Annotated in this window: 46 protein-coding genes and 1 riboswitch; of the genes, 15 read left to right on the top strand and 31 right to left on the bottom strand. The window is 73.3% G+C overall.

Annotation, left to right across the window (positions count from 1 at the left end; translation table 11 throughout):
* Window positions 1–3 precede the first annotated feature (3 nt).
* A complete protein-coding gene (locus AC3EN4_RS11555; RefSeq protein WP_435205927.1) occupies window positions 4–1608 on the bottom strand; it encodes a flavin monoamine oxidase family protein in 1605 nt (534 codons plus the stop codon).
* A gap of 109 nt (window positions 1609–1717) precedes the next feature.
* Window positions 1718–2407, bottom strand: coding sequence for a TetR/AcrR family transcriptional regulator (locus AC3EN4_RS11550; RefSeq protein ID WP_435205926.1), 690 nt, complete (start codon window positions 2405–2407; stop codon window positions 1718–1720).
* An 86-nt stretch (window positions 2408–2493) separates the two neighbouring features.
* Here AC3EN4_RS11550 and AC3EN4_RS11545 point away from each other — a divergent pair, with 86 nt between their 5' ends.
* Window positions 2494–2724 carry a hypothetical protein gene (locus AC3EN4_RS11545; RefSeq protein ID WP_422738895.1) on the top strand — a complete coding sequence of 77 codons (231 nt, stop codon included), beginning with the start codon at window positions 2494–2496 and terminating at the stop codon, window positions 2722–2724.
* A gap of 62 nt (window positions 2725–2786) precedes the next feature.
* On the opposite strand, the gene AC3EN4_RS11540 is transcribed toward AC3EN4_RS11545, so the two are convergent.
* Both AC3EN4_RS11540 and AC3EN4_RS11535 read right to left on the bottom strand, forming a co-directional pair.
* Window positions 2787–3491, bottom strand: a complete 705-nt coding sequence (locus AC3EN4_RS11540; RefSeq protein WP_435205924.1) for a UdgX family uracil-DNA binding protein — start codon at window positions 3489–3491, stop codon at window positions 2787–2789.
* A gap of 264 nt (window positions 3492–3755) precedes the next feature.
* Window positions 3756–5096: an aminotransferase class I/II-fold pyridoxal phosphate-dependent enzyme gene (locus AC3EN4_RS11535; protein WP_435205923.1), complete on the bottom strand. Its 1341-nt coding sequence runs from the start codon at window positions 5094–5096 to the stop codon at window positions 3756–3758.
* Between the two features lie 34 nt (window positions 5097–5130).
* On the opposite strand from AC3EN4_RS11535, the gene AC3EN4_RS11530 reads away from it, so the two are divergent.
* Window positions 5131–6372: a bifunctional pyridoxamine 5'-phosphate oxidase family protein/GNAT family N-acetyltransferase gene (locus AC3EN4_RS11530; RefSeq protein WP_435205922.1), complete on the top strand. Its 1242-nt coding sequence runs from the start codon at window positions 5131–5133 to the stop codon at window positions 6370–6372.
* Entirely contained in the window at window positions 6372–7049 is a 678-nt protein-coding gene (gene leuE / locus AC3EN4_RS11525) for a leucine efflux protein LeuE (protein WP_435205921.1), read from the top strand. The genes AC3EN4_RS11530 and leuE overlap by 1 nt, the downstream gene beginning before the upstream one ends.
* A gap of 164 nt (window positions 7050–7213) precedes the next feature.
* Here the strand turns inward: leuE and AC3EN4_RS11520 are convergent, their stop codons facing one another.
* The 11 genes from AC3EN4_RS11520 to AC3EN4_RS11470 form a co-directional block, all read right to left on the bottom strand.
* A complete protein-coding gene (locus AC3EN4_RS11520) occupies window positions 7214–8140 on the bottom strand; it encodes a sporulation protein (protein ID WP_435205920.1) in 927 nt (308 codons plus the stop codon).
* A gap of 79 nt (window positions 8141–8219) precedes the next feature.
* Window positions 8220–9284, bottom strand: a complete 1065-nt coding sequence (locus AC3EN4_RS11515) for a hemolysin family protein (protein WP_435205919.1) — start codon at window positions 9282–9284, stop codon at window positions 8220–8222.
* Window positions 9281–10648, bottom strand: coding sequence for a hemolysin family protein (locus tag AC3EN4_RS11510; protein WP_435205918.1), 1368 nt, complete (start codon window positions 10646–10648; stop codon window positions 9281–9283). Before AC3EN4_RS11510 ends, AC3EN4_RS11515 begins: the two co-directional genes overlap by 4 nt.
* Before the next feature lie 200 nt (window positions 10649–10848).
* Window positions 10849–15864: a DUF5005 domain-containing protein gene (locus AC3EN4_RS11505; RefSeq protein WP_435205917.1), complete on the bottom strand. Its 5016-nt coding sequence runs from the start codon at window positions 15862–15864 to the stop codon at window positions 10849–10851.
* Between the two features lie 178 nt (window positions 15865–16042).
* Window positions 16043–16384 carry a monovalent cation/H(+) antiporter subunit G gene (gene mnhG / locus AC3EN4_RS11500; RefSeq protein ID WP_435205916.1) on the bottom strand — a complete coding sequence of 114 codons (342 nt, stop codon included), beginning with the start codon at window positions 16382–16384 and terminating at the stop codon, window positions 16043–16045.
* The gene (locus AC3EN4_RS11495; protein WP_422738885.1) at window positions 16384–16647 is read right to left on the bottom strand and encodes an MrpF/PhaF family protein; all 264 of its coding nucleotides are present in this window, start codon (window positions 16645–16647) and stop codon (window positions 16384–16386) included. The genes mnhG and AC3EN4_RS11495 overlap by 1 nt, the downstream gene beginning before the upstream one ends.
* Window positions 16647–17243 carry a Na+/H+ antiporter subunit E gene (locus AC3EN4_RS11490; RefSeq protein ID WP_435205914.1) on the bottom strand — a complete coding sequence of 199 codons (597 nt, stop codon included), beginning with the start codon at window positions 17241–17243 and terminating at the stop codon, window positions 16647–16649. The genes AC3EN4_RS11495 and AC3EN4_RS11490 overlap by 1 nt, the downstream gene beginning before the upstream one ends.
* Window positions 17240–18745, bottom strand: a complete 1506-nt coding sequence (locus AC3EN4_RS11485; protein ID WP_435205913.1) for a Na+/H+ antiporter subunit D — start codon at window positions 18743–18745, stop codon at window positions 17240–17242. Before AC3EN4_RS11485 ends, AC3EN4_RS11490 begins: the two co-directional genes overlap by 4 nt.
* Window positions 18742–19230 carry a Na(+)/H(+) antiporter subunit C gene (locus AC3EN4_RS11480; RefSeq protein ID WP_435205912.1) on the bottom strand — a complete coding sequence of 163 codons (489 nt, stop codon included), beginning with the start codon at window positions 19228–19230 and terminating at the stop codon, window positions 18742–18744. Before AC3EN4_RS11480 ends, AC3EN4_RS11485 begins: the two co-directional genes overlap by 4 nt.
* Complete coding sequence (locus AC3EN4_RS11475) at window positions 19227–22058, bottom strand: Na+/H+ antiporter subunit A (RefSeq protein WP_435205911.1); 2832 nt, start codon at window positions 22056–22058, stop codon at window positions 19227–19229. The genes AC3EN4_RS11480 and AC3EN4_RS11475 overlap by 4 nt, the downstream gene beginning before the upstream one ends.
* Before the next feature lie 149 nt (window positions 22059–22207).
* The gene (locus AC3EN4_RS11470; protein WP_422738880.1) at window positions 22208–22594 is read right to left on the bottom strand and encodes a hypothetical protein; all 387 of its coding nucleotides are present in this window, start codon (window positions 22592–22594) and stop codon (window positions 22208–22210) included.
* Between the two features lie 179 nt (window positions 22595–22773).
* Between AC3EN4_RS11470 and AC3EN4_RS11465 the strand changes: the two genes are divergently transcribed.
* Window positions 22774–27591 carry an Lhr family helicase gene (locus AC3EN4_RS11465; protein WP_435205910.1) on the top strand — a complete coding sequence of 1606 codons (4818 nt, stop codon included), beginning with the start codon at window positions 22774–22776 and terminating at the stop codon, window positions 27589–27591.
* Between the two features lie 335 nt (window positions 27592–27926).
* Here AC3EN4_RS11465 and AC3EN4_RS11460 read toward each other — a convergent pair whose 3' ends face one another.
* Entirely contained in the window at window positions 27927–28535 is a 609-nt protein-coding gene (locus tag AC3EN4_RS11460; protein ID WP_435205909.1) for a hypothetical protein, read from the bottom strand.
* Between the two features lie 404 nt (window positions 28536–28939).
* Here AC3EN4_RS11460 and AC3EN4_RS11455 point away from each other — a divergent pair, with 404 nt between their 5' ends.
* Together AC3EN4_RS11455 and AC3EN4_RS11450 are read left to right on the top strand one after the other, a co-directional pair.
* On the top strand, window positions 28940–29740 hold the full coding sequence (locus AC3EN4_RS11455; protein WP_435205908.1) for an SAM hydrolase/SAM-dependent halogenase family protein: 801 nt from the start codon (window positions 28940–28942) through the stop codon (window positions 29738–29740).
* Between the two features lie 37 nt (window positions 29741–29777).
* Window positions 29778–30020, top strand: coding sequence for a CPCC family cysteine-rich protein (locus AC3EN4_RS11450; RefSeq protein ID WP_425892893.1), 243 nt, complete (start codon window positions 29778–29780; stop codon window positions 30018–30020).
* A gap of 28 nt (window positions 30021–30048) precedes the next feature.
* On the opposite strand, the gene AC3EN4_RS11445 is transcribed toward AC3EN4_RS11450, so the two are convergent.
* Complete coding sequence (locus AC3EN4_RS11445; protein WP_435205907.1) at window positions 30049–31320, bottom strand: hypothetical protein; 1272 nt, start codon at window positions 31318–31320, stop codon at window positions 30049–30051.
* Window positions 31321–31429: 109 nt separating this feature from the next.
* Between AC3EN4_RS11445 and AC3EN4_RS11440 the strand changes: the two genes are divergently transcribed.
* Window positions 31430–32239 carry a DNA-formamidopyrimidine glycosylase family protein gene (locus AC3EN4_RS11440; RefSeq protein WP_435205906.1) on the top strand — a complete coding sequence of 270 codons (810 nt, stop codon included), beginning with the start codon at window positions 31430–31432 and terminating at the stop codon, window positions 32237–32239.
* A gap of 165 nt (window positions 32240–32404) precedes the next feature.
* Window positions 32405–36061 carry a hypothetical protein gene (locus AC3EN4_RS11435; protein ID WP_435205904.1) on the top strand — a complete coding sequence of 1219 codons (3657 nt, stop codon included), beginning with the start codon at window positions 32405–32407 and terminating at the stop codon, window positions 36059–36061.
* A gap of 18 nt (window positions 36062–36079) precedes the next feature.
* Here the strand turns inward: AC3EN4_RS11435 and pspM are convergent, their stop codons facing one another.
* The 7 genes from pspM to AC3EN4_RS11400 form a co-directional block, all read right to left on the bottom strand.
* Window positions 36080–36865, bottom strand: coding sequence for a phage shock envelope stress response protein PspM (gene pspM / locus AC3EN4_RS11430; RefSeq protein WP_435205903.1), 786 nt, complete (start codon window positions 36863–36865; stop codon window positions 36080–36082).
* 26 nt (window positions 36866–36891) lie between these two features.
* On the bottom strand, window positions 36892–37764 hold the full coding sequence (locus AC3EN4_RS11425; protein WP_422738872.1) for a PspA/IM30 family protein: 873 nt from the start codon (window positions 37762–37764) through the stop codon (window positions 36892–36894).
* Window positions 37765–37966: 202 nt separating this feature from the next.
* Complete coding sequence (locus AC3EN4_RS11420) at window positions 37967–38425, bottom strand: helix-turn-helix domain-containing protein (RefSeq protein WP_357122511.1); 459 nt, start codon at window positions 38423–38425, stop codon at window positions 37967–37969.
* A 153-nt stretch (window positions 38426–38578) separates the two neighbouring features.
* Window positions 38579–39208: a CinA family protein gene (locus AC3EN4_RS11415; RefSeq protein ID WP_435205901.1), complete on the bottom strand. Its 630-nt coding sequence runs from the start codon at window positions 39206–39208 to the stop codon at window positions 38579–38581.
* Between the two features lie 156 nt (window positions 39209–39364).
* A complete protein-coding gene (gene pgsA, locus AC3EN4_RS11410) occupies window positions 39365–39958 on the bottom strand; it encodes a CDP-diacylglycerol--glycerol-3-phosphate 3-phosphatidyltransferase (protein WP_435205900.1) in 594 nt (197 codons plus the stop codon).
* A 77-nt stretch (window positions 39959–40035) separates the two neighbouring features.
* Entirely contained in the window at window positions 40036–41544 is a 1509-nt protein-coding gene (gene rimO / locus AC3EN4_RS11405) for a 30S ribosomal protein S12 methylthiotransferase RimO (protein WP_435205899.1), read from the bottom strand.
* Window positions 41545–41635: 91 nt separating this feature from the next.
* Window positions 41636–42559 (bottom strand): ornithine cyclodeaminase family protein, encoded by a 924-nt coding sequence (locus AC3EN4_RS11400; protein ID WP_435205898.1) that lies wholly within the window; start codon window positions 42557–42559, stop codon window positions 41636–41638.
* A 94-nt stretch (window positions 42560–42653) separates the two neighbouring features.
* Window positions 42654–42722: riboswitch (guanidine-III (ykkC-III) riboswitch) on the top strand.
* A gap of 36 nt (window positions 42723–42758) precedes the next feature.
* On the opposite strand from AC3EN4_RS11400, the gene sugE reads away from it, so the two are divergent.
* Window positions 42759–43073, top strand: coding sequence for a quaternary ammonium compound efflux SMR transporter SugE (sugE, locus tag AC3EN4_RS11395; RefSeq protein WP_422738867.1), 315 nt, complete (start codon window positions 42759–42761; stop codon window positions 43071–43073).
* A 76-nt stretch (window positions 43074–43149) separates the two neighbouring features.
* Complete coding sequence (locus AC3EN4_RS11390; protein ID WP_234588295.1) at window positions 43150–43395, top strand: hypothetical protein; 246 nt, start codon at window positions 43150–43152, stop codon at window positions 43393–43395.
* A gap of 65 nt (window positions 43396–43460) precedes the next feature.
* Here the strand turns inward: AC3EN4_RS11390 and AC3EN4_RS11385 are convergent, their stop codons facing one another.
* Window positions 43461–45917: an FtsK/SpoIIIE family DNA translocase gene (locus tag AC3EN4_RS11385; protein ID WP_422738866.1), complete on the bottom strand. Its 2457-nt coding sequence runs from the start codon at window positions 45915–45917 to the stop codon at window positions 43461–43463.
* A 113-nt stretch (window positions 45918–46030) separates the two neighbouring features.
* On the opposite strand from AC3EN4_RS11385, the gene AC3EN4_RS11380 reads away from it, so the two are divergent.
* The 3 genes from AC3EN4_RS11380 to AC3EN4_RS11370 all read left to right on the top strand — a co-directional run bounded on the left by AC3EN4_RS11380 (window position 46031) and on the right by AC3EN4_RS11370 (window position 49284).
* Entirely contained in the window at window positions 46031–46501 is a 471-nt protein-coding gene (locus tag AC3EN4_RS11380) for a type III secretion system chaperone family protein (protein WP_422738865.1), read from the top strand.
* On the top strand, window positions 46450–48090 hold the full coding sequence (locus tag AC3EN4_RS11375; RefSeq protein WP_435206033.1) for a type III secretion system chaperone family protein: 1641 nt from the start codon (window positions 46450–46452) through the stop codon (window positions 48088–48090). The genes AC3EN4_RS11380 and AC3EN4_RS11375 overlap by 52 nt, the downstream gene beginning before the upstream one ends.
* 123 nt (window positions 48091–48213) lie before the next feature.
* Entirely contained in the window at window positions 48214–49284 is a 1071-nt protein-coding gene (locus tag AC3EN4_RS11370) for an LPXTG cell wall anchor domain-containing protein (protein WP_435205895.1), read from the top strand.
* A 71-nt stretch (window positions 49285–49355) separates the two neighbouring features.
* Here AC3EN4_RS11370 and AC3EN4_RS11365 read toward each other — a convergent pair whose 3' ends face one another.
* The 5 genes from AC3EN4_RS11365 to AC3EN4_RS11345 all read right to left on the bottom strand — a co-directional run bounded on the left by AC3EN4_RS11365 (window position 49356) and on the right by AC3EN4_RS11345 (window position 55214).
* Window positions 49356–51044, bottom strand: coding sequence for a ribonuclease J (locus tag AC3EN4_RS11365; protein WP_433537557.1), 1689 nt, complete (start codon window positions 51042–51044; stop codon window positions 49356–49358).
* A gap of 52 nt (window positions 51045–51096) precedes the next feature.
* A complete protein-coding gene (gene dapA / locus AC3EN4_RS11360; RefSeq protein WP_435205894.1) occupies window positions 51097–52023 on the bottom strand; it encodes a 4-hydroxy-tetrahydrodipicolinate synthase in 927 nt (308 codons plus the stop codon).
* A 47-nt stretch (window positions 52024–52070) separates the two neighbouring features.
* Entirely contained in the window at window positions 52071–52811 is a 741-nt protein-coding gene (thyX, locus tag AC3EN4_RS11355; RefSeq protein ID WP_278153990.1) for an FAD-dependent thymidylate synthase, read from the bottom strand.
* Between the two features lie 629 nt (window positions 52812–53440).
* On the bottom strand, window positions 53441–53980 hold the full coding sequence (locus AC3EN4_RS11350) for a DUF2752 domain-containing protein (protein ID WP_422738861.1): 540 nt from the start codon (window positions 53978–53980) through the stop codon (window positions 53441–53443).
* Window positions 53981–53984: 4 nt separating this feature from the next.
* Entirely contained in the window at window positions 53985–55214 is a 1230-nt protein-coding gene (locus AC3EN4_RS11345) for a winged helix-turn-helix domain-containing protein (protein ID WP_435205893.1), read from the bottom strand.
* An 80-nt stretch (window positions 55215–55294) separates the two neighbouring features.
* Here AC3EN4_RS11345 and AC3EN4_RS11340 point away from each other — a divergent pair, with 80 nt between their 5' ends.
* On the top strand, window positions 55295–55846 hold the full coding sequence (locus tag AC3EN4_RS11340; RefSeq protein ID WP_435205892.1) for a GNAT family N-acetyltransferase: 552 nt from the start codon (window positions 55295–55297) through the stop codon (window positions 55844–55846).
* On the opposite strand, the gene AC3EN4_RS11335 is transcribed toward AC3EN4_RS11340, so the two are convergent.
* Window positions 55745–57019 carry a glycosyltransferase family 87 protein gene (locus tag AC3EN4_RS11335; protein WP_435205891.1) on the bottom strand — a complete coding sequence of 425 codons (1275 nt, stop codon included), beginning with the start codon at window positions 57017–57019 and terminating at the stop codon, window positions 55745–55747. The two genes, AC3EN4_RS11340 and AC3EN4_RS11335, sit on opposite strands and share 102 nt — an antisense overlap.
* 35 nt (window positions 57020–57054) lie before the next feature.
* Here AC3EN4_RS11335 and AC3EN4_RS11330 point away from each other — a divergent pair, with 35 nt between their 5' ends.
* Window positions 57055–57630: a GNAT family N-acetyltransferase gene (locus AC3EN4_RS11330; RefSeq protein ID WP_435205890.1), complete on the top strand. Its 576-nt coding sequence runs from the start codon at window positions 57055–57057 to the stop codon at window positions 57628–57630.
* Window positions 57631–57671 lie beyond the last annotated feature (41 nt).

The following is a 57671-nucleotide window of genomic DNA, read 5'->3' as shown; positions in this document are numbered from 1 at the left end:
ACGTCAGCCGGTCATCACCCGCTGGTGCAGGGACGACACCGCGGCGCGGGCCGCCACGAACGCGCCGTGCTGCCAGGCCACCTCGTGGCTCAGCCAGTCCCCGGCGAAGTAGACCCGCCCGGCCGGCCGGAGCAGCAGGTCGTATCCGGCGGTGCCGTACCGGGGCGAGGTCCAGGCGCCCTCGATGTAGCGGGTCCGGTCCCAGGCGTGCGAGTACGAGGTGACCAGCTCGCTGCGGTACTTGTCGCCGTGGATCTTCACGCCCTGGCTGACCGCCCGCTCCTGGCGCAGCTCGGGGGTGAGCCCGCTGTACGCCCGGGCGTTCGCCCCGGTGTTGTAGTAGCCGACGACCAGGCCGCGCTTGCCGTGGAAGCCGTAGGACGGGTACCAGATGTGCGACAGGTCCAGGTCGGTCTCGGTGATGCCGCCGTAGATCCGCTGGTCGGTCTCCCACCAGCGGCTGCGGTACTCCAGACCGATCTTGCCGGCCGCGGTGACCGGGAAGTCGGCCAGCGCGGCGGTGACGTCGACGCCGAGGTTGTGCGGTACCCGGGCCATCAGGTGCGGTGGCAGCGCGGCCACGCAGTAGTCGGCGGTGAGCTGCGCCGGCCGGCCGCCCTGGCGGTAGGTCACCTCGACCCGGTCGCCCCGGTCGGTCACCCCGGTCACCTCGGCGTTGAGGCGGATCCGGTGCCCGCCGACGGCCTTGGCGAGGGCGCGCGGGATCTGGTCCATCCCGCCGACCGGCTGGAACATCAGCATCGCCTGGTCGTAGCCGAACTCGAAGGAGAAGTACCGGCCCACGTTGCTGGCGAAGACGTCGGAGAGCGCGGGCGGCGTGCCGAGCTGGCTGCCGACGTCGTTGCCCGCGCCGGGGTACGTGGCGAAGCCGCGCCGGCTGGTCCCGGTGTACGCCCAGTCGCTGACCCGTCCGCCGATCGCGCCGAAGCTCTGCAGGAACGACAGCAGCCGGTCCCGGTCCTCGGCGCTGAGCCGCGCGTCCAGCGCACCCTGGTCGGTGGCCTTCGCGAGCAGTTCCGAGACGTAGCCGAAGACGTCGGCCTTGGCGGTGCGGTAGCGGACCGGGCCGGTCATCCCGGCGGACTCGTTATAGATCCAGGCGTCGGCGTTCTGGTTGGTGAAGACCTCGACGGGTACGCCCAGCTCCCGGCAGTAGTCCATGGTGACCATCCACTGTGCGATGCGGCCCGGACCGGCGTTGAAGTAGACGCCGTCGGAGAAGCCGGCCCGCTGGGTGTGGCCGTCGAGGTCGGTCTCGACGTCGCCGCCGCGGATGGTCAGGTTCCGCCCGCCGACGCGGTGCCGCGCCTCCAGGACCGTGCACTGGTAACCCGCCTTACCCAGCTCGTACGCGGTGGTGAGCCCCGCGATGCCGCCGCCGAGCACGACGACGCTCGCCCTCGGCCGCCCGGTCAGCGTGAAGTCGGACGGCTCCGGCGCCCGAAAGGCCGGGGTCGTCGACGCGGCGGCGCTGGGCGCGAGCCCCATGGCGCCCATCGTGGCGAGCATCGCGCCGGCTCCACCGCTGATCCCGACCGCGCGCAGGAATCCACGCCGGCTCACCGTCGACTGCGTCTGATCGCTCATGAACGCCTCCCCTACAAGATCGACTCATGTGAGTCTGTGGAGGGCGTGTTACACCGATCGCGCAACGCCGTTTCCAGGAGGTATCAGACGTCCCGTCCTGTTGGGACACTCAGGACGGTGAATGCCGTGCCACCGCGCGGAGCACGCCGTCCAGCCCCTCCTCGAACAGCAGGTCGTCGTCCCACCGGGAGTCGTCGAGATGACCGGAGGCGGTCAGGGTCGGGTAGGCGTCGGCGTGCGCCGTGACATGGTCGCGGGCGGCGGCCCGCGCGTCCGGGTCGGCGGTCCTGCGCCAGGTGGCCTCGGTGAGCGAGGCGCCGATGACGTAGTTGGCCAGCGTTCGGGTGGCCACCGCGAGGTGCCGGCCACGGCAGCCGCCGCGTACCAGCGCCGCCTGGAGGAATTCGGTACGGGCCAGCACGTTGGGCCCGAGCATCGGCCGGCCCACCAGGCTCGGCGCCCACGGATGCCGGAGCATGGCGGAGCGCCAGCCTCGGACGAGGACCCGGACGTCCTGGGGCCAGTCGTCGGTCGCGTCCGGGATCGGCACGTCGCCGAAGATCCGGTCCATCGCCAGGTCCAGGACGTCGTCCTTCGTCCGTACGTGCCAGTACAGGGCGGTCGCCGTGACGGTGAGGCGCTGGGCGAGGCCGCGCATCGTGAGGCCGTCGATGCCGTGTTCGTCCAGCAGGTCGACCGCCGCGTCCACGATCCGGTCGATCGTCAGTGGCGGCCGGCGCGGTGTCCCGGAGTGCTCCGGACGTAGCCATATCGAGGAGGGAGAGCGGCGCTCTGTCATGCGGTCACCCTAATACGGTGGACAGGAAACTTAACGTCGGTAAGCTACCTGAACGCCTGCACATCGTCCCGCGAGGAGGTCCCGTGATGCCTCTGCTGCGAATCCACCTCGACACCGACCGGAGCACCGCCCGGCGCGTCCTGCAACTGCACCAGGAGGGCAGGAGCCATCACGAGTCGCGGGAGGCGGCCCGGGAACAGGCGTGGCGGCAGGGCCGCACCCCGGCTGGTGAGCCGGTCTTCGTCGGCGTCACGAACGGCCGCCGCAACGTCCAGTTGCTCTACGACGTCGAGGTCTACACCGACACCGCCGGCTGACGACGTCCCGCTCGACGCCGGCCGGGCGATTATCCGGCGGGCGCGCGACGGCACCCCCGCGGTTATCCGGCGAGGGCGCGGGCGGCCACGGTGAGGTCGGCGACCAGCCCCTCGTACGCGGCATCCTGGTCGTCGGCGCGCAGCACCGCGGACGGGTGGATGGTCGCCAGCAGCCGGGTCGGTGGAGCGTCGGCCAGCGCGCCGGCGCTGTCCACCGGGACCCGCCGGAAGTCCTCGGGATGCTGCGCGGACGCCGGCCAGGGCAGCAGCTCACCGCGCTGCCTGGTCACCCGGAAGGACGGGCCGAGCAACGCCTTGGCGACGGTGGCGCCGAGCACCACGACGACCGCCGGGTCGAGCCGGGCGAACTCGGCGACCAGCCAGGGACGGCAGGCGGCGATGTGAATCCGGTCCGGCGTCTGGTGGATGCGCCGCTTGCCCCGCACCTCGAAACGGAAGTGCTTCACCGCGTTCGTGAGGTACAGCCCGGCCGGGTCGAGGCCGGCGTCGTCGACGGCCCTGCGCAGCAGCCGACCCGCGGGACCGACGAAGGGCAGGCCCTTCTGGTCCTCCATGTCGCCGGGCTGCTCCCCCACCAGCACCACGCGGGCGCTCTCGTCACCCCGCCCGAAGACGGTCTGGGTGGCGTCCCGGTACAGCTCGCAGCCGCGGCAGCCGCCCGAGGCCGCGCGCAACGCGTCGATGGTGTCGGCATCGGGCGGGATGAACCGCTGGGCACCGGGAGCGGCGTCGGTCTGCTCGGCCATGCCGACTGTTATATACCCGTTCGGTAGCCGCTGCCGGGTACGCCCCGGAGAGACCCGGGCGGCCGTCCGTCAGTACCCGCCCCCACCCCCACCGCCGCCACACGACACGAGCGCGATCAACACGATGATGATCACGATGACCGCGACCGCCACCCCGATCCAGAGCCCTCGATTACCGCCTGAAGCCATGACCAGCCACCTCCGTTGGCGCGCATACCCGTCACGCACCCGGCAAACCGCCCGGCCGGGTCGCCGGTCGGCGGGTCAGGTGGCGAAACCGGACGGTGGACCGGGACGAACGGCGCGGGCCAGGGCGGCGGCCAGGGGCGCCAGGTTCTCGACGGCCAGGGAACTGACGGTGACGCGCAGGGCGGGCGGCGCGGCGATCCGGTAGAGCGAGCCGGGCGCCACCACCCAGCCGGCATCGCGCAGCGCGGTCACCGCGCTGGTCTCGTCCGGCACCGGCAACCAGACGTTGATGCCGCTGCGCCCGTGCGCCGTGAGGCCGTGCCCGGCGAGCGCGGTCAGCAGTCCCGCCCGCCGCAGCTCATAGTCGCGCGCCGCGCGGCGCACGAGGTCGTCGACGGCCGGGTCCTGCCAGAGGGCGAGCACCAGCCGTTGCAGCACGGTGGACACCCACCCGGCGCCGACGCGCGTCCGACCGGTCACCCGGGCCACGGTGGTCTCGTCACCGGCCAGCACCGCCAGCCGCAGGTCCGGGCCGAAGGGCTTGCTCACCGAGCGTACGAAGGCCCAGTTCGCGGTCGCGCCGGCGAGCGGGTGCAGGGGTACGCGGGCCAGCTCGGCGGCGTGGTCGTCCTCGATGAGCAGCAGGTCCCGCCGCCCGGCGAGCAGCGCGCGCAGCTCGTCGGCGCGGGCGGCGGAGACGGCCGCGCCGGTCGGGTTCTGGGCCCGGCTGGTGACCACCAGCGCCCGCGCGCCGGCGGTCAGTGCGGCCGCCACCCCGGCCGCGATCGGCCCCTCGTCGTCCACCGGTACGCCGATCGGGCGCAGCCCGAGGGCGGCGACCAGGTCGAGCAGATTGGCCCAACCGGGGTCCTCCACCGCCACCGCGTCGCCGGGGCGCAGGTGCGCGCCGAGGAGGCGTTCGATGCCGTCCAGCGCGCCACCGGTGAGGGTGAGGTCGTCGGCGGTCACCCCGTCGGCGCTCAGCCGGGCGCGGGCGGCCTCGGCCACCTCCGGGAGCACCCCGGCCTCGGAGTAGCCGACCGAGGGGCCGACATCGGCGGCGAGCGCCGCCAGGTGAGGGCCGATCGGCGGCAGCAGCCGGGGGTCGGGCTCGCCCCGGGACAGGTCACGGGCGCCGGGCAGGGGCGCGGGCCGCAGCGCGGAGCGACGGGCGGCCACCGGTGGGCGCGGACGGACCCGGGTGCCGTGCCGGCCGGCGGTGGTGAGCACGCCCCGCTGGCGCAGCTCCTGATAGGCGCGGGCGACGGTGGCCGGGCTGACGGCGAGCTGGGCGGCGAGGGCCCGCACCGACGGCAGGGCCGCGCCGGGTGGCAGGGCGCCGGTACGGATGCCCGATTCGATGCTGGCCGAAATCGTGGCGGCCGTCGTCCCGGCGAACTGATAGCGTGCTGACACAAACAAGAGATTGTACTAGAACAAAGGGGTGCGCATGTATCCACCCACCGCCCGCACCACCGCCAGCCGCTCCCGCGACCGGATGAGCTACGACCGCGAGGCGGCGCACGCCGTCCTGGACGAGGCGTACCACTGCGCGCTCGGCTTCACCGTGGACGGCGAGCCGCGCGTACTGCCCACCCTGCACGTCCGCATCGGCGACACCCTCTACCTCCACGGATCCACCGGCAGTCGGCCGCTGCTCGCCGCCCGGGGCGACGGGCTGGCCGTCTGCGTGGCGGTGACACTGCTCGACGGGCTGGTCTACGGCCGGTCCCAGTTTCACCACAGCGCCAACTACCGCTCGGTGGTCGCGCACGGCACCGCCCGACTGGTCACCGACGCCGGTGAGAAGAGCGCCATGCTCACCGCGCTGGTCGAGAAGGTGGGCGCGGGGCGCAGCACGGACAGCCGTCCGCCGAGCCGGCGCGAACTGGCCGAGACCGCCGTGCTGGCACTGCCCCTGCACGAGGTGTCCGTCCGGTCGCGCACCGGCGACGTCCGTGACGACGAGGCCGACCTGGACCTGCCGTACTGGGCCGGCGTCCTGCCGCTGCGGCTGACCGCCGGGCCGCCGCAGCCCGCCGTCGGGGTCACCGCACCCCTGCCGGCGTACCTGCGGACGCCTCGTACGCCCTGGCACGACCCGGTGGCGCTGAGCGGCGAGCACGTCCGGCTGGAGCCGCTGGACCCGGCGCACGCCGACGACCTGCACGCCGCCACCGCCGACGACGACGTCTGGCGGCACCTGACCGTCCCGCGGCCCACCGAGCCGGCCGGGACCGCCGAGGTGATCGCCACCGCGCTGGCCGCACAGCAGCGCGGTGAGCGGGTGCCCTGGGTGCAGCGCTGCGCGGCGACCGGGACGGTGGTCGGCAGCACCTCGTACTACGAGATCGACCCGGGCCGGCGGTCGGTGGCGATCGGGCACACCTTCCTCGGCCGCCCGTGGTGGCGTACCGGGATCAACACCGAGGCCAAGCTGTTGCTGCTCGGCCGGGCCTTCGACGAACTGGGCGCGGTACGGGTGGCGTGGCACACCGACATCCGCAACGTCCGTTCCCAGGCGGCCATCGAACGGCTCGGCGCCACCCGGGAGGGGGTGCTGCGGATGCACCGCCTACGCCCGGACGGCTCGTGGCGCGACACGGTGCAGTACGCGATGACCGTCGACGAGTGGCCGAACGCACAGGTCATGCTGCGGAAAAGGCTTCGCCGTACGGCACCGGTGGCGTGATGATGGCGGGCGTGCTGGGGATCACCGACATCTGGACGTACGTGCTGGGCACCGTGGCCATCATCCTGCTGCCCGGGCCGAACTCACTCTTCGTGCTCTCCACCGCCGCCAAACGGGGCGTGGGCGTCGGCTACCGGGCGGCGGCCGGGGTGTTCGTCGGCGACGGGGTGCTGATGGTCCTCTCCGCCGCCGGGGTGGCGTCGCTGCTCAAGGCGTACCCACCGTTGTTCCTGGTGATCAAGTACGCCGGCGCCGCGTACCTCGGCTATGTCGGGGTGACCATGCTGCGCGGCGCCTGGCGGCGCTGGCGCGACCGCAACGACCCCGCCACGCCGCGGCTCATCGACGCCGCGGAACCGGCGCAGCTGCGCAGCCCGTTCCGCAAGGCGCTGGTGATCAGCCTGCTGAACCCGAAGGCGATCCTGTTCTTCATCTCGTTCTTCATCCAGTTCGTCGACCCGGACTACGCCTGGCCGGCGCTGTCGTTCCTGCTACTCGGCCTGATCGCCCAGGTCACCAGCGCGCTCTACCTGACCGCGCTGATCTTCGCGGGCACCTTCCTGGCGGCTCAGTTCCGTCGCCGCCGACGCCTCGCCGTGGGCGGCACCACGGCGGTGGCAACCCTCTTCCTGGCCTTCAGCCTCAAACTGGCCACCGCCACCGCCACCGCCGGCTGACCCCGCCGCCCCCGCCCCTCGTTCTCCGCGATCTTGCACTTTGTGTTGTCCTTTTGCGCTTTTCACGCTGCTTTGTCGCCACAGAAAGTGCAAGATCGGCGCGGGGCGCGGGGGGGGCGCGGCGCGCGGCGCGCGGGGGGCGCGCGGGGGCGCGGGGTGCGGGGTTACGTGCCGTCGCCGCCGGAGCCGCCGCCGACACCGGCGCCTCCCGCTGTGCCGCCCAGGCCGTAGCCGGGCTTGATGGGCGTGTCGGGATGGCGGCTGACGTGGGCGGAATGGCCGATCTGCGCCGACCAGTCGGCGTGGGCGGCAGCTGCGGCGTGGCGGTTGATGGCGTGGCGCAGCCAGCCGTCAACGGTGGCCACCCAGTCCCGCTGTCCGGCGTCGGCGTGCCAGATGCGGAACCGGCTGATGCTCTGGTGGGTGATGCCGGCCAGGGCCAGCCGCCGGTCCATCCAGGTGATCACCTCGAGGCCGGCCGAGTTGGTCACGAAGATCAGTTCCAGCTCGGTGATCGGGCCGGCGTAGAGCGGTCCGACCCAGTAGCCCCACCGCTGGTGCAGCGGTAGAGCGTGCTGCACCCCGGGCAGGCCGCCCTCGACCAGCCCCGCCTGGCGGATCGAGAAGCCCAGCGTGTCCAACGCGGCCAGTACGTGCTGCTGGGTGGGGACCGGGTGCACGAAGACCGGCACCATGGCCCCCTGGTCCAGGTCCGGGTCGACGGACACCTCGGTCCGCAGACCCATCCGCAGGCTCAGCAGCGGCACCCCGCCGAAGGTGGTCACCGGGGTCTCCCAGGGCAGCGGCAACGCGAAGTCGACCGCCCGACGACGGCCCGCCGGGACCACGAACCGCCCGGCGATCGGCAGCTGGAAGAACTGCATGAGGCGTCGTGGGGCCGCCGGATCGTCCGGCTCGACCGTGGTGACCAGGCCGAGCCGGATGTGGCGGACGAGCACGTCGTCCGGGCCGGCGGCGAGGGTCACCCGCCCGGGCAGGCGCAGGCCCGGACGGGTGCTCGGGTTCGGAAGTGTGGTCTGCACGGACAGCCCGGTCCAGCCGGACTCCCGAGACACCCCCGTCAACCGCATCGTGCGCCCCCCGCCAGGTCACCTCAACTCTCGCCGACCTGGCGGGGGATCACCCGGAACTTCCGGAAAGTGCGGTCTCCTAGCGGAGCCGCCGGCCGCGCGGCACCGTGTCGGTCTCGTCGTCGAACTCGCCGATGACCTCCTCCAGCAGGTCCTCCAGCGCGACGAAGCCGATCGGGCGGGCCGGACCGCCGCCGTTGCGGACCAGCGCGAGCTGCGACTGCCGGGCGCGCATCTCGGCCACCGCCTCGGTGACCGTGGACGTCGCCGGCAGGGTGAACGCCGGCGTCATCAGCTCCCCGGCGGTGGCGGCCCGGCCGGTGGTGACCACCCGTACCGCCTCCCGGACGTGCACCAGGCCGCAGACGTCGCCGCCGGAGTCCAGCACCGCCAGCCGCGACCGGCCGCTGTCTCGGCTGACCTGCTCGATCCGCTCGGCCGGGTCGTCGCGCCGGACGGTGACCATGGTGGCGAACGGCTCCATCACCTGCGCCACCGACGTGCCCTGCAACTCCAGCATGCTGGTGAGCAGTTGGTGCTGCTCCGCGCCGAGCAGCCCGTGCTCACGGGACTGCTCCAGCAGGATCCGCAGCTCGTCCGGGCCGTGCACCTGGGCCAACTGGTCCTGCTGGTGGACGCCGACCAGGCGCAGGATCGAGTTGGCCAGCGCGTTCAACGCGGACAGCACCGGCCGGGACACCCGGGCGAAGGCCCGGAACGGCAGCGCGAGCAGCGTCGCCGACCGCTCGGCGTCGGTGATCGCCCACGACTTCGGGGCCATCTCCCCCACCACCAGGTGCAGGAAGGTCACCAACCCGAGAGCGAAGACCAGGGCGATGACGTGGCTGGCCGCGTCGGGCAACCCCACCGCGTGCAGCAGCGGGCTCACCAGGTGCTCGATCGCCGGCTCGGCCAGCGCGCCGAGGCCCAGGGTGCACAGGGTGATGCCGAGCTGCGCCCCGGCCAGCATCAGCGACAGCTCGCGGACGCCGTCCAGCGCGGCCCGGGCCGCCCGGCCACCACTGGCCGCAGCCTGCTCCAGCCGGTACCGCTTGCTGGCCACCAGCGCGAACTCGGCGGCCACGAAGAACCCGTTCAACCCCAGCAGGACGCCGGAGCTGATCAACGCTATGCCGGGGCTCATGCGGACACCTCGCGCCGCTCGCCACGGTCGGTGAGTTGCAGCCGTACCGAGTCGGCGACGTGCCGGTCCACGGCCAGCACCTCGACCAGCGCGCGGGGCTCCGCCTCGTCCTCGTCGGCCTCGACGCCCTCGGGCAGCAGGCTGATCTCCAGCCGGTCGCCGACCTCCGGCACCCGGCCCAGCTCCCGCATGACCAGCCCGGAGAGGGTGTCGTACTCGGGCGCCTCGGGCAGCGCGATGCCGGTGCTGTCGGCGACCTCGTCGATCCGCCAGCGGGCCGGCACCACCCAGGAGCCGTCGTCCTGGCGGGCGGGCGCCCGCTCCGGCGGGTCGTCCTCGTCCCGGATCGGGCCGACCAGCTCCTCGGCGATGTCCTCCAGGGTGATCACGCCGGCGAAGCCGCCGTACTCGTCGACCACGCAGGCCATCTGCCGGTGCCCGGAGCGCAGCCGGTCCAGCACCGTGGGCAGCGGCAGGGTCTCCGGTACGAGCAGCGGCGGCCCCGCCACCGCGCTGACCGGGGTGGTGGCCCGCTCGGCGGGCGGTACGCCCAGCACGTCGGCGATGCCCACGATGCCGAGCAGGTCGTCGACGCCCTCGGCGCCGCGCACCGGGAAGCGGGAGTGGCCGGTGTCCAGCAGCTCGACCACCCGGCTCACCGGCTCGTGGGCCCGGACGGTGTGCACGTCGACGCGGGGCACCATGGCCTCGCCGGCGGTCAGTTCCCGGAAGTCGAGCCCCCGGTCGAGCAGCGTGGACATCTCGGCGTCCAGGCTGCCCTCCTCGCGCGACTCGGCGATGATCTGTTCCAGGTCGGCGGGGGTCGCGCCGCTGGGCAGTTCCTCGATCGGCTCGATGCCGACCCGGCGCAGCAGCCGGATCGACGCGCGGTCGAAGAGCCGGATCACCGGACCGGCGATGGCCAGGTAGACGAGCGTGGACCGACTCAGCGCGCGGGCCAGCGGTTCGGCCCGGGCGATGGCGAGGTTCTTGGGCGCCAGCTCGCCGAGGACCATCTGCACGATGGTCGCGATGATCAGGGCCAGCGCCACCGACAGCGGCAGGCTCACGGACTCGCTGACGCCCGCGACGCCGAGCAGGTCGGCGAGGCCGCCACCGAGGTACGGCTCGGCGACGTAACCGACCAGCAGCGCGGTGACGGTGATGCCGAGTTGTGCGCCGGAGAGCATGAAGGAGAGCCGGCTGGTGACGGTGAGGGCCCGGGCGGCGGCCTGGTCGCCGTCGTCGGCGAGCTGACGCAGCTTGCCCCGGTCCACGGCGACGTAGCCGAACTCCTGCGCCACGAAGTAACCGGTGGCGGCGGTGAGCACGATGATGAGAAGAAGACCGACGACGATCAACACGGGACGCTCAGGGCTCCCGGGGTCGTCGGGACGGGGATATGCCGGGCACGACCCGGCTGGCTACTGCTGCCCTCCTGGGCAGAGGAGTCGATCATGCCGTCATTTTATCCGCCCCGGCTGGAGGACCGCTGAGAGATGGTCGCGATGCGGGCAGCCGGCCCCGGACGGAGTCCGGGACCGGCTGCCTGGTCGGTGCTGGGTCAGTACAACCAGTTGCACTCGGAGGTGCCGCCGTAGCGGCGCCCCGTATCGAAGACGAAGTATCCGCCCCAGTAGAGGTTGGCCTCCTTCTCGAACCTGTTCGCCTCGTAGGGGTTCCCGGTCGTCAGTTTCGAGTAGGCCGACTGGATTCCGTAGTCCGCCAGGAAGTTCGCCGCGGACGGGTATCGGGCATACGCGTCGGAATGGATCACCTCGTGCCGTGGGAGATCCGGGCCCCTGATGTCGGCAGAGGTCCGTCCGTAGCCGAAGCGGATGTTCGCCCGCTTGTACGCCTCGCACCGCAGGCGGGCCCGGTACGAACTCTCGCTGCCACCGTAGAAGAAGTAATCTCCGACGGTTGCCGGCTGATCTCCTGCCGGGGAGGTGCCGTAGCACACCCGCGAGCCGAAGCCCGGGTCACACCAGCTGCCGCCCCCCAACACCCGGGTGGCGATGAGGTTACTGCCGTTGAGGTTGTTTCCGCCCCGGATCCTCGCGTACTCGGACCGTTGGACGACCGTCTCGGCGATCGGCGAGTCGGCGCTCTCCCCGGACATGTTGAAGGCGACCACCCGGAACTCGTGCAATTCGCCGTCCGAGAATCCGTACTTCAGGGAGGCGGAGGTGCCCGTGGCAGGCAGTGGCAGACGGATCCAGTGCCAATCCCCGGCGGTCCGGTACTCCATCCAGTAGTACACACCGGCGGTGCTGCTCCTGGTCCAGCTCAGGTTCACCTGGCTGACCCCGTTGGAGCTGGCGGTGAGCGACGACACGCGCGTGGGCACGGGCGGCATGGGTTTGGCCGAGGCGACGTTGCTCGGCGTGCTGTCACCGGACATGTTCGTCGCCCGCACCCGGAAGTTGTACGTGGTGCCGTTGCCCAGGTAACCGGCCACGAAGGTGCAGCACGACGTGATCGGCACCTTGACCCTGGTCCAGGTCGACGCCGTGCTGGTCTTGTACTCGACCAGGTAGTAGACGTTCGGCGTCGAACTCCTGCTCCACGTCAACGTCACCTTGCCGTTCCCGGCCGCCGCACTCAGCCCGGACGGCGCCTGCGGGATCGGCGGCATGGGCCGGGCCGACGCGGTGTTGCTCGGGGAACTGTCCCCCGCCTGGTTCGTGGCACGTACCCAGAAGTCGTAGGTCGTGCCGTTGGCCAGGTAGCCGGCCACGAAGGTGCAGCACTGGGTGACCGGCAACTTGAGCCGGGTCCAGTTCGCCGCGCCGGAGGCCCGGTACTCCACGAGGTAGTACACCTTCGCCGTGGAGCTGGCCGTCCATCGCAGCGTCACCTTGCCGTCGCCGGCACTGGCGGTCAGGCCGGACGGCGCCTGGGGAAACGGCGGAAGGGGGGTCGCCGCCGCGACGTTGCTGGTCGCCGACTGACCGGCCATGTTGCTGGCCGCCACCCGGAACTCGTAGCGGTGGCCGTTGGTGAGGTAGCCGGCGGTCATCGTGCAGCAGGTCGCCGGCAGCACGACCTTCTGCCAGGACTGCCCCGCTGTCGCGTCGCGGAGGTAGACGTCGTAGTAGACGCCGCCGGTCGGGCTCGCCGTCCAGTTCAGGACGACCTTCCCGTCCCCCGAGGTGGCGGTCAGGCCGGACGGGGCGGCCGGTACCGGTGGCAGGGGCTTGGCGCTGGCCACCGACGTCGGCGTGGACTCCCCGCCGCCGTTGATGGTGGTGACCTTGAACTCGTAGACGTCGCCGTTGGTGAGGTAACCGGCGGTCATGGTGCAGCAGGTGGTGACCGGGGTGCTCACCTTCTGCCACGACTGGTTGGCGCTCGCGTTGCGCAGATAGACCTGGTACCAGGAACCGCCGGTCGGGCTGGCCGTCCAGTTGAGGACCACCTTGCCGTCGCCGGCGGTGGCCGTCAGCCCACTCGGCGCCTGAGGCACCCCGCCCACGGCGGTGACCCGGACGGTCGCCGAGGCGACACCCTCCCCGCCCTGGCTCTCACCGGTCACCTTGAACTCGTAGACATGGCCGTCGGCCAGATATCCCCGGGTCGCCGAGGTCGTGCTGCTGGGCAGCGAGGACTTGGTGAACGTCGCCTGGCCCGCGGTGACATCGCGCTGGTAGACCCAGTAGAGAAGGCCGGGCGCCGGCGCGTCCCAGTTCAGCTCGATGGTGCCGGACCCGGCCGGTTGACCGCGCAGGTTGGTCGGTGCGGCCGGACGGGGCTGGCTGCTCGTCGCGGACACCACGTTTCCGGTGGGGCCCTCACCACCGGAGTTGATCGCGGCGATCTTGTACTCGTACGAGTGGCCGTTGGTGAGGTATCCGGCCGTCATCGTGCAGCAACTGGTGACCGGGGTGGCGAGCTTGGTGAAGGCGGCGTCCCCGGCGGTGACGTCCCGCTGGTAGACCTGGTACCAGAGATCCGGGCCGGGAGCCGTCCAGGCCAGCTTGATGGTGCCGTCGGCCTGGGCCGTCGCGGTCAGTGCGCTGGGGGCCGCTGGCAGCGGGGCCGTCGGCGTCACCGCGACGACGTTGCTCGCCGTGCTCTCCCCGCCCGACCCGCTGGCGGTCACCTTGAACTCGTAGCGATGGCCGTTGGTGAGATAACCGGCCGTCATCGTGCAACAGGTGGTGACCGGGAAGTCGAGCTGGTTGAACACCGTCTCGCCGGCGGTCACGTCCCGCATGTACACCAGGTGCCAGTTGTCGGCGACACCGTCCCAGGTCAACACCGCCTGGCCGTTTCCGGCCGTGACCCGCAGATTGGTCGGGGCGGCGGGCGCTGCGACGTCCGCGGTCGCGGAGGCGACGGCGGACGTCGGTGACTCACCGGCAGCACCGAGCGCGCTGACCTTGTACTCGTAGGTGTGCCCGTCGACCAGACCGCCGGCGGTCATCGTGCAGCAGGTGTCGACCGGCCACTCCAGCCTGGTGAAGTCCGTCTCGCCGGCCGTGACGTCGCGCTGGTACACCTGGAACCAGACCTCGGGCTGCGACTGCTGCCAGGTGAGCTTGATGCTGCCGTCCGGCTGCGCGGCCGCGACCAGGGCGGTGGGGGTGGCCGGAAGGGGTCGCTGCACGGTCGCCGTCGCCGCGCCGGACTGCGCCGACTCGCCGCCCTTGCCGAGGGCGGTGACCTTGTACTCGTAGGTGTGCCCGTTCTCCAGGCCCCCCGCGGTCATCGTGCAGCAGGTGTCGACCGGCCACTCCAGCCTGGTGAAGTCGGTCTCGCCGGCGGTCACGTCGCGTTGGTAGACGTAGAACCAGTCGGTGCTGTTGGCGTGCGTCCACTGGAGTTTGATGTCGCCGGTGGTCTGGGCGGTGGCGGTCAGCCCGGTGGGTGTCGGTGGTCTGCTGTAGAACGCTGTCGCGGTCACCTCGACCGACCGTGGCGACTCGCCGCCGCCGTGCACGGCCACCACCTGGAACGCGTACTGATGGCCGTTCTCCAGGCCGTTCATCGACAGGGTGGTGTCCTGCGGGGACGAGTCCCACTGCCGGCTGGCCTCGGTCTCGCCGGCGGTGACGTCACGCCGGTAGACCTCGTAGCGCCAGACGTTCGGAACGGCGTTCCAGTTGAGCGTGACGACACCGCCGTCGGCGGCGGTCGCCACCAGACCGGTCGGCGCCGTGGGCACTCCGACGGTGACGGTCACCGTGGCGGTGGCGGAGAGCGGTCCGGCCCCGGCGGTGTTGCGGGCCGCGACCCGGAACTCGTAGGCGTGGCCGGTCTCGTAGAACACACTCAGCTCGGTGGAGGTTCCGGTGATCCCGGTGGAGACCCGCGCGAAGTGGGTCTGCCCCGCCGTCACGTCCCGCTGGTGGACCTCGTACGTCAGGCCGGTGCCTGCGGGCGCCTGCCAGCGCAGGCTGACGGCGCCGCTACTGTCGGCCTGCGCCGTCAGGGCGGTGGGCGCGGCGGGCACCGCCGTCGGATCGGGCGTGGGCCGGGGCCAGTCGACCTCGACGAACCGGGGTCGGTAGGTGCTCACGTCGCCGTAGACGGCGTCCGCGACGAGACTGTTGACGTTGTACGACACCAACAGCTTCCCGGCGCGTGCCAACTCCGGGTGCACGCGGGAGTCGTACACGATGCTGCCCCCGATGGTGGCCGGTTCCGGGGCGGTGAACAACGGCACCGGACCGGCGAAGGGCCCGGTGGGCGAACTGGCGGTGTAGGCCACGAAGTCGGCCGAGAAGGTCAGGTTGTTCTCCTGGGTGACCACAACGTAGTTGCCGCCCACCTTCTGCATGCCGAAACCGGCGCCGACTCCGGACAGCACCCGGGCGGAATCGCCCTGGGCCGTGGACCAGCCGCTGCCGGTCCAGAACTGCCAGGCACCGGAGAGCCCGCCGGCCGGTACCCGGGCGACGTGGGCGAAGCGCATCTGGCCGACGGATTCGGCCCCGTAGATGTACGTGAACGCGCCGTCCTCGAGCACCGCCGAACCCCAGGCGATCCTGTTGCCGTAGCCCCGGTCCACGACGCTCCGCACGGTGAGCGCCGGCAGGTCGAAGGTGACCACGGCGCTGTCCAGTTGGGCGAAGTCCAGCGGCCCGGTGCCCGTCGTCTTCATCCGCTGGTAGACCACCCGGAGCACGCCACTCTCGACCGTGCCGTCGCCGACCCAGTACTTGTCGGCGCTGCCGTCGGTCGGACGGACGAGCGAGGCGGGTGCGGCGGCCGAACCGCCGTGCAGTGTCTGGACCAGGTCGGATCCGTCCTGCACCACGATCGAGTTGTTCACCATCGGGGTGTTCTTCGGCAGAGTGTGGTCCGCGTTGACGGTGCCGATCAGGCTGTCCGAGAAGAGCCAGGCGTTACGGCCGTCCGGCAGGGGGATCGAGACGGTGCTGTCTCCGCTCGTCCACTTGCCGCCGGTGTCGCCGTACGAGTTGAATTCGGTGTTGAGCGCGGCGGCCGTCATCCCACCCTCGGGCAGGGCGGCGGCGGCAGGCCCGGAGGGCACACCGACCAGCAGGCCGAGGGTCACCGCACCGACGAGTGCGCCGGCGACACGGGCTCGCGCCCGCGCATGTCTCTTCATTTGTGTCTCCCGTTGTGAGGCGCACATCGTCACAGCGGTCGATTCGAAGCAGCAAGAGGCGTTCAGTCGGTGCATGGATACGTTTACATCTAGAGATCAAACGGGGGTGTGTGCTAATCGGAGGGCACGGCCCGCCCGGTGACCACATCCCCGGCTGGGTCCGGGCGGCCGGGTCGGGTCACCGATCGGCCAGCTCGTCGGCGTCGAGCAGGCCCGGGTCGAACCGACCGGACCGGTAGGCGGCCCGACCGATCATCTGCGCGGCGACCGGCGCGGTCGCCAACTGGAAGACCGCGACCAGCAGGATCATGCCGAGGTCGGCCCGGGACCTCAGCCGCAACGCGATCCCCAGCAGCAGCAGGAGGACGCCCAGCACCTGCGGCTTGGTGGCGGCGTGCATCCGGGACAGCGCGTCCGGAAACCGCAGCACACCGATGCCGGCGGCCAGCGCGAGCAGCGCACCGGCGACCAGGCAGGCCGCGCCGAGCCAGTCGGCGACCGGTACCAGCAGGCCCGCCATCAGGACTGCTCCCGGACGGCGAAGCGGACCAGCGAGACCGAGCCGACGAAGCCGAGCAGGGAGAGCACCACCAGCACGGGCAGTGTGGTGGCGTGCCGGTTGACCGCCGCCTCCGCGCCCACCGCGCCGACCATGGTGGCGAGCAGCATGTCCGCCGCGATCACCCGGTCCAGCAGCGAGGGTCCCCGGTAGAGCCGGATCAGCGCGAGCAGCGCGGTGACCGACAGCAGGGCCGTGAGGACGACGGCCAGCAACGTGATCATCAGGAGGTTCCCTTCTCGGCGGCATCGGATTCCACCAGGCGCAGTTCGTCCGCGCCGCCCACCGCCCGGACGAGGCGTCGCTCGACCTCGAGAGTGCGGTTCCGGGCGAGCGCCAGGTCCGCCGGGCCGTGGGTGTCCAGCACGTGCAGGTAGAGCACCCCGGGCACGCGGTCCACCTTGAGGATCAACGTGCCGGGCACCAGCGAGACCGCCTCGGCGGTCAGCGCCAGGTTCAGGTCGGTACGCACCCGCAACTGGACGGCGATGATCGCGCCGCGCGGCCGGTAGCCGGGCTGCACGGCGATCCGGGCGATGTGCAGGCTGGCGGTGACCAGTTCGACGACGAACCGACAGGCGAACGACAGCAGCGCCACCGGGCGCAGCCGTCCGCCGAAGGTCACCGACGGCAGGGGGAAGAACAGCAGGACCGCGCCGCCCACCAGCAGGCCGCCGATGATGTTCGCCAGGTTGATCTCACCCCAGAGCAGGTTCCAGACGAGCACCAGCCAACCCAGCGCCAGCGTCTGGTCCCGCCACCGACCGAGCCGACCTTCCCGGGCGGTGTCCGCCGGCGGCGCGCCGCGCGGGCCCGTCACGGCACACCACCGGGCAGGACGGCCCGCACGTACGGGGTGCGCGAGAGCAGGTCGGTGGCCGCGTCGGCGGTGACGTCGAAGAGCGGACCGGCCAGCACGGTCAGCGACACACCCAGAGCCACCAGGGCGATGGTCGCCCCGACCGTCAGAGCGGGCAACCGGACGACGGGTTCGTCGGTGGCGAGCCGGGGCGTCCGCCAGAACGCGATGTTCCACACCCGGGAGGCCACGTAGAGGGTGAGCAGGCTGGTGAGCGTCCCGGCCGCCACCAGCGTCGCGGGCAGCGCCCCGCCGGCCGCCACCCCGGCCTGGAGCAGGCCGAGCTTGCCTAGGAACCCGGAGAACGGGGGCACCCCGGCGAGGTTCATCGCCGGGACGAAGAAGAGGACGCCCAGCAGGGGCGCCACCCGGGCCAGCCCGCCGAGACGGCGCAGGTCGGTGCTGCCGGCGCGCTCCTCGACCAGCCCGGCGACCAGGAACAGGGTGGTCTGGATGGTGATGTGGTGCACCACGTAGAAGATCGCCCCGGCGAGTCCGGCCGCGGTGCTCAACGCCACCCCGAAGATCATGTAGCCGATGTGGCTGACCAGGGTGAACGAGAAGAGCCGCTTCATGTCCGACTGCGCCACCGCGCCCAGGATGCCGACCACCATGGTCAGTCCGGCGACGACCATGAGCAGGCCGTCGAGCTGACCGCCCGGGAAGAGCAACGTCTCGGTACGGATGATCGCGTACACGCCCACCTTGGTGAGCAGCCCCGCGAACACGGCGGTGACCGGGGCCGGAGCGGTGGGGTAGCTGTCCGGCAGCCAGGCCGACAGTGGGAAGACCGCGGCCTTGATCGCGAACGCGAGCAGCAGCACCAGTTGCAGGACCATCCGGACGTCGTTCGGCAGGTCGTCGAGCCGCTGGGCGAGCTGCGCCATGTTCAGCGTGCCGGTGGCCGCGTACACCAGCCCCACCCCGGTCAGGAAGATCATCGAGGAGAGGACGCTGACCACCACGTACGTCGACCCGGTGCGGATGCGCGTCTCCGTGCCGCCCAGCGTGATCAGCACGAAGCTGGCCGCCAGCAGGATCTCGAAGCCGACGAAGAGGTTGAACAGGTCGCCCGCCAGGAACGCGTTGGTGACGCCCGCGGTGAGCACCAGGTAGGTCGGGTGGAAGATGACCACCGGCGCGCTCTCGCTGGTCTCGCTGCGACCCTGGCCGATCGAGTACACCAGCACGCAGAGGGTCACCGCCGAGGACACCACCAGCATCAGCGCGGCCAACTGGTCGGCCACCAGCACGATGCCCACCGGTGGCGGCCAGCCACCGACCGCGAGCACCACCGGGCCGTACCGGTACGCCTGCACCAGCAGCACCACCGCCACGGTGAACGTCACCGTCAGGCAGAGCACGCTGACCGTACGCTGCACCCGGGGCCGGTCGGCCAGCAGCAGGGTCAGCGCCGCGCCGAGCAGCGGCACCACCACCGGCAGGGGCAAGAGCCGGCTCACGATGCGCCGTCCGGTTTACCGCGTCGGAGCCGACGGCGGGCCGGCTCCGGGTCGACCTGCTCCGGGTCGTCTCCGGGACCCTCCCCGCCACGGTCGGCGGCGCCCACGTCGTGGTGCTCCGCACGGCGGATGATCTGCCGGTCCTCCAGGTCGTCGGGCACCTCGTCGTCGCCGGTGAGATACCAGCTCCGGTACGCCACGGCGAGCAGGAACGCGGTGAACCCGAACGTGATCACGATGGCGGTCAGCACCAGCGCCTGCGCCAACGGGTCACTCATCCGGTCCACCGGGCCGGTGCCCACGACGGGTGCGCCCCCGGATCGGCCACCCAGCAGGATCAGCAGGTTGACGCCGTTGCCGAGCAGGATCACGCCGAGCAGGATCCGGGTGAGGCTGCGCTCCAGCAGCAGCACCACCCCGCAGCCGACCAGCGCCGCGACGGCGAGCACCAGCACCAGCGTGGGCCCGGCGCCCCCCGCCGTCATTGCCGGCCGCCCTTGTCGATGGACAGGCCGCCACTCTCCGTACCGGTGGCCTCGATGTGCCGGTCCACCTCGGCGCCGAGGCTGCGCAGGATGTCCAGCAGCAACCCGATCACGATCAGGTACACGCCGATGTCGAAGAAGAGCGACGTGACCAGGTGGACGTCGCCGACCAGCGGCAGCGACACGTCCAGTTTCGCGCTCTCCAGCACCGACCCACCGGCGAGCAGCGCCACCGCGCCGGTACCCACCGCCAGGGCCAGCCCCGCGCCGAGGATCAGGCCGGCGCCCACCGGGGCAGCGTCGGTCAGCTCGTACCTCCCGCCGGCCAGGTAGCGGACCACCAGCGCGAGCCCGGCCACCAGGCCGCCCGAGAAGCCACCGCCCGGCGCGTTGTGCCCGGAGAAGAGCAGGAACAGCGAGAACAGCACCACCGTGTGGAAGATCAGTCGGATGACCACCTCGAGCACGATCGAACGCCGCTCCTCGTAGAGGGTCGGGCCGCCCCGTAACCAGACCGGACGGTGGGTCCCGAGCACGGCGGCGGACTCCGGCCGGCGTGGCCTCGGCCCGGTGCGGCCCCGCTCGAAGATCAGGCTGGCCACCCCGGTGGCGGCCACCACCAGCACCGACACCTCCCCCATGGTGTCCCAGGCCCGGATGTCGACGAGGGTCACGTTGACCACGTTGCGGCCGTACCCCTCGCCCACGGCGAGGGCCGGGAAGACGGTGGAGATGTCCGGCGCGCGGCGGGCGCCGGACGCGACGAGCGCGAGTCCGCCCGCCACGACGCCCGTCGCCACGCCGATCGCCCGACGCGTCCACCGGCTGCGGCGCAGCGGGCGGGCCGAGAACCGCTCCGGCAGGCGACGCAGCACCAGCACGTACACCGCGATGGTCGCGGTCTCCACCAGGAACTGGGTGAGCGCCAGGTCCGGCGCGCCGTGCAGGATGAACAGCATGGCGCTGCCGTAGCCGGTGACGCCGACCAGCAGCATCGCGGTCAACCGCCGGCGCGCACCGACCGCGAGCAGCGCGGCCACCGAAACCACCACCACGACCACCGGTTGCAGCGGGTTGTCCCAGATCGGGAGCCGGGCCCGCCACGGCGCGGCGGCGAGCATCGCCCCACCGGGCAGCAGCACGAGGGTGACGAGGATGATGCCGAGGTACTGCGGCAGGGAGCCGCGCTGGGTCGCGCCGGTGACCGCGATCGCGAACCGGTCGAATCGGCCCACCACCCACTCGTACCCCTGGTCGCCACCGACCGGCGAGCGGAGCCGGGCCAGCGCGGGGGCGAGCGGCCCGCGCAGCGCGAAGAGCAGGCCGCCGCCGACCAGCGCCAACACGGACAGACCGAGGGCCGCGGTCGGTCCGGGCCAGAGCGTCAGGTGCCCGTGGAGGCCGCCCAGCAGTTCGGCGTACGGACTGAGCAGGCCGTCCAGCACCCCGGCGGCGGGACCGGCCAGCAGCCCGACGACGGCGAGCACGGCCGGTGGCAGCAGCATCGACGCGGCGATCGGCGCGGGTGGGGCCGGTTCGACGCCCGGCCGGTCGGCGAACGCGCCCCAGAGGAAGCGGGCGCTGTACGCGACGGTGAGCACCGTCCCGGCGACCAGGCCGGCGAGGAGCACCGGATCGCCGGTGAACGCCGCTAACACCGCCTCCTTGGCGACGAACCCGACGAGCGGCGGTACGCCCGCCATCGACGCCGCCGCCAGCACCGCGACCCCGAACAACGGCCGGGACCAGCGCCGCAGCCCGGACAACTCGCGCAGGTCCCGGGTCCCGGCGCCGTGGTCGATGACGCCGACCACCAGGAACAGCGCCGCCTTGAACAGGGCGTGCGCCAGCAGCATCGCCGTACCGGCCAGCGCGGCGTCCGGCGTGCCCGCGCCGGTCACCGCGACCAGCAGGCCCAACTGGCTGACCGTCCCGTACGCGAGCAGCAGTTTGAGGTCGTGCTGTCGCAGCGCCGCCCACCCGGCGACGAGCATGGTCGCCACCCCGGCGACCTGTACCACCGGTCGCCACGGGCCGACCGTGGCGAGCACCGGCGCGAGCAGCCCGACCAGGTAGACGCCGGCCTTGACCATGGCGGCCGCGTGCAGGTACGCGCTGACCGGAGTGGGCGCCGCCATGGCGACCGGCAGCCAGGAGCTGAACGGGAGCACCGCCGACTTGGACAGTGCTCCGGCCAGGATCAGCAGCACCGCGGTGGCGAGGTAGCCGCCTGCGGGCAGCGGGTGGGTGGCGATCTCGGACCAGCGGTAACTACCGGCGTGCTCGCCCAACAGGATGAACCCGACCAGCATGGCGAGCCCGCCCAGCGTGGTGACGGTCAGCGCCTGCGCCGCCGCCCAGCGGCTGGGCCGGCGTTCGGTGCTGTGCCCGATCAGCAGGTACGAGAAGATCGTGGTCAACTCCCAGCCGACGTAGAGCAGCAGCAGGTTGTCGGCGAAGACCAGGGCGAGCATCGCGCCGGCGAAAGCGACCAGGACGGCGGCGAACTGGGCCATCCCGGGCGAGCGGGCGTCGAAGTACCGGGCGCTGTAGACCAGCACGAGCGCGCCGACGCCGCCGATCAGCAGGGTCATGAGCCAGGACAGCGTGGTGAGGCGCAGCGCGATGTCGAGGCCCAACTGTCCGATCCACGGGTACGTCTCGACCACCGCGCCGCCGTGCCCGACGGCCGGGGTACGGGCCAGCGCCCAGCCGAACGCGGCGGCCGGCGCGAGCGCCAGCGGATAGCACGCGCGCGGACCCCACCACCGGACGAGAAGCGGCGCGACGATGGCCGCCACCAGGTGGAGGATGAGCAGTACCAGCACTCGCGCTCCCGATCGAGGTGGCCGACACCCGTACGGCGGTGGTGTCTCCAGCGATCAGACGCCAGATAACCGCCCAATGGGCGGTTTTGCCGGAATTGCCCCAACCCAGCGCAGAATGTGCGATCAGCGACGGTTGCTTCGGGTGGCGGTCAGCGCAGCAGGGCGTCGCCCACCGGCAGCGCGTCGTCGAGGTCCTGGTGACCTCGGCGCAGGTCCGCGAGGAGGTCGACGCGGCCGAGCTGGCGGGCAACCTTGGCGACGACCCTTTCCGCGACGGCGAGGGATCGCATCGAGAGCAAGCGGCCCCGGCTCTCGCGGCGCAGCACGAAGTAGTGCACGGCGACCCGGACCTGACCACGGTCGGCGGCGCTGGCCTGGGCGGTGGAGACGACCAACTCCCGCAGGCAACCGGCGAGACGCTCGGCGAGCTCCAGCTCAGGCCCGTGCAGGCCGGCCCGGAGCGCGGCGAGGTGACTGTCGACCTTGCGGATCAGCACATCGGTGCCGGGCTCGACGTGTCGCGGCTCGCCGGTCATCCGATCCCTCCCCACCCGATTCGCGTTGCGGGTGAAGTTACTTTATGTTGCGCCACACAAGCAAGCAGTTAAGTGAGACTTAACGTATTAAAGGTGCACGAGGCGCAATTTCCACGCAGCGTGGCACGATCTCCCGTGGGACGTTCGTGGTTGTCGTACCGGCGGGGCACGATGGACCGGTGACGAGGGCGAACGCGGGTGAGGGCGAGGTGCTGGACGAGTTCGGTCCGGCCACCCGCGCCTGGTTCGACGCCGCCTTCGCCGCGCCCACCGCCGCCCAGACCGGCGCCTGGCGATCCGTGTCGGCCGGCCGTAACGCCCTGGTCGTGGCGCCCACCGGCTCCGGCAAGACCCTCGCGGCCTTCCTCTGGTCGCTGGACCGACTGGCCCGCGAGCCGGCACCGACCGAGGCACGCCAGCGGTGCCGGGTGCTCTACGTCAGCCCGCTCAAGGCCCTCGCCGTCGACGTCGAACGCAACCTGCGCGCGCCGCTGGCCGGCATCCGGCAGGCGGCGACCCGCCTCGGCGTTCCGCCCCCCGACATCACCGTCGGAATGCGCACCGGTGACACCCCCGCCGACGAGCGACGCGCGTTCGCCCGCACCCCGCCCGACATCCTCATCACCACGCCCGAATCCCTGTTCCTGCTGCTCACCTCGGCCGCTCGGGATTCGCTGCGTGGCGTCCAGACGGTGATCGTCGACGAGGTCCACGCGGTGGCCGGCAGCAAACGCGGGGCCCACCTCGCCCTCTCCCTGGAACGCCTCGACGAGCTGCTGCCCACGCCGGCACAACGGATCGGCCTCTCCGCCACCGTCCGGCCGATCGACGCCTGCGCCCGGTTCCTCGGCGGTGCCCGGCCGGTCGACGTCGTACAGCCACGCACGGCGAAGACCATCGAGGTCAGCGTGCAGGTGCCGGTGGAGGACATGACCCGGCTCGACGAGCAGGAGCAGCCACCCGAGGATGCCCTCGGCGGGCCCGGGCCGCGCCGTGCCTCGATCTGGCCGGCCGTCGAGGAGCGGGTCTTCTCGCTGATCGGGCAGCACCGCTCCACCATCGTGTTCACCAACTCCCGCCGTAGCGCCGAGCGCCTCTGCGCGCGGCTCAACGAGTTGGCCGCCGAGGAGGTGGCCACCGCCGCGCTCGCCTCCGCGTCGGGCGGGGGCGCGGTCGTCGTACCCCCTGGGTTTTCGGCGGGCGACCAGCCGGCGGCCGACGACGACCCGGCGTCCGGCGCGCAGCGGTGGGGTGGCCCGGCCGGTCCGGCGCGCAACCGGCCGCCGGCCAACGGCGGCTCGGCGCCCGGTCCGGGCGGCAGTCGCGCGCCGGCCAACGGGGGCTCGGCGCCCGGTCCGGGCGGCAATCGTGCGCCGGCCAACGGCGGCTCGGCGCCCGGTCCGGGCGGCAGTCGCGCGCCGGCCGAGGTTATGGCCCAGTCCGGCGCGGCGACCGGGGCCGCGCCGGTGATCGCGCGCGCCCACCACGGCAGCGTCTCGCGGGAGGAGCGCAAGCACATCGAGGAGGCGCTCAAGTCGGGCCAGCTTCCGGCGGTGGTGGCGACCTCCAGCCTGGAGCTGGGCATCGACATGGGCGCGGTCGACCTGGTGGTGCAGATCGAGGCCCCGCCGAGCGTCGCCGCCGGCCTGCAACGCGTCGGCCGGGCCGGGCACCAGGTGGGCGCGGTCTCCCGCGGGGTGGTCTTCCCCAAGCACCGGGGTGACCTGCTGTCCTGCGCGGTGGTCGCCGAGCGGATGACCGACGGCGCGATCGAGGAGCTGCACTACCCGCGCAACCCGCTGGACGTGCTGGCCCAGCAGATCGTCGCAATGGTGGCCCTGGAGCCGTGGCAGGTGGGCGATCTGGCGGCGCTGGTCCGGCGGGCCGCGCCCTTCGCGGAGCTGCCCGACTCGGCGCTGCACGCCGTCCTGGACATGCTCTCCGGTCGCTACCCGTCCACGGCCTTCGCCGAACTGCGTCCCCGACTGGTCTGGGACCGGGCCAGCGACCAGCTCACCGGCCGTCCCGGCGCGCAGCGGTTGGCGGTGACCAGCGGCGGCACGATTCCGGACCGGGGTCTGTTCGGCGTCTTCCTGGCCGGCGCCGAGCGGGCCGCCCGGGTCGGCGAGCTGGATGAGGAGATGGTCTACGAGTCGCGCGTCGGCGACGTCTTCCTGCTCGGCTCGTCCTCGTGGCGCATCGAGGAGATCACCCCAGACCGGGTGCTGGTCTCCCCCGCGCCGGGGCAGGCCGCGCGGATGCCGTTCTGGAAGGGCGACCAGCTCGGCCGCCCGGTGGAGCTGGGCCGGGCCATCGGCGCGCGGGTCCGCGCCCTGCTGCGGCAGAGCGACGAGGCGGCGCTGACCACGCTGCGCGAGGGCGGCCTGGACGACTGGGCCGCCACCAACCTGATGGCCTACCTGCGTGACCAGCGGGAGGCCACCCGGTCGCTGCCCGACGACCGCACGGTCGTGGTCGAGCGCTTCCGCGACGAGTTGGGCGACTGGCGACTCGCCGTGCACAGCGTCCTCGGCGCCCGGGTCAACGGGCCCTGGGCCCTCGCCGTGGGCCGCCGGCTGGCCGAGCGGTACGGGGTGGACGCCCAGGTCATGCCCTCGGACGACGGGATCGTGGTGCGCCTGCCGGACACCGCCGACGAGCCACCCGGCGCCGACGTGGTGGTCTTCGAGCCCGACGAGATCGCCCAGCTCGTGCAGGAGTCGGTCGGCACCTCAGCACTCTTCGCCGCCCGGTTCCGGGAGTGCGCCGCCCGGTCGCTGCTGCTGCCCCGCCGCGACCCACGCCGCCGCCAACCGCTCTGGCAGCAGCGGCAACGCGCCGCGCAACTGCTCGACGTCGCCCGCGAGTACGCCGACTTCCCGGTCACCCTGGAGGCCGCCCGGGAATGCCTCCAGGACGTCTTCGACCAGCCCGCGCTGGCCGAGCTGATGCGCGACCTGGCGGCCCGCAAGGTCCGCCTGGTCGAGGTGGAGACCAGCGCACCGTCGCCGTTCGCCCGGTCGCTGCTCTTCGGCTACGTGGGCGCGTTCCTCTACGAGGGCGACGCCCCGCTCGCCGAGCGTCGAGCCGCCGCCCTGGCCCTGGACTCCACCCTCCTGGGTGAGCTGCTGGGCCGGGTCGACCTGCGCGAACTGCTGGATCCGGCGGTCCTCGCCGAGACCGACCGGCAACTGCGCTGGCTCACCGAGCAGCGCCGTCCGCGCGACGCGGAGGACGTGGTCGAGCTGCTGCGGGTGCTGGGCGACCTGAGCGACGTCGAGCTGACCGAACGGGGCATTCCGGAGAGCTGGCTGACCGAGCTGGAGGCCGCCCGCCGGGTGCTGCGGGTACGGATCGCCGGCGAGCAGCGCTGGGTGGGCATCGAGGACGCCGCCCGGTTGCGCGACGCGCTCGGCGTGGCGCTGCCCGTCGGCGTCGCCGAGGCGTACCTCGCCCCGGTGGCCGACCCGCTGGGCGACCTGGTGGCCCGGTACGCCCGTACCCACGGGCCGTTCGCCGCCGCGACCTGCGCGGCCCGCTTCGGGCTCGGCGTCTTCGTGGTCGAGCAGGCGCTGCGCCGCCTCGCCGCCACCGGCCGCGTCGTCTCCGGCGAGTTCACGCCCGACACGGCGGGTGCGCAGTGGTGCGACGCCGAGGTGCTGCGGATGCTGCGCCGCCGCTCCCTCGCGGCGCTGCGCCGGGAGATCGAGCCGGTGCCGCCCCGGGCCCTCGCCACCTTCCTGCCCCGTTGGCAGCAGGTCGGCTCGTCCGCACGGGGCGTGGAGGCGCTCGCGGCCACCGTGGAGCAGTTGCAGGGCGCGGCGGTGCCGGCGTCCGCGCTGGAACGGCTGGTGCTGCCCGGCCGGGTCGCCGACTACTCCCCCGCTCAGCTCGACGAACTGTGTGCCAGCGGGGAGGTGCTCTGGGCCGGCTCGGGGGCGATCTCCGGAGGCGACGGCTGGGTCACCCTGGCGTACGCGGACGCCGCGCCGCTGCTGCTGCCGCCGCCCGACGAGGCGTTGACGCGTACCCCGCTGCACGACGCGGTGCTGGACGCGCTCGGCGACGGGCAGGCGCTGTTCTTCCGCGCGCTGGCCGACCGGGTCGGCGCCACCGACGACGCCGCGCTCACCAGTGTCATCTGGGACCTGGTCTGGGCCGGGCACCTCACCAACGACACACTCGCCCCGCTACGTGCGGTGCTCGGCGCGGGTGGGGCGCACCGGTCCCGCCCGGCCGCGCCGCGCACCCGCTACCGGCGGCCCGGACGGGTGGCGCTGCCCACCCGCAGCGGCCCACCGACCGTCGCCGGCCGCTGGTCGCGGCTTCCGGAGCGGGATCTCGACCCGACCCGGCGGGCCGCGGCCCTCGCCGACGTCCTGTTGGAACGGCACGGGGTCGTCACCCGGGGCGCGGTCATGGCCGAGCAGGTGGTCGGCGGGTTCTCGGCGGTCTACCCGGTGCTGTCGGCGCTGGAGGAACGCGGCGCGGCCCGCCGGGGCTACTTCGTGGAAGGGCTCGGCGCGGCGCAGTTCGCGGTGCCCGGCGCGGTGGACCGGCTACGCGCCCTGGCCGAGCCGACCGACGGCGCGCGCGGCCGTGGCGGGCCGGCCACCGTCCTCGCGGCCACCGATCCCGCCAACCCGTACGGCGCGGCGCTGCCCTGGCCGGACCGGGTCGTCGACTCCGGCGACGGGGCCACCGCCGCGACCGGCCACCGGGCCGGCCGTAAGGCCGGGGCGCTGGTGGTGCAGGTCGGCGGCGACCTGGTGCTGTACGTGGAACGCGGCGGCCGAACCCTGCTCTCGTTCACCGACGACACCGAGACCCTCGCCGCCGCCGGCAAGGCACTCGCCGACGCCGTCCACTCGGGAGCGTTGGGCGCGATGTCGGTCGAGCGCGCCGACGGCGAGGCGGTGCACTCCTCACCGCTGCGGGACGCGCTGACCGCCGCCGGCTTCCGGGCCACCCCGCGCGGCCTACGCCTACGCGGCTGACCCGTCACCCGGCCCAGGACCGCTGCGGCTCGCTCAACCGGTCAGTGCTCCACCGGCGCGATTGGCCGACCGCGCCCGGCGTCCGTGTGCGTCATCGGCTTCCCGCGGGACGGCCATCCCGGGTGGCAGAGCACTCGCCCGCGGAACCCTCACGCGCTCCGGCAGCTCTCCCCCGCCGCAGGGCCAGCACCACTGTTGTGGCGTTGATGCCTGTGCGTCATCTTGATGACTCACAGGCATCACAGGCACAACAGCCATGCGCGGCCGCAGCCGCCCGACGGCAGCCCACCGGGACGGCGGCGCAGCGGGCAGCGGGCAGCGGGCAGCGGGCAGCCTCAGCGGAGGCTGTTGAGGGTCTTCTCGTAGCGGAGGCGGTCGGCTGCCGGTGTCTTCGCCTCGAGGTAGTTGAGCACCACGGCACCACGCCGGTACGACTGCCCACCCCAGGTCTCGGCGATGTCGCCGGCGCTGGTCTCGTCGGGGAACACGTAGACGGTGACGCCGTCGGTGGCCACGATCTCGGAGCAGCCCAGCCCGAGACCGTCCGGACCACAGTCGACCGAGCGGTCCTTGGGGTGGGTGACCCGCAGACCGGCGGCCTTGAACGCGTCGACGACCTGCCGCGCGCTGGGCGCGCCCGCCGGACGCGGGGGCAGAACCACCGGCGGCGGACTGGCCGGCCGGCGTTCGACAGGTCCCTGCGGCGGCACCGACGGCACGCTGGGCGGCGTGGCGGACCGTGCGGGTGGCGGTACGGCCGAGTCGGTGCCGGACGGAACCGCCGAGGGATCCGGCAGGCTCGGCAGATCGGTGGCCTGGACGGCCGGGGACGAGACACCGGGGGCGGCACTCGACGGCTCGGCGTCGTCACCACGGCCGCAGCCGGCGATGACGGCGGCGGCGACCAGTAGGACTCCGACGGCGGGCAGGCTCCGAAGTGTCACAGGCGCAGTCTGCCCAACCACGCTGGGCGGCGCGAGGGGCCGGTCGGCCACCGCGCTGTCCACTATCCGCCACCCGGATCCGCCGGGCGCTCGGTCACCCTCGTCGATGCGGCCCATCCCGTGCCGCCCACCCGCAGGCGAACTCCGCCGAAAGATCCGCGCAACATCAGGGATGTTGCTGCCTCCCGCCCGCCACAGGCAGCAACAACAGGGAACTTGCGCGGATCTTGCCGCGCGGGGCGCGGGCGCGGGACGCGCGGACGGCGCAGGCGCGGGACGCGCGGACGGCGCAGGCGCGGGACGCGCGGACGGCGCAGGCGCGGGACGCGCGGACGGCGCAGGCGCGGGACGCGCGGACGGCGCAGGCGTGGGCGTGCGGAGGGAGGGGGCGTTAGCCTGCGGGGGTGTCCGGCACACCGTGGATCTCGTTGACCACCGACTACGGCCTCGACGACGGCTTCGTGGCCGCCTGTCACGGGGTGATCGCCCGGATCGCGCCCGCCGCCCGGGTCATCGACGTGACGCACCTGGTGCCGCCGGCGGACGTCCGGCGCGGGGCCGCCGTGCTGGCGCAGACCGTGCCGTACCTGCCGGTGGGCGTGCACGTCGCGGTGGTCGATCCGGGTGTCGGCACCGCCCGCCGGGGCATCGCGCTGGCCACCCCGGGTGGGCTGCTGGTCGGCCCGGACAACGGGTTGCTGCCCGACGCGGCCGCCGCGCTCGGCGGGGTGCGCGCCGCCGTGGAGCTCACCGAACCCCGGTGGCTGGCGGCCCGGGTGTCCGGCACGTTCCACGGCCGGGACGTCTTCGCTCCGGTGGCGGCGCGGCTGGCGCTCGGCGAGCCACTGACCGAGGCCGGCCCGGCGATCGACCCGGACGACCTGGTCCGGCTGCCACCGCCGGTCGTGACCCGCGACGCCGACGGCTTCACCGCCGAGGTGCTGACCGTCGACCATTTCGGAAACGTGCAACTGGCCGCGCCGGGCGAGGTGCTCGGTGCGCTCGCGGCCACCGTCCGGGTCGGCCCGCCCGGGCCGACACCGTCCCACCGGGCGGTACGCGGACGGACGTTCGGCGACGCGCCACCTGAGGCCCTGGTGGTGTACGTCGACTCGGCCGACCTGGTGGCGGTGGCGGTCAACGGCGGTCGGGCCGTGGACGTTCTCGGCGTACGCCCGGGTGACCTCCTGCGGGTGGCCGGGTGACATTCGACTGTGGAATGCTGCCCCGGTGGGTGAACCGGTGGGTGAACACGTAGTTCCCGTGGGCTGTCCCTGTTGTGCCTCCCGGACCGGCGGCGGGACCTGCCCGGTCTGCTTCTGGACCGACGACGGTCAGAACGACGCCGACGCGGACGCGGTGCGGGGCGGGGCCAACGGCGACCTGAGCCTGTCGCACGCCCGGCTCAACTACGCCGTCTACGGGGCGAGTCACCCGCGTTACCAGGACATGGTGCGTCCCGCCCGCCCCGACGAGCGCCCCTGAGGCGACGCCCGCCGAGGCGCAGGCCGGTTCAGCAGGCCGGCACGGTGCCGCCGTAGACGGTGGAGACGTACGCGTGGCTGACGTACTGCCCGGTGGCCAGGCGGTTCCACCTGGTGGTGGTGCGGTACGGGCCGGCGACCGACTGGCCGGTGATGTAGCACTGGACCGGCACGTTGGCGAACCGGGCGGCGAGGCCACGGACCGCGTACGAGGTGCCGGGCCCGGTGCGGATGTTGAGCGGGCCGTCACCCACGACGGCGCGCGGTCCGCCGCCGGTCCACAGGTACGCGACGTCCACCCAGGCGTTGGTGGTGAGTTGCAGGCCGTCCCAGAAGGTGCCGTCGGCCAGGTCGACGCCGGCCGGGTTGAGCACGGTACGCCCGAACTGGTCCTTCCCGCCGTTGTAGCCGGACTGGTAGGCGGCCTGCGCCTCGGGCCGGCCCTGCGGCAGGTTCTTCCAGTTCTCGCGGACGGCGGACGGGTTCCAGTAGTCGTCGCGGGTGTTCCACGGTCCGACGTCCCAGACCGGCGCGTACTCGCAGCGCGCGCCCGTGGTGGTGCAGACCCGCACGGTGTAGTCGCCGGTGTTGAGCGGGGAGAGGCCCCGGCGCGACGGTAGCGCCACGAAGTGGTCGCGCGGCTGCACGGTGCGGCCGTTGGCGGTCAGTTCGCCGACCAGTCCGATCCGGGTGGCGTACACCCGGTAGGTGAGGCCGGGCGTGGCGGCGGACACGGCGGCCGTCGCGTCGGCGGTGAGGTCGACGCCGCGTACCGTCGCGGTGGCCGCGCCGGCCCGGGCGGTCAGCACCACCCGGGTCTGTACGCGGCTGACCGGCTGGTCGAAGACCGCGCCCGCGGTCGCGGCCCGCCACTCGGTCCAGCCGGTGAGCCGCCACCCGCGCACCTGCGCCTCGACGCTCGCCCCGGTGGGGATGTCGGCGCTGATCTCGGCACGGACCCGGGTGGCCGGGCGGCCGAGGGTGCGTGGGGCGCTGAGGAGCATGCCCTCGGCGAGCGCGCTGTGTGGGCTGCGCGGGCTGCGCCCGGCCGGGCGGGCCTCGCGCAGTCGCAGTCCGGCGGCGGTACGGCGGACGTTGACGTCGTCCCGGTCGACGACGGACAGGTCGGCGCTCCACCGTTCGCCGGCGGGCGCGGCGGCGGTCAGGGTGAGTGACCCGGCGGTCGCGGGGGCGGCGGTGGTCCGGGCGGCGCGGGTGACGGGCACCAGGGCCACGACGAGCGCGAGGGCGAGGATGGCGGCGAGAGTGGCGGGTCGGATACGACAATGGCGTCGTCTCATGGGCATTCTCCTCAGAACTCCCTGACCATTGCATGTCCGGAGATCATGAGGAACCTGGCTACAAATAGCGACACATGCGAATCTTGCTCGAAAGAGGGAGGATGGCAGGGTGCCCGAAGGTGACACCGTCTGGAACACCGCCCGCGTGCTGCACCGCGCGCTGGCCGGAGCGCGGCTGACCGGCTCCGACTTCCGGGTGCCTGAGCTGGCCACCACCGACCTCACCGGCTGGACCGTCCGCGAGTCGGCCAGCCGGGGCAAGCACCTGCTGCTCCGCCTCACCGCCCCGGACGACGCGCCGTGGACGCTCCACTCCCACCTGCGGATGGACGGCGCGTGGCGGGCGTACGCGCCGGGGGAACGGTGGAGCGAACGGCCCGCACACCTGATCCGGGTGGTGCTGCGCAGCCCCGGCGCGGTGGCGGTGGGCTACCACCTGCACGAGTTGGCCCTGGTGCCCACCGCCGAGGAGGACACCCTGGTGGGCCACCTCGGGCCGGACCTGCTCGGCCCGGACTGGGACCCGGCCGAGGCGGTCGACCGGCTCTGGGCGCATCCCGAGCAGACCATCGGCGAGGCGCTGCTCGACCAGCGCAACCTGGCCGGGGTGGGCAACCTCTACAAGTGCGAGGTGCTGTTCCTGCGCGGCGTGTCCCCGTGGACGCCCGTGCGGGCGGTGCCCGACCTGCCGGGCCTGGTCGACCTCGCACAGCGGCTACTGGCCGCCAACCGGGGCCGCTGGACGCAGAGCAGCACCGGCTCCCTGCACCGGGGGCAGACCAGCTACGTGTACGGCCGCCGCGCCCAGCCGTGCCGCCGCTGCGGCGCCGCCATCGCCAAGCGGGAGCTGGGCGAACGGGTCACCTACTGGTGCCCGGTCTGTCAGCCGGAGCGGCCGGGGACCCCGCCGCCGAGCTGAGCGGGCGTTGTGGATCGAGGTCATCCCAGATACGGACGATTGGGTAATTCCTAACCGACCCCTCGACGTCGCATGCTGCGGTTGGGTGCTCACCGCCTGTCAGCAGAGTGCCGAGGGCCGCCACGTCGGGGTGGCGTTCCTCGTGCCCCGACCCCGGGGAGAGTCATGGCGATCTTCCGCAGACTCCGCTCCACCTTCCTCTTCCGGCCCGCCCCGGACGGCCTCGGTCGGACGGCGTCCGTCCCGACCGCGCGTACCGCCCCCGAGGAGGCGGCGCCCACGGCCAGCCTGGACCCGTCCGCCGAGCCACGCTGCTTCGGACCGGTGCCGAACGTCGCGTACAGTCCCCGCCCGACGCGTGACCCCGACGGCCGGCCGGTGCCGGGAACCGGGCTGCGCAAGTTCGTCGACGCGCTGCCCGTACCGGGCGACGAGGCGCTGCCGGTGGCGGTGCCGGACACGATCAGCTACCCGGGCTGCGACTACTACGAGATCGGCCTTCAGCAGTACGCGCAACGCCTGCACCGGGACCTGCCGGTCACCCGGCTGCGCGGCTACCGGCAGCTCAACCTGGGCACCGACGCGGCGGGCCACAACACGGTGGCACCGCCGGAGCGGCCCTGGCACCTCGGCCCGATGATCCGCGCCCGGCGGGGCCGACCGGTCCGGGTGAAGTTCATCAACCAACTGCCCACCGGCCGGGCGGGCGAGTTGTTCCTGCCGGTCGACGAGACGGTCGAGGGCGCCGGCCTCGGGCCGCTGGACGGTCCGGCGCCGTACCCGCAGAACCGGGCGGTGCTGCACCTGGCCGGGGCACAGACCGGCTGGACGAGCGCGGGCAACCCGGGACACTGGATCACCCCGGCCGGGGAGATCACCCCGTACCCGGTCGGGACCGGCCTCACGCCGGTGCCGGACATGCCCGCGCCCGGTGCCGGAGCCACCACGCTCTACTTCCCCAACGAGCAGAGCGGCCGGCTGCTCTGGTTCCACGACAACACCCTCGGGCTGGCCCGGCTCACCGTCTACGCCGGCCAGCTCGCGCCGTACCTGCTCACCGACCCGGTCGAGGACCAGCTCGTCGCCGACGGGGTGCTGCCGGCCGAGCAGGTGCCCCTGGTGATCGAGGACAAGACCTTCGTGCCGGACGACACCCAACTGGCCGCCGAGGACCCCACCTGGGACCGGGAACGCTGGGGTGCTCGCGGCAGCCTGTGGTACCCCCACGTCTACCAGCCCCGACAGAACCCGTACCGGTCCGGCGGGCGCAACCCCACCGGACGGTGGGACTACGGCCCCTGGTCGCGCCATCCGGCGCCGGACGGCGGCCGGGGCGACAGCGGACCCACCGTGGACGGTTGGCCGATGGCCGAGCGGATCGCCGGGGAACCACCGCTGACCGGCCCCGGACCGGTGCCGAACCCGCACCACGATCCCGTCGGTGGTGGCGCCGAGCCACCGCTGCGCCCCGGGGTGCCGCACCCGTCCGCGGTGCCCGCGGCGTACGGGGACACCCCGCTGGTCAACGGTGTCGCCTATCCATACCTGCGGGTGCGCCCCGCCGTGTACCGCCTGCGCGTCCTCAACGCCTGCCTGGACCGCAGCCTCAACCTCCAGCTCTACCGGGCCTGCTCGGACGCCCCGATGTGGTCAGACGACGGGGCGCTGGCCGACGCGGACGCCGGCGAGGTGCCGATGGTGCCCGCCGTACGGTCGGCGGACCGGCCGGCCGGTTGGCCCAGCGACGGGCGTGACGGCGGAGTGCCCGACCCGCGCGCCGCCGGACCGGAGTTCGTCCAGATCGGCAACGAGGCCGGGCTGCTGCCCGCTCCGGTGGTGCTGCCCAACCGGCCGATCAGCTACCGCTACGACCGGCTCGACCCGACGGTGTTGAACGTGGACGGGCACACGCTCCTGCTCGCCCCGGGTGAGGTGGCCGACGTGCTTGTCGACTTCTCCACCGTGGAACCGGGCAGCACGTTGATCCTCTACAACGACGCCCCGGCGCCGCTGCCCGGTTTCGACCCGCGCTACGACCAGCACACCGACGCGCCGGACCGCACGGCCGAGGGTGGTCCACCACCCACCGAGCCGGGGTACGGGCCGAACACCCGTACCCTGTTGCAGTTCCGGGTGGCCGGCACGCCCGAGGGGCGGTACGACCTGGGCCGGCTGCGGGAGCGGCTGCCGGTGGCGTACGCGGCCAGCCAGCGCCCGCCGATCGTGCCGCAGCCGGCGTACGACCCGGCGTTCGGCAGCCGGACCACGGCCGAGACGGTCGTCTCGGCACACGCCGACACGGTGACGTTCACGCCGCTGGCGGGTACCGGTCCGGTGACCCTGCCGATCGAGGTCAAGGCCGTGCAGCAGGTCTTCGAGCCCGGTCACGGCCGGCTGGCCGGCCGGCTCGGGGTGGGCCACCCGCACACCGGACCGCTCGCCCCGGCGACCCTGCCGCTCGGGCCGACCGATCCGGTGACCGAGGTGCTGTTCGCGGCCGACCCGGCCACTGGAGTGGGCGCGCCGACCGACGGCACGCAGCTCTGGCGGATCAGCGGCAACGTACGGCAGACCGAGCCGCTGCGCTTCGGCGGCTGCGACGTGCAGATCGTCAACCGGGTCGGCTGGGACGGCACGCAGCGCCCGCCGCACCCGGCGGAGCTGGGCTGGAAGCAGATCGTCCGGGTCAACCCCCGCGAGGACGTGGTGGTGGCGCTGCGCCCGGTCGCCCCGGCCCTGCCGTTCAAGCTGGGCGACAGCGTCCGGCTGCTGGACCCGGGCCGTCCGCCCGGCGCGCGGACCGGATCGACGCCGGTCAGCCCGACCGACGGTCGACCCGCCGTGGTGGTCAACCAGATGGTCAACCTGGGGTGGGAGTACCGCTGGCACAGCCAGCTCGCCGGCCATCGTGACCTGGGCATGAGCCGGCCGTTGGTGCTGCGGGTGACGCCACGCGCGCCTACCGGGCTGACCGCCACGCCGGTGCCCGGCTCGGCCACCGCCCTACCGGCGATCGCGCTGGCCTGGACCGGCAACGGCGGACGCCCGCCCGCGACGAGCCACCTGCTGCAACGGGCCACCGACGGGTCCTTCGGCGGCGACGTCACCACGATCACCGTCGCGGCGACCGCGACCCGCTACACCGACGCGACGGTCACCCCCGGCGTCACGTACCACTACCGGATCCGGGCGGAGAACGAGGTGAGCTACTCGTCCTGGTCGAACAGCGTCCCCGCCTCGGTGCACCTCGCCGCGCCGGGCGGGCTGATCGCGGCGATTCCGCCCGCCGCGCCGCTGCGGGTGGCGCTGCGCTGGACGAACCGCTCCTTCGCCACCGGCATCGACGTGCAGCGGGCCACCAACCCGACCTTCACCAGCGGACCGGGCACCACCGCGATCGGGGTGGGCGACAACCACCTGGACACCACGGCCGCCCCGGACACCACGTACTACTACCGGGTCCGCACCACCTACCTCGGTGCCGCCTCGGCGTGGTCGACGGTGGCCGCGGCGAGCACCCCGCCCGCGCCGAGCACCCCCGGCGAGGTGAACGCGACCGCGAGCGCGCCGGGCCCGGACACCGCCACCGTGGTGCTGGCTTGGGCGGCGAACACCCCGGTCGGGCCGGGGTCCGGGTTCATCGTGCAGCGGGCGCTGGACCCGGCGTTCGCCCACGAGGTGGCGACCTTCACGGTCACCGGTCGCGGCTTCGCCAACACGGGCCTGGCCCGGGGCGTGACCTACCACTACCGGATCCGGTCGTTCAACGTCGTGGGCAGCTCGCCGTACACCGGGCCGATCCCGGTGACGACGCCACCGTGACCGGCGGTCGGGCGCGGCTCAGCGGGTGGGCGTGCGCAGGCCGGCGCCGCCCGCGCGCAGCTCGGCCAGGGCCGACGCCACGCCGTGCAGCAGGTCGGTGGCCTCGGTGAGCCGATCGGCGGCGGGGTGGGTGGGCTCCGGGCGGGCGTCCTCGGCGAGGTAGCCGGCGGCGGCGACCACCAACCGCTCGTAGGCGGCCACCCCGCCCTCCAACTGCGCGGTCAGGGTGGCGTGCGCGTCGGACAGCGGCGCCCGGGCGTCGGTCGGCGCGAGCCGCAGGGCCCGTTCGACGCTGGCCACCCGGTTGGCGAGTTCCCGCAGCGACCGGTCGGCGTCGGCGGCCTCCCGCACGGCCGGCTCGGCGAGCCCGGAGAGCCGGGGCGCCATCCCGGCCAGGGTGAGCGAGGCGCGGTCCAGTCGCGCCCACTGCTGCCCGGCGGTGGTGCCGCGCAACGCGACCCGGCTGCGCACCCGGCGTACCTCGGCCAGCACGCCGGAGCCCACCGGCAGCCGCTCGACGGCGGCCACCAGCCGGGCCCGGGACCGGGCGGCGGCCTCGGCCGGGTCCAGCGCCGGGGGCGCGGGCCGGGCGGCCAGCGCCCGCAGGTCGATCCAGCGCCAGGCGGCCAACGCCACCGCGCTGCCCGCAGCGCCGGCCCAGGCCGCGTCCGGCAGACCGAGTCCGGCGTACGGCGTCAGCACCGCCGCGGCCCCGCCGAGCCCACCGGCCAGTACGCTCCACCGCCGGGCGGACCGGCGCAGCCGACCCAGTTGACGGAAGTAGCGCGTCCGCTCGTCTGCCACCGAAAGACCCCCCTCGGACCGGTCGTTCAGCCGGCGGCGGTCGGGTCGCCGGTGCCCCGCTCGCGGGCCATGCTGGCGCGCAGCTCGTCCAGCCGGGCGGCGGCGGTCGGGTCGCTGCCCGGAGCCGCCTGCTCGGCCTGCGGGACCGCCGGGCGCTGCGCCGTGCCGCCGAGCTGCTCCCCCGCCATGCTGGAGCGGATCTGCTCCAGCCGCGCCGAACCGGCCGAGTCGATGGTCGCCTTCTGGATCTCCAGCATCCGTCCCTCGACGGAGTTGCCGGCCAGCTCGGCGCGGCCCATCGCGTTGGCGTACCGCCGCTCGATGCGGTCCCGCACCTCGTCCAGCGAGGGGGTGTTGGTGGGTGCGGTCAGCGACGACATCGACTCCAACGAGCGGGCCACGGTCTCCTGCATCTTGGCCTGTTCGAGCTGGCTGAGCAGCTTGGTGCGCTCGGCGAGCTTCTGCTGGAGGATCATCGAGTTGTTCTCGACCGCCCGGCGGGCCTGTGCGGCCGCGCCGAGCGCCTGGTCGTGCAGGGTCTTCAGGTCCTCGGCGGCCTGCTCGGCGGAGACCAGCTGGGTGGCCAGGGCCTGGGCGGACTGCTCGAACCGCGCCGCCTCGGCCTCGTCGCCCTTGGCGCGGGCCTGGTCGGACAGCACCAGGGCCTGCCGGGCGTTGCCCTGGAGCCGCTCGACCTCGGACATCTGCCGGGACAGCTTCATCTCCAGCTGACGCTGGTTGCCGATGACGGCCGCCGCCTGCTGGACCAGCGCCTGGTGCTGCCGCTGGGCATCCTCGATGGCCTGCTGGATCTGCACCTTGGGGTCGGCGTGCTCGTCGATCTTCGCGCCGAAGAGCGCCATCAGGTAGTTCCAGCCCTTGACGAACGGGTTCGCCATCTCCGCGGTATCCCCTCAGTAGCGTCGCTCCACCGCGGTCGGGCCGGATTGCGCCGACCGACCGCGACCCGGCCGGTCTCCATCGTCCCAGCCGAACGCCAGTGCGGCATCCGTACCGGGTGCACGACGGGCACCGTCGGCTCCTGCGGGCAACCCTACGCGGCGAAGGCCACGTCGCCCATGGGCAACGGACGCACCGGGCTCAGGCGGCGCAGACCACGTCCCGGTCGCGCTCGGTGGGCCGGACCCGGGTGCTGCGCAGCGTCGCCCGCAGCGGGGAGTCCTGCCGGACCGACACCGCGACCTTGCCGTCGGAGGTGACCTGGCGGACGCCCCGGTTGGCGGCCTTGCGGACGGCGGCGGGCGCGACGGGCGCGGCCTCGGCCGGCTCGTCCTGCATGCCGACGAGCACCCCGGCGGGCATCTGCTCGGCGAGCGCCACGGTGTCGCTCACCTCGCGGAGAAGTTCGGAAAGGCGGGCGCCGAGCGCGTCACAGATCGCGGCCAGCAGTTCGCTGGACGGCTCCTTGTGCCCCCGCTCGATCTCGGAGAGGTAACCGAGGCTGACATTGGCGGCGGTGGACACCTCACGCAGTGTGCGCTGCTGTCCCTGCCGGCGCGCCCGCAGTGCGTCACCGATCACCCGGCGTAGCAGGACCATCGCACCTCCCCCTGAGGGATACCTCACGCCCGGCGGCAGGCAGCCGGCCGCGGCGGACCGCGCCGACTCCGAGCGTCGGAGCCTTCCCGCAACCGTACCCGCTGCGGGCCCCGGCGACATCCCACCCCGCCCGTCGGATCCTGGCGGCAGGGCTCACCGCCGCCCCGCGCCGGCCGTCCCCAGACCGTCCCGGGCGTCGTCGCCGGCTGTTCCCGGACCATTCCCGGCGGGTTCCGCACCGGTGGGAGCGCCTGCCTGCGCCGGCTCCAGGCCATCAAGCGCGGCCTCGTCGGCGGCGTGGATGCGCTCGGCGAGCAGCCGCAGCGCCTCGATCACGGCGGCCGCGCGGACGTGGTCCCGCCCGCCGTCGAGGTGGAGTTCGCGGACCTGTACGCCGGTCGGGCCGGCCACCGCGACGTAGACCAGGCCGACGGGCTTGCCGTCCTGCGGCTCCGGGCCGGCGACCCCGGTGGTGGCGAGCCCCCAGTCCGCTCCGCAGCGCTGCCGACCGCCCTCGGCGAGCGCCGCCGCCACGTCGGGGTCGACCGGTCCGCGTGCCGCCAGCAGATCGGCCGGTACGCCGGCCAGGGTGGCCTTCAACTCGGTGGCGTAGACGACCAGCCCGCCCCGGTAGATGCCGCTGACCCCGGCGATCTCCACGATCGACGCGGACAGCAGCCCGCCGGTGAGCGATTCGACGGTGGCGAGGGTCTCGTGCCGCTGCGACAGGCTGTGCACGACACCCGCCGCCGCGCTACCCGTCGCGTTCTCTTCCCGCTGCATGATCCCGTCCTTCCCCACCGGCCGACCCCCAACCCTCCCGGCCAACCCTCCCGGCCGAACCCCGTCGATCATGAAGTTATCGCCGCGACACGCCGGCCCGGGCCGCAACAACTTCATGATCACCCGCGCGGCGACCCGGGCGCCCAGGGGCCGGGCCTAGGGGCGGGGGCGGCGGAGGCGGAGGGCCTGGAGGATGTAGTCGAAGCCGGTGGCCACCGTGACCAGGACGGCGGCGCCCATGATCCAGGGGCCGACGGCGGCGAGGTCGGCCGGCATCGGCCAGAGGTACCAGGCGATGGCCAGGATCTGGAGCGCAGTCTTGATCTTGCCGCCACGGCTGGCCGCGATCACGCCGTGCCGGATCACCCAGAACCGCAGCCCGGTGATGCCCAGCTCGCGGACGAGGATCAGCGCCGTCACCCACCAGGGCAGCCGGTCGTACCAGGAGAGCAGCACCAGGGCCGCGCCGGTGAGCGCCTTGTCGGCGATCGGGTCGGCCACCTTGCCGACCGAGGTGACCAGCCCGAACCGGCGGGCGATCCAGCCGTCCACCAGGTCGGTCGCCGAGGCCACCGCGAAGATCAGACAGGCCGCCATCCGCCAGCCGGCGTGGGTCATCCCCGACACGATCACCGAGGCGGCGAAGACCGGCACCAGCACCAGCCGCAGCGCGGTCAGCGCGTTGGCCGCGTTGAGCACGGGCACCCGCGGGACCACCCGGGCCGGCGTCGACTCCGTCGCCCCGGTCATCGTCTCACTCCGCTCGGGCCGCCGTGGCGTTCCCGGCACCGCACCACCTGGCTCCCCCGCTCCGTCCGGGCCCGCCGTCACCGTGCCGCGCCGGGCGCCGCCGAGATCATCTCATCCGGCACCGCGAGCAGATCCACCCCTTCGGTGCCGGTCACCGTGGCCCGGACCAGGTCACCCGGGCGCAGCGCGGCCAGGTCGACCCCGCCCTCGACCGGCGCGACCAGGGTGGTCGATCCGTCCACCTCCGGCGCCTGGTGCGCGGCCCGGCCCTCCACCACGCCGTCCACGATCGCGTCGACGAGCACCTCGACGGTCGAGCCGAGCCGGTCCTCGGCCCGCTGCGAGCAGAGCTCGTCGGCGAGCGCGCTGAGCCGGTCGTACCGCCGCTTGATGGTCGCGGCGGAGACCTTGCCGGGCAGCCCGGCCGCCTCGGTGCCGTCCTCGTCGCTGTAGTCGAACATGCCGATCGCGTCCAGCCGGGCCTCGGTGAGGAAGCGGACCAGCTCGTCCACGTCGGCGCGGGTCTCGCCGGGGAAGCCGACGATGAAGTTGCTCCGCGCGCCCGCCTCCGGGGCCAGCGCCCGGGCACTGGCCAGCAGCTCCAGGAACCGGTCGGTGGAGCCGAAACGCCGCATCCGACGCAGTACGGGCTCACTGGAGTGCTGGAACGACAGGTCGAAGTACGGGGCCACCCCCGGGGTGGTGGCGATCGCCTCGACCAGCCCGGGCCGCGTCTCGGCCGGCTGGAGGTAGCTCACCCGCACCCGGACGATGCCGGACACCGCGGCGAGCTGCGGCAGCAACTTCTCCAGCGCGCGCGGGTCGCCCAGGTCCTTGCCGTACGAGGTGGAGTTCTCGCTGACCAGCACCAGCTCCCGTACGCCGGTCTTGGCCAACCACTCCGCCTCGGCGAGCAGCTCGTCCGGCGTACGCGAGACGAACGCCCCGCGGAACGCCGGGATGGCGCAGAACGCGCAGCGCCGGTCACAGCCGCTGGCCAGCTTCAACGAGGCGACCGGACCGGTGTCCAACCGGCGGCGCAGCACCTGCCGCAGGTGGGCCGGGGTGTGCTCGTCGGCGTCGACGGTGGCGCGCGCCACGGTGCCGTGCCCGGGCAGGGAGACGGCGGTGTCCCGGCGCTTCACCGGCGTCAGCGGCAGCAGCTCCCGGCGGTCACGCGGGGTGTGTGCGGTGACCTGCTCACCGGCGACCACGGCGTTGAGCCGGGCGGCGATGTCCGGGTAGTCGTCGAAACTCAGCACCGCCTGCGCCTCGGGCAGGCTGTCGGCCAGCTCCTTGCCGTACCGCTCGGCCATGCAGCCGGCGGCCACCACCTTGGCGCCCGTCCCGGCGGCGGCGAGCAGCGTCTGGATCGAATCCTGCTTGGCCTTCTCCACGAAGCCGCAGGTGTTGACGACCACCACGTCGGCGCCCTCGCCGTCGGTGCTCACCTGCCAGCCGTCGGCGTGCAGCCGGGCGGCGAGCTCCTCCGAGTCGACCTCGTTGCGGGCGCAGCCCAGGGTGAGCAGGGCGACGCGACGGCCCTCGGCGTTGTCGGAAGCGGAAGGAGAGGTGGCAGACACCATCCGAGGGTACCGGGCCGCTCGCGGTAGCCCACGCACGCGGGCACGCTGGTCGGCGGGGCCGCCCTGCACGGGGGCGTCGGTCACCGGGCCGTCAACGGGTCACCGCCGCCACCCGGGTCAACGCGTCGAGCAGAAAGACCTCGGTACCCGCCAGGCCGGTGCAGCAGAAGACGGAGACCTGGTCCGCCGTGGTCCGGCCGGGGACCGCGCCGGCCAGGATGCCGCCCAGGTCGAGCAACCGCCCGGCGTACGGGGGCACAGCCGCGAGCATCGGCGGCTGGTAGTCCGCCGCCTGGGCCGGCGAGTCGGTGACCAGCAGGTCGGCGGCGTCCAGCAGGTCGGTGCCGAACTCGCTGCGGTGGTGCTGCTTGAAGCCGACCGTGTTGACGTGCGTGCCGGGGCTCAGCTGGGCGGCGTGCAGCACCGGCGTGGGGCTGGTGGTGGCGAGCACCACGATGTCCCGGCCGGTGACGGCGGCGCCGGGGTCGGCGACCGCGCGGGCCGGCACGCCCAGTTCGGCGCGTACCCGGGCGGCGAAGGCGTCCCGGCGTGCCGCCGCGCGGCTGTGCACCACCACCTCGCGCAGCGGACGCACGGCCGCGGTGGCCCACACCTGGGTCCACGCCTGCCGCCCCGAGCCGATCACGCCGAGGGTCGCCGCGTCCGGCCGGGCCAGCGCGTCCACCGCGACGCCGCCCAGCCCACCGGTACGACGGGAGCCCAGCTCCTCCCCGACGGCGACGGCCCGGACCGCGCCGGTGTCGGCGTCGTGCAGCACGACCAGTTGCTCGCCCTGGGGGTGGCCGAACGTGTCGTACGACCGGTAGCCGTACCAGTGGCCGACCAGGTGCCCGGCGGTGAGCACCATCCGCCCACCGCCGAGCGGGGCGGCGGCCCGGGGCGGGGCGACCAGCCGCCCCTCGTACGCGGCCACCAGGGCGGCCCGCATCGCGTCGACGGTGGTGGCGGCGTCCAGGGCAGCGGCGACCTCGGGGTCGGCGTAGAGCAGAGCCATGCCCGCATAGTGCAAGTTGAAGCGAAGTAGAGGTCAATGCGTGGTGGCGTGAGTCACCGCCCGGGGCCGCCGGCCGGTGCTAGCGTCGGCCGTGGTGACGCCCGACGTGGCGGTCACTCCGGACGAGCGGTGGGCGTACCCGGTCAGGCCAAGACGCCCCGGCAGTGTGCAGACCCGACTCGTCGTCGTGAGGTGAATGATGGCCTGGCTGGTACTCGTGATCTCCGGACTGCTGGAGACGGCCTGGGCGATCGCCCTGGACCGCAGCGCCGGCTTCAGCCGGCTGCTCCCGTCGGTGGTGTTCGTGCTGGCCCTGGTGCTGAGCATGGGCGGGCTGGCGTACGCGCTGCGCGACATCCCGGTCGGCACCGGATACGCGGTCTGGGTCGGCATCGGCGCGGTCGGTACCGCGCTGGTCGGCATGGTGGCGCTCGGCGAGTCGGTGAGCCTGCCCCGGATCCTCTGCCTGCTGTTGGTGGTCGCCGGCGTGGTCGGGCTGAAGATCTTTCACTGAAGACGTACGCGTGACCAATGTCCACGGTGGGTAGTTGATCGGTCTGGCACGACAGGCTCTCACACCGGAGGAAGACATGGCCGACGTCCCCACCACCGCCCGCCCACGTAACAACGCCGCCCGCATCCTCACCATCGTGGGCTTCGTCTTCGCCGTGCTCGCCCTGTTGCTCAACCCGATCATCTTCGGCGTGCTCGGCGTGATCGCCGGCGTCGTCGGCGCGGTGCTCGGTGACAAGCCGCTGGGCTGGTACGCCGCCGTGGCCAGCGTCGTCGCCGCGATCATCAGCCTGGTGATCATTGGTGCGCTGATCAACAACTGACCGCACTCCGACACGGGCCCGCCGGCTACCGGCGGGCCCGTCGCGTGTCCCGGATCGACCGAAGGTCAGTCCACGTCGCCGCGCAGGCCGGTCAGGACCTCCTCCAGCTCGTCCGGCTTGACCAGCACGTCGCGCGCCTTCGACCCCTCGGACGGCCCGACCACGCCGCGGGTCTCCATGAGGTCCATCAGGCGGCCCGCCTTGGCGAAGCCGACCCGCAGCTTGCGCTGGAGCATCGAGGTGGAGCCGAACTGTGAGGTGACCACCAGCTCCACGGCCTGCACCAGCAGGTCGAGGTCGTCGCCGATGTCCTCGTCGATCTTCTTCTTGTTGTCCTGCGCGGGAGTCAGCACGTCCGGGCGGAACTCCGGCTCCCGCTGGTCCTTGCAGAACTTCACCACGTCGCTGATCTCGCGCTCGGTGACCCAGGCGCCCTGGATGCGGACCGGCTTGGAGGCCCCCATCGGCAGGAAGAGCCCGTCGCCCCGGCCGAGCAGCTTCTCCGCGCCCGGCTGGTCGAGGATGACCCGCGAGTCCGCGAGGGACGAGGTGGCGAACGCCAACCGGGATGGCACGTTCGCCTTGATCAGACCGGTCACCACGTCGACCGAGGGCCGCTGGGTGGCCAGCACCAGGTGGATGCCGGCGGCCCGGGCCAACTGCGTGATCCGGACGACCGAATCCTCCACGTCACGCGGCGCGACCATCATCAGGTCGGCCAGCTCGTCCACGATCACCAGCAGGTACGGGTACGGGCGCATCTCCCGCTCGCTGCCCGGCGGCGCCTTGATCTCGCCGTTGCGGACCTTGCGGTTGAAGTCGTCGATGTGCCGGACCCCGTTGGCCGCGAGGTCGTCGTAGCGCATGTCCATCTCGCGCACGACCCAGTCCAGCGAGTCCGCCGCCTTCTTGGCGTTCGTAACGATCGGCGTGACCAGGTGCGGGATTCCCTCGTAGCCGGTCATCTCGACCCGCTTCGGGTCGATCAGCAGCAGCCGCACCTCGTCCGGGGTGGCCCGGGTGAGGATCGACACCAGCAGCGAGTTCAGGCAGGACGACTTGCCCGCACCGGTGGCACCGGCGATGAGGATGTGCGGCATCTTGGCGAGGTTGGCCACCACGTAGCCGCCCTCGATGTCCTTGCCGAGCGCCACCACCATCGGATGGTGGTCGCTCGTCGCCGCCCGCGAGCGCAGCACGTCGCCGAGCGACACGTTCTCCGGGTCGGTGTTCGGGATCTCCACGCCGACCGCGCTCTTGCCCGGGATCGGGCTGAGGATCCGTACGTCCGGCGACTTCACCGCGTAGGCGATGTTCCGGGAGAGCTGGGTGATCCGCTCGACCTTGACGCCGTGCCCCAACTCCACCTCGTAGCGGGTGACGGTCGGGCCACGGGTGAAGCCGGTGACGGCGGCGTCCACGTCGAACTGGTCGAAGACGCCGGTCAGCGCGGCGATCACCTCGTCGTTGGCCTTGCTGCGGGTCTTGGGCGCGGCCCCACTGCTGAGCATGTTGGCCGGCGGCAGGGTGTAGTCGCCGGCCAACCCGGTCAACGCGAGCTGCTCGGCGCGGGTGGGCGCGGGCGAGTGCTCGGGCGGCTCGGCCGGCTTGCGGCTGGCCGGCACCTTCGCCGGGGCCTTGCGCGGCAGGACCATGGTCTCCTGGAGGTCCGCGCCCTCGATGTCCTCGAAGTCGTCCGGGTCGATCGGTGGCGGCATCCGCTTCGCCGGCCGCTTGCGCGCGGGCCGGGCGGCCGGCGCGTCGTCCTCCTCCTCGGTGGCCTCCGGAGGCGCGACCAGCCCACCGGCGAGCAGGCCCAGCCGCTCCGGAATCTTGTTGATCGGCGTCGCGGTGACCACGAGCAGGCCGAAGAGCAGGAGCAGGACCAGCAGAGGTACGGCCACCCAGGCGGTGACCGCCCGTTCCAGCAACCCGCCCACGCCGGCGCCGACCAGGCCACCGGCGAAGTCACGCTCCACGGTGTCCACCGGGTCCTGACCGATCTGCAACAGCGCGGCGGTCGACACCAGCAGCGAGCCCCAGCCGATCAGCCCCCGGCCCCGGTGCTCCGGATCGGCCGGCTGCCGCATGAGCCGCCACGCCCCGATCATCAGCAGCACCGGCACCACCACGGAGATCGCGCCGAGGAACAGCCGGACCGTGTCGGCCAGGCGGGCGCCCACCGGGCCCGCGCCGGAGAACCAGAGCGCCACGGCGCTGAGCAGGGCCAACCCGAACAGCAGCAGCCCGGCCCCGTCGCGGCGGTGCTCCGGGTCCAGGTCGCGGGCGGAGGCGGCCTGCCGACCGGCGGCACGTACGGCCCACCCCATGCCGTGGGCCACGCCCATCCACAGTGCACCGATGGCGCGGCCGACGTAGACAGCAGGGCCCGGACGGGCGGGTGTGGTGCGCCGCCGTACCGGAGCCCGGGTCTTCTTCGCCGGTTGACGGGCACGGCTGTTGGTGCCACCGCGCGGCGACGCGCCGCGTCGCCGGCTCGCCTGAGAGGTACGGCCCGCCATAGAGTCACGGTAACGGTGGGGCCGGGCAGATCGCCGCTTTTCCGGGTCGTGTCCGCGCGTCGCAGCACGGGCCCCGCCGCCGGTCGTGATATCCGCCTCAGAAGGGATGCCCGATGGCGTCGCCGGAACTCGAGGACGATCCGCTGGCCGGGCACCCCGCCGCGGTACGCCCGTTGACCGGCGAGCTGGTCGCCGCGGTGCTCGCCGCGCGCGGTCGGCCGGTCGGCCGTGCGCCCGACGGCGACCTGGTGGGTCGCTTCGACGACAACCTGATCTGGTTCCTGCGCCTCGGCGCGGCCGGCGAACTGCTCCAGGTCCGCACGATGGTCGCGCCCACCTTCGGCATCGAGCGGGTGCCCGCCCTGTACGCCTTCTGCAACGCGTGGAACCACGACCGGCTCTGGCCCAAGGCGTTCGTGCACGTCGACGACGCCGGTCGGGCCCGGATCCACGGTGAGGTGATCACCGACCTGGAGCGTGGCGTCACGCCGCACCAGCTCGACCGGCTGCTGGACTGTGGCATCACGACCGGCTGCCAACTCGCCGTCGCCGTCGGTCGCCTGCCCGGCGCGGTGCCGGCGTGACCGTCCACCGCGATCCGGCGCTGGTGCACGCGCTCGCCGACGCACGCGACCTGCCCGACGGGCCGGACCGGCTCCTCGTCCTCGAACGCCTCGCCGAGCGGGCCGACACCGCCGGGGACCTCCGGTCGGCCCTGGACGCCCGGTTCGCGCTCGTCGAGGCGTACCTGCTGCACGGGGAACGGTGGCGTCTGGTCGAGCCGGTACGCCGGTGCCGGGCCGCCGCCGACTACCGGCCCGAGCTGCTGACCGAGGACGAGGACCGGCTGCTGCTGCGCCTGCAGCGGTACGCCGTGGAGGCGCTGTTCGGCACCCCCCGGGTGGGACTGGACCAGACCCGGTCCCTGGTGGACGACCTGGCGCACCGGATCGGGTCGGACGGTCCCGACGCGTCGACCGTCGCCGAGCTGCGCTGCCGGATGGCCGACCACCTCGGTGACGAACCCACCGCCCGGCACTGGTACCAGCGGTGGGCGGGGACGACCGCCGGGCCGTCCGGTGGGTGCCCGGGCTGCGCCTCGGCCCGCCGGGCCGAGCTGCTCGCCGGCTGGGGTGCGTGGCGGGCCGCGCTTGACGAACTGGCCGGGCCCACCGACGAGGCGGCGGACTGCACGGACCAGCCCGAGCGTTCGCTCGTGGCCGGGCTGCTGCCCGAGCTGCGCCTCGGCGAGCCGGAGCGGGCCGCCGCGGCGCACGTCCGGGCGTACCGGCGGCACCGGCGCGAACCCGCGGCGTTCCCGTACCTCGCCGCGCACCTGCGGTTCTGCGCCCTGGGCGGGCACCTGGACCGTGGTCTGGCCATCCTGGCCGAACAGTTGCCCCGACTGGACCGGCCCACCGACGACCTCGCCGCGATGGAGTTCGCCGCCGCCGGCGCGCTGGTCTGCACGCTGGCCGTCGAGGCCGGTCTCGGCGTCCGCACGGTGCACCGGCCGGCGCACGGCGGACGACCGGCCACCGACCTGGATGTCGCCACCCTCGGCGCCCTCCTGCTCGCCACCGCCAACGAGCTGGCCGGCAGCTTCGACGCCCGCAACGGCTCCGGTCACCAGCTGGGCCGGATGGCCGCGTGGCTGGCCGAACGTCCGGTGGCGACGCCGGTGCCCCTGCCCAGCGACGACGAGCCCACCGACGACGACTCCGCGTCCCACGGGGACGACTCCGTGCCCGACGCTGACGACGAGCACGAGCTGTCCACGCTGACCATCGGCATGATCACCGCTGCCCTGGACCGACGCGGGGACCGGTACGTCGTGGACGAGGGCGCCACCGTGGTCGGCCGGTGGGGCGACGTGGTGATCCAGTTCCGGCGGGCCGGCGAACGCGGCGAGGTGCTGCACGCCCGCGCGATGGCCGCCCGCCGGCTGCCGGCGACCCGCCGCGCCGAGGCGTACGCCTTCTGCAACGCCTGGAATCACGACCGGCTGCTGCCCAAGGCGTACGCGCACGACCTCGGCGGGGAACTGGTGCTGGCCGGCGACGTCGCCACCGACCTGGCGTACGGGGTGGCCCCGGAGCAACTCACCGTGCTGGTGGACGCCGCCATCGCCACCGGCGTCGCCTACGCGGAGGCCGTCGCCGCGCTCCCCTAGGTCGCGAACAGGGCAGTTGGTTGCAGGCCGGGGCGCGACTGTGCGACATCCGACAACACGCAACCGGACGCGCCGCGGAGATGTGCTACGGCCATCACCGACCGCGAACCCCCGGGAGTCGTCATGAACCGCCTGCTCAGCTCCGGCCTCCTCGCCGCTGCCCTGCTCTTCGTACCCGTCCTCGCCGGACCGGCCGTCGCCGCGCCGGCCGCCGCACCGGCCCTCGCCGCGCCAACCGCGAGCACCGCACCCACGATCACCGCTCGGGGCGACATCGTCTTCCTCGGCGGGGACCCGTGGGCGCCCTCCAGCCCGCTGGGGGTCACCGTCAGGAACACCGGCAGCGCCGCCGCGAAGGGCTTCTTCGTGCTGCGCCTCCCGGTCGACGTCGACCTGCTCCGGGGCGAGGACTGCCAGATCGTCCGGGGCACTCCGCGTACCTGGCTCTGCGGCGGTGCGGAACTGCCCGCCGGGGGCGAGCGGGTGTACCGGTTGACGATCGGCTCGTCGGCTTCGGAACCGGTCTTCGGGGTGCAGGCGTGGGGCGCCGTCGCCGGCCGGGACGCCGCCGGGGTCACCGACAGGTTCACCGACTTCCGGGTCAACTGGCCGGACCGCACCTCATTGCGGTTGCGGGCCACCGCCGACCCGGTCGTCAACGGGACGACGACGGTGCGGGTACGGGTCACCAACACCGGCACCTTCGACATCGGCGGTTACTCGTTGTTCATCACCACCCCGGCCGGGGTGCGGGTGGCCGCACCAACCTGCGCGGACCGTGGCCGGATGGTCGGCGTCGCCTGCGAGATCGTGCGGCCGAACGTACTCGGCGACGGCGTCACCGACAGCTTCGATGTACGGCTGACGGTCACCGGGGGCACGAAGACCGTGCAGGTGTCGCTCGCCCCCACCAACCGCTACACGAACAAGGACACCGCGTCGACGCTCCGCCTGAACGCCTCGGGCGGATCGGGTGCCGGTGACGCCACCACGCCGCCGCCCACCGGTCCGGCGGTCACGCCGAGCCCGACCGCCACCGCGAGCCCGACCGCCACCGTGACCTCGTCCACCCCGGACGCGGCGCAACTCCCCCGCACCGGGCCGTCCGGCGGCGCGTACGCCCTCGTCGGCGCGGCGTTGCTGGCCCTCGGGGCCGGCCTGCTGGTGCTGCGGCGGCGGCTGTCGCGGAGCTGAGCCGGAACAGGCTCCGGGCCGGTCACCGACATCCACGGGGGACGTCGGCGACCGGCCCGGTCACGCGTGCGTCAGACCTCGACGACGGTGGGCACGATCATCGGCCGCCGCCGGTACGCGTCGTTGACCCACCGCCCCACGGTCCGCCGGACGATCTGCTGGAGCTGGTGCGGGTCGGTGATGCCGTCCGAGGCGGCGCGGTTGAGCGCTTCGGTGACCAGGGGGATCACCGGGTTGAACGCCTCCGGGTCCTCGGAGAAGCCCTTCGCCGACAGCGTCGGACCGGCGACCACCTTGCCGGTGACCGAGTCGACGACCACGGTGGTGGCGATGAACCCGCCGTCGCCGAGGATGCGCCGTTCGGTGAGCAGCGACTCGCTGACGTCACCGACGGCGAGGCCGTCGACGTAGACGTACCGGCTCTTGACGTGCCCGACCAGGCTGGCGCGGCCCTCGACCAGGTCGACGACGTCGCCGTCCTCGCAGATCACCACCCGGTCGGGGGCGACACCGGACTCGACGCCGAGCCGGGCGTGTGCGCGCAGGTGCCGCCATTCGCCGTGCACCGGCATCAGGTTGCTGGGTCGAACCACGTTGAGCAGGTAGAGCAGTTCACCGGCCGGCGCGTGCCCGGAGACGTGCACCTTCGCGACGTCCTTGTGCACGACCACCGCCCCGGCGCGGGCGAGCCGGTTGATGACCCGGTAGACCGAGGTCTCGTTGCCCGGCACCAGCGACGACGCCAGCACGACGGTGTCGCCGGGCGCGATGGTGATGTGCCGGTGATCGCCGCTGGCCATCCGGCCGAGCGCGCTCATCGGCTCACCCTGCGAGCCGGTGGACATCAGCACGATCTGGTCCGGAGGCAGCGTGGTCGCCTCCTCGATTCCGATGACCAGGCCGGCCGGGATGTTGAGCAGGCCCAGGTCGCGGGCGATGCCCATGTTGCGGACCATGGACCGGCCGATCAGGGCGACCTTGCGGCCGTGTTCGGCGGCGGAGTCGAACACCTGCTGCACCCGGTGCACGTGCGAGGCGAACGAGGCCACGATGATCCGGCCCTTGGCCTTCGCGAAGATCGAGTCGAGCACCGGCCCGATCTCCCGCTCCGGGGTGACGAAGCCGGGGATCTCCGCGTTGGTGGAGTCGGAGAGCAGCAGGTCGACGCCCTCGGCCCCGAGCCGGGCGAAGCCGGCCAGGTCGGTGATGCGGCCGTCCAGCGGGAGCTGGTCCATCTTGAAGTCGCCGGTGTGCAGCACCAGACCCGCCGGGGTCCGGATGGCGACCGCGAGCGCGTCCGGGATGGAGTGGTTGACCGCGAAGAACTCGCACTCGAAGGGTCCGAGCCGCTCCCGGCCGCCCTCACGCACGGTCAGCGTGTACGGCTGGATCCGCCGCTCGGCCAGCTTCGCCTCGACCAGGGCGAGGGTGAACTGCGAGCCGACCAGCGGGATGTCGGGCTTGTGGGCGAGCAGGTACGGCACCGCGCCGATGTGGTCCTCGTGGCCGTGGGTGAGCACGATCGCCTGGACGTCGGCCAGCCGGTCCAGGATCGGGCCGAAGTCGGGCAGGATCAGATCCACGCCCGGCTGCTCGACGTCGGGGAAGAGCACCCCGCAGTCCACGATCAGCAACTTGCCGTCGTACTCGAAGACGGTCATGTTCCGACCGATGGCGCCGAGCCCGCCGAGCGGGATGATCCGCAGGCCACCTTCCGGCAGCGGCGGGGGTAGTTCCGCCTCGATGTGCGCCTCGGTCACGCGTCCACCTCATTCTGCGACGCCGTCACCCGGCGCCCGTCGTGTCGTTCGATCATTCGGGTAGCTCCAGGCCCGCTGCCGCGAAGTCCGCGCGCAGCTGGGCGATCTCGTCGTTGGTGGCGTCCACGAGCGGGGGTCGCACCGGGCCGGCCGGCAGGCCCAGCGACGCCAGGCCGGCCTTCACCAGGATGGTGCCCTGCGTACGGAAGATGCCGGTGAACAGCGGCAGCAGCCGCCGGTGCAGGGTCAGCGCGGTGGGCATGTCCCCCGCGTCGTACGCCTCGATCATCTGTGCGGTCAGCGCCCCGGTGAAGTGCGTGGAGGTGCCGACCACGCCCACGCATCCGACGGCCAACGCCGGCAGGGTGAGCGCGTCCTCGCCGCTGTAGTAGGCGAGGCCGGTCCGGCTGGTCACCCAGCTGGTGGCGGTCAGGTCGCCCTTGGCGTCCTTGACCGCGACGATGCGGCCGTGGTCGGCAAGCCGGACCAGTGTCTCGGTGTCGATCGGCACGCCGGAGCGGTGCGGGATGTCGTAGAGCATCACCGGCAGTCCGCTGGCGTCGGCCACGGCGGTGAAGTGCCGCAGCAGTCCGCTCTGCGGCGGCTTGTTGTAGTACGGCGTGACCACCAGCAGGCCGTGCGCGCCGGCCTTCTCGGCGGCGGCAGCCAGCTCGATGGTGTGTCGGGTGTCGTTGGTGCCGACACCGGCCACCACCCGGGCCCGGTCACCGACGGCCTCGACCACGGCGCGGATCAGGTTTTCCTTCTCCGCGTCGGTGGTGGTCGGCGACTCGCCGGTGGTGCCGTTGACCACCAGCGCGTCGTTGCCCTGTTCGTCGACCAGGTAGCTCGCCAGTCGGGCGGCGCCGTCGAGGTCGAGTGAGCCGTCGGCGGTGAACGGGCTCACCATGGCCGTGAGCACCCGTCCGAAGGGGCGGGACACCGGTCGGGCTGCGGCGTCGGGGTGGTCCTGCGTCATACCCTCCAACCTAGCGGACGACCAGCCGGAGCCCGCCGGGGAAGGGCTCAGGACGCCTCGTGCGGGCTGGCCGCCACCTCGGTGCCGTCCGGCAGGGTGGAGATCACGAAGTCGGCGAAGACGTTCGGGGCGACCCCCTGGAGCTGACGCAGGCACTCCACGGCCAGCTCACGGATCTCCACGTCGGCGTGCTCGGTGGCCCGCATCGCGATGAAGTGCCGCCAGGCCCGGTAGTTGCCGGTGACCACGATCCGGGTCTCGGTGGCGTTCGGCAGCACCGCCCGGGCCGCCTGCCGCGCCTGCTTGCGGCGCAGCGTCGGGTTCGGCTCGTCGGAGAAGCGCTGCTCCAGGCCCTCCAACAACTCCGTGTACGCCCGCACGCTCGCCTCGGCGGCCTCGACGAACTTCTTGTGCAGCTCCGGGTCGTCGGCGATGACCGCCGGCTCGACCATGGCCGCGTCCCGCTCGGGGACGTACCGCTGGGAGAGCTGGGAGTACGAGAAATGCCGGTGCCGGATCAGCTCGTGGGTGAAGGAGCGGGACACCCCGGTGAAGTAGAAGGTGACCGAGCCGTGCTCCAGCACGCTCAGGTGGCCCACCTCGAGGATGTGCGCGAGGTAGCCGGCGTTGGTGGCGGTGGCCGGGTTCGGCTTCTTCCACGACTGGTAGCAGGCCCGCCCGGCGAACTCGGCGAGCGCCTGGCCACCCTCGGCGTCGGTCGACCACGGCACGTCGTCCGGGGCCGCGAACTGGGTCCACGCGATCAACTTGACCTGGGGCTGCACCATCTCCGGCATTCCTGGGACTGTAGTGGCCGGCGGCCCGTTCCCGAATCACCGGGGGCCTGTCGGTGTTCAAGATCTCGACAGCCGTGCTCGGGCTCCGCCGGTCCGTGGGTCTCCCTCGTGGCCTGTCGAGCTGCCCCAGATGTGGGGCAGGAGCCACGCGGGCAAGGGCTTGCTCCCGCCGACCGAACCGGTACCCGCCAGCGCACCGGGCCCACAACGCACCGGGCCCACAACGCGCTGGAGCGACAGCGCACAGGGCCGACAACGCACAGGGCCGACACCACACCGGCCCGACAACGCGCTGGAGCGACAACGCACCGGCCCGACAACGCACAGGGCCGACACCACACCGGCCCGACAACGCGCTGGAGCGACAACGCACCGGCTCGACAGCGCCGACCTCCACCCCCGGCGTCGACGCCGCGCCCGCCCGCGACGCGCTCGTCCACGCCTGTGGTGCCGCCCCTGACGTCCTCTGGCGCCCCACATCTGGGGCAGCTCGACAGGGAGACGCCACCAGGTCCTGCCCCCTGGGGAGCAGGCATAGGTCGGGTCGGGTCGGGTCGGGTCGCGTCAGGCGGCAGCACCCGCCAGACGTACAGCAGCGCGGCCAGACGTAGAGCAGCCGGTCAGACGTAGAGCGAGGTGAACGGCGCCCAGGGCAGGTTGCGCACCACCGTGAACGCCAGCCACGCGGCCATGAAGCCGCCGATGACCTTGGGGCTGATCCGCAGCTCGGGCAGCCGCCAGCCGAACGCCTGGTTGCCCGCCCACGCCACGAAGAGGTACGCCAGGAAGGGCAGCGAGAAGACGAACATGAAGTGGTGGCGGGCGGCGGCCGGCAGGTCGGCGTGCAGCACGTACCAGAGTGCGCGGGTGCCGCCGCAGCCCGGGCAGTCGAGCCCGGTGGTCAGCTTGAGGATGCAGGTGGGCGCGGCGTCCGGGTCGGCGTGGGTCGGGTTGCTCACCAGGGCGTACGCCATGCCGAGCCCGACGCAGCCGACCGCGGCCAGCGGCACGGCCCAGCGCGGCGAGCGTGCGTGGATGCGGAGCACGAGTCGGGTGAGCCGGTCCGGCTCGGGCGCCGGGTAGTGGTAGCCATCCGGCGGACCCGCCGACCAACCGGCGGCGGGCGGTGACTGGTCGACCGGTCCGGGAGCGCTCGTCACGCGTTCACGGTACACCCGACACGCTCGCCAGGGCGGCCGTGAGCGGACCGGCCAGGTCGCCGGCGGCGGGCGGCGCGACCGCGTCCAGCCCGAGCCAGCCGGCCAGCCGGTACAGCTCGGCGGCGAGCGCCACGGCGGTCTCCCCCGGGTCGGCCCCCGGCTCGAGCCAGGCGGCCGGCACCAGCAGCACCCCGGCCTTGCGGTCGGCCTTCAGGTCGACCCGGGCGGTGAACCGGTCGCCCTGCAGGAACGGCAGCACGTAGTAGCCGTACACCCGCTGCGGCGCCGGGACGTAGATCTCGATCCGGTAGTTGAAGTCGAACAGCCGCTCGGTGCGGGCCCGTTCCCAGATCAGCGGGTCGAAGGGGCTGACCAGCGTGTTGCCGCGTACCCAGCGGGGCAGCCGGGCGGAGGTGTGCAGCCAGGCCGGCTGCCGCCAGCCCGCCACGGTGACCGGCAGCAGCTCGCCGGCCTCGGCCAGCTCGGCGACCGCCTGGCGGGCGCCGGCGACCGGCAGCCGGAAGTAGTCGCGCAGCTCCGGCTCGGCGGCCACCCCGAGCGACCGCGCGGCCAGGGCCACCAGAGCGCGGTACGCCTCGGCGTCGGTCGGGGTGGGCGCGGCCAGCGCGGCCGCCGGCAGCACCCGCTCGGGCAGGTCGTAGCGGCGGGCGAAGGAGGTGCTGCGCTCGGCGGCGGTCACCTCGCCGGCCCAGAACAGGAACTCCAGCGCCTGCTTGACCGCCGACCAGTTCCACCCCCAGTTGCCGGTCTGCCGGGGCGCGTCGTGCTCGATCTCGGCGGCGGTCAACGGCCCCCGGGCGGCCACCTCGTCGCGGACCCAGGCCACCAGGTCCGGCTGCTCCTGGGCGATGCGCCGCATGCCACCCCAGGCCTCGCTGCGGGCCCGGGCCATCCGCCAGCGCAGCAGCGGGTGCAGCCCCACCGGAAGGAGGGACGCCTCGTGGCCCCAGTACTCGAACAGCTCCCGGGGGCGGCGGTAGGCGGCATTGTCCAGCAGGGTCGTCGGGTACGGACCGAGTCGACTGTAGAGCGGCAGGTAGTGCGCCCGTTGCAGCACGTTCACCGAGTCCATCTGGATCAGGGCGACCCGGTCGAGGACGCGGCGCAGATGCCGACGGGTGGGCACGCCGGTCGGCGGCGGGTCGGCGAAGCCCTGGGCGGCGAGCGCCACCCGCCGGGCCTGGGCGAGCGAGAGTGATTCCGGTGCGGCCATCGTCGGCGACGATAAATCATCGGTACGACGTCGGTGCGGGAAGCTGGACTCCGACCGTCACGGGGGCATAGAACGGTGCAATGCTGACCATCCGCCGGGAGGAGCCGGACGACGCCGAGGCGATCGCCCGGGTGCACGTGCACGGCTGGCAGTCGGGCTACGCCGGTGTCATGCCGGACGAGGTGCTCGGTCGGCTCAACGTGGCGGCCTGGGCGCAGCGCCGCCGCGAGGTGGGCACCGCCGACCCCGAGCACCCGTTCACCACCCTGCTCGGCGAGGTGGACGGGCTGGCCGTCGGCTTCACCACGTTCGGGCCGTACCGCCGCAACCAGGACCGGGGCGACCTGGACCCGAGCGTCGGCGAGGTGCTGGCGCTCTACGTCGAGCCGGCGTTCTGGGGCGACGGGACGGCCACCGCACTGTTCGCGGCCGCCCGCGCCGGGCTCAGCGAGCGGGGCTGGACCGGCTACCGGCTGTGGGTGCTGGCCGACAACGGTCGGGCCCGCCGGTTCTGGGAGCGGGCCGGGCTGTCACCGGACGGTGAGCGGTCGACCTACCAGGTGCCGCTCGCCGGCGGGCGCGGGCCGGTCGGACTCGTCGAGCTGCGGTACGCCGGACGCCTCGACGAGTGACCCGCCCGGCGTCAGCCACCGGCGGATCGGCAGGAAGGCCAGCAGGGCCAGGCTGATCCAGACGTACGCGTTGCTGCCGAGGAAGCCGTCGACGCCGGTGAAGTCCTTCTCCCAGAACCAGACGGTCCGACTGATCAGCAGCGCGTACCCGATGATCGCGGCGATCAGCAGGACGCGCCGGCGGCGGCCGGCCGGCGCGGCCATCGCGTTGTCCACCAGCAGGATCAGCGCGGGCAGCAGCCAGACCAGGTGGTGTACCCAGGTGACCGGGCTGATCAGGCACATCACCGCGCCGGTCAGGGCCAGGCCGGTCGCCTCGTCGTCGGCCGCGACGGCCGCGCGGGACCGCCAGGCCCAGAGCGCCAGGGTGCCGAGCACCAGCAGCAGCCAGAGCAGGGTGCTCGGGTGTTGCGGGTCGAGGCGGGCGACCACGCCGCGCAGCGACTGGTTGGAGACGAAGGACAGCTCGCCGACCCGCCCGGTGTTCCACAGCGCCTCGGTCCAGAACTCCCGGGAGGCGTCCGGGAAGAGCGCGCCGGCCAGCACGGTCACCCCGGCGGCGGCGCCGCTGGCGGTGAGCGCCGCACGCCAGCGCCCGGTGACCAGCAGGTAGACGATGAAGATGCCGGGGGTCAGCTTGATCGCGGTGGCCAGGCCGATGCCCACGCCCGCCCACCGGTTGCCGGACGGCAGGAGCCGGAGCAGGTCCACCGCGACCAGGAAGAGCAGCAGTGTGTTGACCTGGCCGAAGTTGACCGTCTCGCGCATCGGCTCGAACGCGGCGGCCAGGCAGAGCGCCACGGCGAGCGCGAACCACCGGGTCCAGCCGGCGCGGCGGGCGATCGGGTCGACCAGCCACCAGATCAGCACTGTCGTGGTGACCACGCTGGCGAGCACGCTCACCACGATCGCGGCCGTCCACGGCAGGTACGCCATCGGCAGCATGACCAGCGCGGCGAACGGCGGGTAGGTGAAGCCGTACTGGGTGTTGGGCTTGAGGTAGTCGTAGATCTCCCCGCCGTCGTGCACCCACCACGTCAACGCGCCGTAGTAGACCTTCAGGTCGAAGAAGCCGTGCCGTACGGCAGCGACGGCGAGGAACGCGGCGACCGCCGCCGCGAGCACCACCACCCCCACGACCTGCGCGGTCGTCCGTTTGGCACCCTGCGCCACCGTCGCCTCCCTCGCCCTGCGTAGGCTTCCGTCCCATGGCTCTCGGGTACGTCCGCCCGGCGCGTCCCGAGGACGCCGGCGAGATCGCACGCATCCAGCTCGCGACCTGGCGGGTCGCGTACCGCCGGATCCTGCCCCGGCACGTGCTCGACAACCTGGACGAGGCGTTCCTCGCCCGGCGGTGGAGCGCCGCGGTGCTGGAGCCGCCCTCGGGCGCGCACCGGGTGCTGGTCGCCGTCGAACAGGCCGAGCAATCGTATCTGGTGGGGTTCGCCGCCTCCGGCCCGGCCGACGGCGAGGCCCTGGCCCCGGGCGAGCCGGCCGACGCCCTGGGCCCGGACGTGGCGGCGGTGACCGACCTGCTGGTCGAGCCGCGCTGGGGTCGGCGGGGGCACGGCAGCCGGCTGCTCGCCGCCGCTGTCGACCTGTGGCGCGAGGACGGGATGAGTCGGGCGGTGGCCTGGGCGTTCGACGGCGACGAGGCGACCCGAAAGTTCCTGACCAGCACCGGCTGGGAGCCCGACGGCGCGGCCCGGGCGCTGGACGTCGACGACATGCTGGTGCCTCAGGTGCGCCTGCACGTGGCCGTACCGGCTGAGAAGAGCGAGTGAACCGGTGGGGGGGGCCCGGGGGGGCCCAACACCCCCGTTCG

The organism is Micromonospora sp. bgisy143, from assembly GCF_057708145.1.
Note: the sequence above shows the minus strand (reverse complement) of the source record. Positions and strands in the feature narration are given on the sequence as shown.

Excerpts from the sequence above, each read along its gene's own strand:
- AC3EN4_RS11505 (WP_435205917.1), bottom strand. The coding sequence starts at position 15,864 with ATGAAGAGACATGCGCGGGCGCGAGCCCGTGTCGCCGGCGCACTCGTC.
- AC3EN4_RS11550 (WP_435205926.1), bottom strand. The coding sequence starts at position 2,407 with ATGACAGAGCGCCGCTCTCCCTCCTCGATATGGCTACGTCCGGAGCAC.
- AC3EN4_RS11370 (WP_435205895.1), top strand. The coding sequence starts at position 48,214 with ATGAACCGCCTGCTCAGCTCCGGCCTCCTCGCCGCTGCCCTGCTCTTC.
- AC3EN4_RS11515 (WP_435205919.1), bottom strand. The coding sequence starts at position 9,284 with ATGAGCCCCGGCATAGCGTTGATCAGCTCCGGCGTCCTGCTGGGGTTG.
- sugE (WP_422738867.1), top strand. The coding sequence starts at position 42,759 with ATGGCCTGGCTGGTACTCGTGATCTCCGGACTGCTGGAGACGGCCTGG.
- AC3EN4_RS11445 (WP_435205907.1), bottom strand. The coding sequence starts at position 31,320 with ATGAGACGACGCCATTGTCGTATCCGACCCGCCACTCTCGCCGCCATC.
- mnhG (WP_435205916.1), bottom strand. The coding sequence starts at position 16,384 with ATGGCGGGCCTGCTGGTACCGGTCGCCGACTGGCTCGGCGCGGCCTGC.
- thyX (WP_278153990.1), bottom strand. The coding sequence starts at position 52,811 with ATGGTGCAGCCCCAGGTCAAGTTGATCGCGTGGACCCAGTTCGCGGCC.
- AC3EN4_RS11540 (WP_435205924.1), bottom strand. The coding sequence starts at position 3,491 with ATGGCCGAGCAGACCGACGCCGCTCCCGGTGCCCAGCGGTTCATCCCG.
- dapA (WP_435205894.1), bottom strand. The coding sequence starts at position 52,023 with ATGACGCAGGACCACCCCGACGCCGCAGCCCGACCGGTGTCCCGCCCC.
- AC3EN4_RS11545 (WP_422738895.1), top strand. The coding sequence starts at position 2,494 with ATGCCTCTGCTGCGAATCCACCTCGACACCGACCGGAGCACCGCCCGG.
- AC3EN4_RS11385 (WP_422738866.1), bottom strand. The coding sequence starts at position 45,917 with ATGGCGGGCCGTACCTCTCAGGCGAGCCGGCGACGCGGCGCGTCGCCG.
- AC3EN4_RS11435 (WP_435205904.1), top strand. The coding sequence starts at position 32,405 with ATGGCGATCTTCCGCAGACTCCGCTCCACCTTCCTCTTCCGGCCCGCC.
- AC3EN4_RS11390 (WP_234588295.1), top strand. The coding sequence starts at position 43,150 with ATGGCCGACGTCCCCACCACCGCCCGCCCACGTAACAACGCCGCCCGC.
- AC3EN4_RS11420 (WP_357122511.1), bottom strand. The coding sequence starts at position 38,425 with ATGGTCCTGCTACGCCGGGTGATCGGTGACGCACTGCGGGCGCGCCGG.
- leuE (WP_435205921.1), top strand. The coding sequence starts at position 6,372 with ATGATGGCGGGCGTGCTGGGGATCACCGACATCTGGACGTACGTGCTG.
- AC3EN4_RS11380 (WP_422738865.1), top strand. The coding sequence starts at position 46,031 with ATGGCGTCGCCGGAACTCGAGGACGATCCGCTGGCCGGGCACCCCGCC.
- AC3EN4_RS11480 (WP_435205912.1), bottom strand. The coding sequence starts at position 19,230 with ATGACGGCGGGGGGCGCCGGGCCCACGCTGGTGCTGGTGCTCGCCGTC.
- AC3EN4_RS11345 (WP_435205893.1), bottom strand. The coding sequence starts at position 55,214 with ATGGCCGCACCGGAATCACTCTCGCTCGCCCAGGCCCGGCGGGTGGCG.
- AC3EN4_RS11495 (WP_422738885.1), bottom strand. The coding sequence starts at position 16,647 with ATGATCACGTTGCTGGCCGTCGTCCTCACGGCCCTGCTGTCGGTCACC.
- AC3EN4_RS11530 (WP_435205922.1), top strand. The coding sequence starts at position 5,131 with ATGTATCCACCCACCGCCCGCACCACCGCCAGCCGCTCCCGCGACCGG.
- AC3EN4_RS11470 (WP_422738880.1), bottom strand. The coding sequence starts at position 22,594 with ATGACCGGCGAGCCGCGACACGTCGAGCCCGGCACCGATGTGCTGATC.
- AC3EN4_RS11415 (WP_435205901.1), bottom strand. The coding sequence starts at position 39,208 with ATGCAGCGGGAAGAGAACGCGACGGGTAGCGCGGCGGCGGGTGTCGTG.
- AC3EN4_RS11400 (WP_435205898.1), bottom strand. The coding sequence starts at position 42,559 with ATGGCTCTGCTCTACGCCGACCCCGAGGTCGCCGCTGCCCTGGACGCC.
- pgsA (WP_435205900.1), bottom strand. The coding sequence starts at position 39,958 with ATGACCGGGGCGACGGAGTCGACGCCGGCCCGGGTGGTCCCGCGGGTG.
- AC3EN4_RS11520 (WP_435205920.1), bottom strand. The coding sequence starts at position 8,140 with ATGCGGTTGACGGGGGTGTCTCGGGAGTCCGGCTGGACCGGGCTGTCC.
- AC3EN4_RS11340 (WP_435205892.1), top strand. The coding sequence starts at position 55,295 with ATGCTGACCATCCGCCGGGAGGAGCCGGACGACGCCGAGGCGATCGCC.
- AC3EN4_RS11330 (WP_435205890.1), top strand. The coding sequence starts at position 57,055 with ATGGCTCTCGGGTACGTCCGCCCGGCGCGTCCCGAGGACGCCGGCGAG.
- AC3EN4_RS11425 (WP_422738872.1), bottom strand. The coding sequence starts at position 37,764 with ATGGCGAACCCGTTCGTCAAGGGCTGGAACTACCTGATGGCGCTCTTC.
- AC3EN4_RS11555 (WP_435205927.1), bottom strand. The coding sequence starts at position 1,608 with ATGAGCGATCAGACGCAGTCGACGGTGAGCCGGCGTGGATTCCTGCGC.
- rimO (WP_435205899.1), bottom strand. The coding sequence starts at position 41,544 with ATGGTGTCTGCCACCTCTCCTTCCGCTTCCGACAACGCCGAGGGCCGT.